Origin of the sequence: Streptomyces sp. NPDC014861 (genome assembly GCF_043081625.1) — a bacterium.
Lineage (GTDB): Bacteria > Actinomycetota > Actinomycetes > Streptomycetales > Streptomycetaceae > Streptomyces.
In genome coordinates, this window is sequence record NZ_JBIBWV010000003.1 from 341,882 (window position 1) to 399,552 (window position 57,671).

Below are 57,671 nucleotides of genomic sequence, written 5' to 3' on the forward strand. Positions count from 1 at the left end.
GGGTGGGGCGGGGGGGGGGGGGGGGGGGGGGGGGGGGGGGGGGGGGGGGGGGGGGCGCGCCCCCGCCCCGGGGGCCCGCCCCCCCCCCCCCCCGCGGCTCCGTCAGGTCACTCCGCCGGCAGGCGCGGGGTGCGCGGCGGCACCGTGCGCCGGCTGCCGGTCCGCTCGAAGGCCGCCGCGAGGGACAGCAGGGCGTTGTCGTCGTAGGCGCGGCCCGCGAAGGTCAGTCCGACGGGCATGCCGATGTCCGCCATGGTGCCCATGGGCACCGTCACGGTCGGGATGCCGAGGTGGCGGGGGACGAGGTTGCCGTTGGCGACCCAGACGCCGTTGCGCCAGCCGAGGTCCGCGGAGGCCTCGTCGACGTCCATGTCCGCGGGGCCCACGTCGGCGACCGCGGGGAAGACGACGGCGTCCAGGCCGAGTCCGTCCATCCACACCTCCAGGTCGACGCGGCGCGTCTCCTCCAGTCCGCGCAGGCCCTCCTCCAGGAGCGGCATGTCGGCGAGGGACGCGTAGGGGCGCTCGCGCACGAAGCGGGGGTACGCGCCGATCGTGTCGTCGAAGCCCTCGTAGCGGTCGGGCAGCTCCCCCTCACGCTTGGGCCAGATGCGGTCGCCGTCCACGTCGGCGAGGGTGTCGAGCGCCGGGTCGCCGTTGGCGCGCAGGAAGTCGTCCCAGGCCCAGGCGGACAGGTCCTCGATCTCGAAGGTGAGGTACGCGCGGCTCACCAGACCGCGGGTGAGCAGCGAGGGTGCTCCGGGGCGGTCGGACTCGTAGTTCGACACCACGGGGAACTCGACCTCGACGACCTCGGCGCCGGCGGCCTCCAGGTCGCGGCGGGCGGCCTCCCACAGGGCGATGACCGAGGGGCGGGTGTCGACGCGCTGTCCGGTCTGGCCGCCGATGCCCCCGTCGGGGTTCGTGCCGGCGTCGGGGTCGGCGTTGACGTACATGCGGGGTACGCCGACGCGCTTTCCGGCCAGCGCGGCGGCGGCGCTCTCGGCGCCGGCGGGGGCCAGGGCCGGGTAGGAGGCGGGGCGGACCCGCGAGGCGGGGGGCAGCGTCAGCCAGGGCTGGGCGCGCCACAGGTCGCCGCGCGCGTCCGGGTCGTCGGCGACGATGACGTCGAGCAGTTCGAGCAGGTCGGCCATGGTGCGGGTGTGGGGCACCACGACGTCCATCGTCGGGACGAGCGGCCAGTTGCCGCGGACCGAGATGACGCCGCGGCTGGGGGTGTAGGCGCACAGCGCGTTGTTCGAGGCGGGGGCGCGGCCCGAGGACCAGGTCTCCTCGCCGAGGCCGAACGCGCCGAAGGAGGCGGCCGTCGCCGTGCCGGAGCCGTTGGAGGAGCCGGAGCCGTAGGCGCTGGTGAGCCAGTCGGCGTTGTACGGGCTCTCCGCGCGGCCGTACAGGCCGCGCTGCATGCCGCCGTTGGCCATCGGAGGCATGTTGGTGAGGCCGATGAGGATCGCGCCGCCCGCGCGCAGCCGCTCGATGGCGAAGGCGTCGCGCTGGGCGACGAGGTGCTCGAAGGCGGGGGAGCCGGACGCGGCCGTGAGCCCCTCGGCGAGGTAGCTGTCCTTGGCGGTGTACGGGATGCCGTCCAGCGGTCCCAGCGTCTCGCCGCGGGCGCGGCGGGCGTCCGAGGCCTCCGCCTCCGCGCGGGCGCGCGGGTTCATCACGACCATCGCGTTCAGGGCGGTGGCGGTACCGGGCCGGTCGTACGCGTCGATCCGCGCGAGATAGGCGTCGAGCAGCTCGACGGCGGTCGTCTCGCCCTTCTCCAGCGCTGCGCGCAGGTCGGCGATACAGGTCTCCACGACATCGAATCCGCGCGTCACGGGGGTGCTCCTGGGGGGTGAGTGGGGCAGGCGGGCCGAGGGCCGTCACCCGCCCCAGCGCTCTGACTTGATTTTCAGTCTAGACTAGGAGTCTAGAAATGCGGAACCTAGACTGGGGACCTGGATCTCCGTCACCGAAAGTGAATGCTCATGCCGACGTCAGAGACCGGGCCCGTCGAGCCGGGCACCGCCTCACGACCCGCGTCCCGGGTCCCGACCGACAGGAAGCGGCAGCCCAGCGGGGACGAGGCGCGGGCGCGGGCCATGCGGGCGGCCATCAGCGTCATCGCCGAGAAGGGGACGGCGGCCCTGCGCATGTCGGACATCGCGGAGCGGGCCGGCATGAGCACCGGACACATCCTCTACCACTTCGGCAAGAAGGACCGGCTCCTGCTCGAGGTCCTCGCCTGGAGCCAGGCGGACCTGTGGGACCGCTTCCGGCAGGCCGCCGACCGGGCCGCGACCCCCGCCGAGAAGCTGGACCTCTTCGTCCGCTTCTACCTCCCCCGCGACCAGGGCGACGAGCGCTACGCGCTGTGGACGCAGGTGCTCGCCCAGGGCCACGACGAAGCGGGCCGGCGGATCCTCACCGAGCTGCTGGACGGCTGGGACGAACGCCTGGAAGCCATCGTCCGGGAGGGGCAGGAGCTCGGGCACTTCGCCGACGTGGACCTGCCCGAGTTCACCGTCCGGGCCGTGGCCATGCTGAGCGGGCTCTCCGAGGACGTCATGTTCGGACGCTCCCGCTGGCACCACGCCTCCCCGCACGCGTTCGCCCTGTCCGCCCTCGCACGCGAACTGCGCCCCGAGGGCCAGGACTGACGGCGGAGGGCGCCGCCCGGTCCGACCGGGCGGCGCCCTCCCCGCGCGAGGAGCGTCACTCCGCGCGTCCCCCGAAGGCGCCGAGGATGCGCTCCGCCGCGAGCGTCGCCGTGAGCTCCCCGTCGCGCACCCGCCGCTCGACGTCCGGGGTCAGGGCGCGGACGGCCGGATCCGCGTGGAGCCGGGCGAGCAGCTCGTCGCGGACCATCGTCCAGGCCCAGTCGACCTGCTGGTCCCGGCGCCTGGCGTCGAGGCGACCCGCGGCGTCGAGGACCGCGCGGTGGTTCTCCAGGCGCTCCCACACCTCGTCGAGGCCGGAGGACTCCCGGGCGCTGCACGTCAGCACCGGGGGCGTCCACACCGCCTCGCGGCCGTGCATCAGCCGCAGCGCGCCCGCGAGCTCGCGGGCGGCGGCGCGGGCGTCGGTCGCGTGCGGACCGTCCGCCTTGTTCACCGCCACGACGTCCGCCAACTCCAGGACGCCCTTCTTGATGCCCTGGAGCTGGTCGCCCGTGCGGGCCAGGGTGAGCAGCAGGAAGGTGTCGACCATGTTCGCCACGGCCGTCTCGGACTGCCCGACGCCGACCGTCTCCACCAGGACGACGTCGTGGCCGGCGGCCTCCATCACCACCATCGACTCACGGGTCGCCTTGGCGACCCCGCCGAGGGTGCCCGCGCTGGGAGACGGCCGCACGAACGCCGCCGGATCCACGGCGAGCCGCTCCATCCGCGTCTTGTCGCCGAGGATCGAGCCCCCGGTACGGGTGGACGAGGGGTCGACGGCGAGGACCGCCACCCGGTGCCCGAGGCCGGTCAGCATGGTGCCGAAGGCGTCGATGAAGGTCGACTTCCCGACGCCGGGCACACCGCTGATGCCGATCCGCCGGGCCCGGCCGCTGTGCGGCAGCAGTCGGGTCAGCAACTCCTGCGCGAGCGCCCGGTGATCGGGACGGGTGGACTCCACGAGGGTGATGGCGCGGGCCACGAGGGCCCGCTTCCCCTCCCGTACACCCTTCTCGTACGTGTCGAGGTCGATGGCCATGGGCTAGAGGTCGTGTCCCAGGTCGGCCGCGAGCCTCCGCACCAGATCGGCGGCCGCGTCCGGGATCACCGTGCCGGGCGGGAAGACCGCGGCGGCGCCCATCTCCAGGAGCGTCGGCACGTCCTGGGGCGGGATGACCCCGCCGACCACGATCATGATGTCCTCCCGGCCCTCGGCGGCCAGCTCGTCCCGCAGCGCCGGGACGAGCGTGAGGTGACCGGCCGCCAGGGACGAGACGCCCACGATGTGGACGTCCGCCTCGACGGCCTGCCGGGCCACCTCGCCCGGGGTCTGGAACAGCGGGCCGACATCGACGTCGAAGCCCAGGTCGGCGAAGGCGGTCGCGATCACCTTCTGGCCGCGGTCGTGCCCGTCCTGGCCCATCTTGGCGACCAGGATCCGGGGACGGCGGCCCTCGGCCTCCTCGAACGAGCCGACGAGGGCTCGGGTCGACTCCACGTTCGGGGACTCACCTGCTTCGTTGCGGTACACGCCGGAGATCGTACGGATCTGGCCGGAGTGCCGGCCGTACACCTTCTCCAGCGCGTCCGAGATCTCGCCGACGGTGGCCTTCGCGCGGGCGGCCCGCACGGCCAGCTCCAGGAGGTTGCCCTCGCCGCCCGCCGCGCGGGTGAGGTCGTCCAGCGCGTCCTGGCAGGCCCGCTCGTCGCGCTCCGCGCGCAGCCGCCGCAGCTTCTCGATCTGCTGGGCCCGCACGGACGAGTTGTCGACCTTCAGGACCTCGATCTGCTCGTCGCCGTCGACGCGGTACTTGTTCACACCGATGACCGGCTGGCGGCCGGAGTCGATCCGCGCCTGGGTGCGGGCCGCCGCCTCCTCCACACGGAGCTTCGGGATGCCCGCGTCGATCGCCTGCGCCATGCCGCCGGCCGCCTCGACCTCCTGGATGTGCTGCCAGGCCCGGCGCGCCAGGTCGTACGTCAGCCGCTCCACGTAGGCGCTGCCGCCCCACGGGTCGATGGTCCGGGTGGTGCCCGACTCCTGCTGGATGAGCAACTGGGTGTTGCGCGCGATACGGGCCGAGAAGTCGGTCGGCAGCGCGAGCGCCTCGTCGAGCGCGTTGGTGTGCAGCGACTGGGTGTGGCCCTGTGTCGCCGCCATCGCCTCCACGCACGTGCGCGTCACGTTGTTGAAGACGTCCTGCGCGGTCAGCGACCAGCCGGAGGTCTGCGAATGGGTGCGCAGCGACAGCGACTTGGCGTTCTGGGGGTCGAACTCCTTGACCAGCTTCGCCCACAGCAGACGGGCCGCGCGCAGCTTGGCGATCTCCATGAAGAAGTTCATGCCGATCGCCCAGAAGAAGGAGAGCCGCGGCGCGAACGCGTCCACGTCCAGGCCCGCCTCCCGGCCCGCGCGGATGTACTCGACGCCGTCCGCGAGGGTGTAGGCCAGCTCCAGGTCGGCGGTCGCCCCCGCCTCCTGGATGTGGTAGCCGGAGATGGAGATCGAGTTGTAGCGGGGCATGCTCCGCGAGGTGAAGGCGAAGATGTCGGAGATGATCCGCATCGACGGCTTCGGCGGGTAGATGTAGGTGTTGCGGACCATGAACTCCTTGAGGATGTCGTTCTGGATGGTCCCGGCGAGCTTGTCGGCGGAGACGCCCTGCTCCTCCGCCGCCACGATGTAGAGGGCGAGGACGGGCAGCACCGCGCCGTTCATCGTCATCGACACCGACATCCGGTCCAGCGGGATCCCGTCGAACAGCTGCCGCATGTCGTAGATCGAGTCGATCGCCACGCCCGCCATGCCGACGTCACCGGTCACCCGCGGGTGGTCGCTGTCGTACCCGCGGTGGGTCGGCAGGTCGAAGGCGACCGACAGGCCCTTCTGGCCGGCCGCGAGGTTCCGCCGGTAGAAGGCGTTGGACTCCTCGGCCGTCGAGAACCCCGCGTACTGGCGGATGGTCCAGGGCTGGTTGACGTACATCGTCGGATAGGGGCCGCGCAGGAAGGGCGCCACGCCCGGATACGTCCCCAGGAAGTCGACGTCCTCCAGGTCGCTCCCGGTGTACAGGGGCTTGACCGTGATGCCCTCGGGCGTCTCCCACAGCAGTTCGTCCCCGCCGGCGGCCCGCTTGACCGCGGCGCGCCACTCCTCGGGGCTGCCGGCCGTGGACGGGGATCCGAGGTCGATCCCGGTGAAGTCGGGGATTCCCATCAGGACACTCCCATGCGGTCGAGGGTGGCGGAGAGGACGGCGACCGCGTCGCACCCCGCGAAGACGTACGAGTCGACACCCGGGTACCCGGCGGGACGGCCGGCGAGCACCACGTGCCCGGCCCCGGCGGCGCGGAACGCGGCCGCCTCCTCGGCGGCGCGCTCCTCGTACACGGCGTCGCTGGAGCACAGGCAGACCTCGGCGGCCCCGCTGTCCTCGAAGGAGCCTTCGGTGACGGGCTCGATGCCGCCGGCCTGGAGGAGGTTCGCGGCGAAGGTCAGCCGGGCGGTGTGCGCCGCGGCCGGCCCGAGCGCGGCCAGGAAGACCCGCGGACGGGCCCCGGTCGCGGCCAGATGGGCGTCGGACCGGGCGCGCAGCGCCTCGAAGGCCTCGTCGCGGCGGACCCGCGGCAGCCCGCCCGAGGGCCGGGCCGGCGCGGGTTCGCGCACCACTGGCTTCTCCGCGAGGTGCGGGAACTCGCTGACACCGGTGACCGGTTCGCGGCGCTTGGCCAGCGCCTTGGAGCGCTCGGCCCAGGTCGCGGCGAGCCGCTGCTCGATCCAGCCCGAGCGCAGCCCGGCCGCCGGTCCACCGGACCGCTCGATGTCCTGGAAGAACTCCCAGGCGGCACCGGCGAGTTCGTCGGTCAGCGACTCCACGTACCAGGAGCCGCCGGCCGGGTCGATCACCCGCGCCAGGTGCGACTCCTCGATGAGGACGGTGGAGGTGTTCCGGGCGATCCGGCGCGCGAACGCGTCCGGCAGACCGAGCGCGTGGTCGAAGGAGTGGACGGTCACCGCGTCGGCGCCGCCGACACCCGCCGCGAGTGTGGCGATCGTCGCCCGCAGCATGTTCACCCACGGGTCCCGCGCCGTCGTCATCACCGAGGACGTGACCGCGTGCTGGACCTGGGCCCCCGCCGCGGGGGCGCCGCACGCCTCCGCGACCCGCGCCCACAGACGGCGCGCCGCGCGCAGCTTGGCGATGGTGAGGAACTGGTCGGCGGTCGCCGCGTACCGGAACTCCAGCTGTCCCAGAGCCTGTTCGACGCTCAGGCCACCGCCGGTGAGCGCCCTCAGATAGGCGACACCGGTGGCGAGGGAAGCGCCCAGTTCCTGCGCGGCCGAGCCACCGGCGTCGTGGTACGGCAGGGCGTCCACGGTCAGCGCCCGCAGTCCCGGGTACGCCTCGGCGCACAGCCGCGCGAGGGCGACCGTGGCGGCGAAACCGTCACCGTCGTAGGCGGAACCGGTGCGCGCCTCGGTGCCGAGCGGGTCGGCGCCGAGGTTGCCGAGCGCCCCCTCGGGGGCCACTCCGCGCCGGGCGTAGAGGGCGAGCAGCTCCTGGGCCGCGTCCGCCGTCTCGGCCCCGGCGTCCAGGACGACCGGAGCCAGGTCGAGGTACACGCCCCGCAGCACCCGGTCCAGATCGTCCACCGGGATCCCGCCCGGCCCCACGGTCAGCCACAGCGAGGCGACGCCGTTCTCCAGGTCCGTCAGCACGGCCTCGGGATCGGCGGCGGCGTGGTGCTGGCGCACGTCCCAGCCACCCACGGCGTTGCCGGTGGCGCGCCCGGACCGGACGAAGGGAGGGAAGCCGGGTAGGCCGGGGTCGGGCGCGGCGTCGGCGGCCGTGTACAGCGGGCGGGTCCGCAGGCCGTCCTCGAGCGCGACGGACAGCGCGTCCTCGGCCTCGGTGGCGGGAACGTCCTTGCCCGACCGGCTCAGCACGCCGGTCACGAGACGCTGCCACTGCGCACGGGTCGCTGCGGGGAACTCGGCGGCCAGGGAAAGGCCGTCGTCAGGCAGCACAGTCATGAGCGGAGCTTAGGTCAGGTGAACAAAGGAGCAGCAGGGTGATCACCTGTGACCTTGACCTCTCCGGACCGCCCTTGATCGCGCCGACCGACCGTGCATGAGGACGTCACCGCCGCGCCGGAACGGTGCACCTCAGCACCCCGCCACCGCCCTGCCCGCCGGCGAGGGGTGCCGGGGCCCGAGGAACACCACACGATCGGGTCCCGCCCCGAAGCGGGGGAAGACGGTCTGCCGCCACCCCAGGTACCGGAAGAAGCCCAGCGCCATGGCGTCCGTATGCCGGGGAGCCGCCCAGACGCGGTCGTCCAGCGCGGGCACCGTCAGCGTCTCCAGGAGCCGGGTCGCCACACCCCGCCCCCGCGCCACCGGCGCGACGACGAGGTCCGTGACGTGGACGGCTCCGGCCAGCCACTCCTGGGCGCGCCGGGCGTCGCCCTCCCACTCGTCCCCCGTGTACGGGTCCGGGGTCCGCGCCGCGACGCCGAAACCGCACAGGAGGCTGTCGGCCCGCGCCGTCACCGCGAGGAAGCCCGGCGTCCGGGCCTGCTCGGCCATCCGGTCGCGCAGCGCCGAGGCGGCCGCGTGCCGGTCGCCCTGCGCGGGCAGGCACCCCCTGGCGGCGAGCCGCCGCAGATGCAGGAACTCGTCGGCGAGCGGGAGCGCGGCCTCTCCGGGGTAGACCACCGTGGTGATGTTCACGATCTGCTTCCTCTCGCCAGGGGGTTGCCGCGGTCGGGGCCGTCCGTCGGAAGGCGGGTTCCTCGGGCGGCGGGGCCCTCAGGTCAGAAGGACGTCCAGGTGAAGGACACCTCGTCGCCGTGCTCTATCTCGAACTGGCAGCCGCCGACCGGGGTCGGGACGCCGTTGACCGCGATGTTCCAGTAGGCGGAGCCGCCGCCGCTGACGCCCTTCACCGTGTCGACGGAGTAGTCGTCGAATGAGGCGTACCAGGTGCCGTCCCAGGTGAAGCCGTTGCGCTTCGCCGCGTGGTCCAGGGCGGCCGTGGGGGTCGGCACCTTGGTCGCGTGCGCGGAGCCGTTGGTGCCGTCGCACTTGTGGGTGCCGCCGGTGGCGGTCGTGACGTCGTGGCCCCAGGTGAAGATCTTCTTCTGGAAGAGCAGGCCGTCGGGGCCCTGGACCTTGACGGTGACTCTCACCGGCGTGTTGGTGAACGCCGCCGTGGTCTCCGGCTGCGCGACCGCGGGAGAGGCGGTCAGGGCGAGGCCGAGGGCCGCTGTGGCGACGGCGGTGCGGCGGAGCAGGGAGGTGCGCATGAGGTTCCTCTCGACAGGGGGTGCGGTGGGTGGTGCGTGGTGCGACCGGGCGTGCCGTCCGGGCCCGCACCCCGGCCGGAGAACCGGACCGGGGCCTGGAAGCGGGCCTTGCGGGCGGCGCGGCGGAAGACGGTGAGGACGGCGGGGCCGGCCAGGGTGATGGCGACGAGGTTGGTGACGGCGCGGCCGGTGTCCCAGCCGAGCGAGGTCGCCAGATCGAAGGCGAGGTACCGCTGGAACTGCTCGGTGAACGGCAGGCCCGGCAGATACGCGATGGAGCTGTTCGGGTCGAGCGAGAACGGCCAGAACGACAGGTTGAGCAGGAAGCCGAACAGATAGCCGGAGAGCGATCCGTACACCGCGAGCAGGGCGACCTCCCGCCGTCCCGTGGCCTTCGGGAGGAAGCCCGCGAGCATGCCGACGAAGGCGCAGCCGAACATCTGGTACGGCATCCAGGGGCCGACGCCGCCGGTGATGAGGGCGGAGGCGAACAGGGAGGTGCAGCCCAGCGTGAACCCGAAGCCCGGACCGAACACCCGCCCCGCGAGCACGAGGAGGAAGAACACGGTCTCGATGCCGGCGGTGCCCGCCCCCAGCGGGCGGAGCGCGGCGTTGACCGCGGACAGCACGCCCAGCATCGCCAGGGCCTTCGAGTCGATCCCGCCCTCCGCGATCTCCGAGATCACCACGCAGAGCACCACGACGAGCAGGACGCCGAAGATCAGTGGCGGTGCGTAGTTCGAGCCGAACTTCCCCGGCGCGACCAGGAACGGCCAGAAGAACGCGACGACGCCGAGGAAGGCGGCCATGGCGATGACGATCCCGGCCCGGGCCCGGATGCGGATGGCGGCGGGGGAGGCGCTCATGACTCCGGGTCCGTCCCGTCGGCGGCGAGCACCGCCGCCACCTGGTCCACCGTGAGGAAGGGCAGGGGGGCGAGGACCTTCGCCGTCTGCGGGGCGAAGACGGGGGAGGCGACGATGACCTCGGTGGTCGGCCCGTCCGCGACGACGTCCCCCTCGGCCATGACGACCACCCGGTCCGCGGCGCGGGCGACGAACTCCACGTCGTGGGTGGAGATCACGACCGTGCGTCCCTCGGCCGCCAGGCCGTCCACGATGTCGATCAGGGCGCCCTTGGCCCGGTAGTCGAGCCCGCGCGTGGGCTCGTCGAGGAGCACCACCCGAGGGGCGGCGGACAGCTGGATCGCCAGCACCAGGGCCAGCTTCTGGCCCTCGGACAGATCGCGCGGATGCGTGGTGTCGGGGATGCCGGGGGCGAGCCGGTCCAGCAGGGAGCGCGCCGGAACCGCCTCGTCCCCGGCCCCGGACTCGGCGTCCGCCTGGTCCAGTTCCTGCTTGACGCTCTCCAGGTACAGCAGGTCGGTGGGCGTCTGCGGCACCAGGCCGACGAGCCGCCGGGCCTCCGCCGCCGAGACCTTCCGGGGATCGCGCGAGCCCGGCTCGCCGGCCTCCCCGACGGCCACCGCACCCGCCTTGCGGGGACCGGAGCCCTGGAGCGCCCACAGCAGGGAGGACTTGCCGGAGCCGTTGCGGCCCATCAGCGCGGTGACCTCCCCGCCCCGCAGGTCGAGATCGACCTCGCGGACGGCGGGCACGCCCTGGTACGTCACGGTGATGCCGCGCGCGGTCAGCAGACCCGGCCGGTCCGCGCCGGGCGCCGGCCGGACCGGGGGCGGTACGACCCGCTCCAGCCGGGTCCGCAGCGGCGCCGCCGCCCGCCGGGCGTCGCGGATGGAGAGGGGCAGCGGGGACCAGCCGGCGGCCCGGCCCAGCTCCACGACGGGCGGGGCGATCGACGCCGTACGGAAGATCTCCGCGGGCGGCCCGGAGACCACCCGCCCGTCCCCCGGCAGGTGCAGGACGCGGTCCGCGTACTGGACGACCCGCTCCAGGCGGTGCTCGGCGAGCAGGACGGTGACGCCGAGGTCGTGGACGAGCCGGGTGACGGCGGCCAGGACCTCCTCGGCGGCCGTCGGGTCCAGCGCCGAGGTCGGCTCGTCCAGGACGAGCACCCGGGGGTGCGCGGTCAGGACGGAGCCGATGGCGACGCGCTGCTGCTGACCGCCGGAGAGTTCGTGGAGCGCCCGGTGCCGCAGGTCGGCGAGTCCCAGCAGGTCCAGGGTCTCCTCCACCCGCTTGCGCATGGTCGCCGGAGGCACCGCCAACTGCTCCATGGCATAGGCGAGTTCCTCCTCGACGGTGTCGGTGACGAAACCGTCCAGGGGGTCCTGGCCGACGACTCCCACGACATCGGCGAGCTCACGCGGAGGATGGTCGGCGGTGTCCCGGCCGTCGACGGTGACCCGGCCGTGGAGGGTGCCCCCGGTGAAGTGCGGCACGAGTCCGTTGACGGTGCCGAGCAGGCTCGACTTGCCGGTGCCGGTGTGACCGACGACCAGGCAGAGCTCGCCCTCCTCCACCGTCAGGTCCACGTCCCGCAGGACGGGCTCGGCCATGTCGTCGTACACGACGGTGACCTGCTCGAAGGTGATCACGTGGGTTCCTCGGTGCGCTGTGCGGGAAGGACCGGCCGGACCGGCGGACCGGGCGGAGGGGCCACGAACCCGGCGGTCCCGGCCAGCAGGATCGCCGCGGCCGGGACCAGCGGAAGGGTGGGCCAACTCAGCGGATAGATCGACGGGTTGAGTTCGGCCGCGTCGAAGCCCGCGTTGCTGAAGAGGAGCACAGCGGACAGCACGCCGCAGCCGGCCACGGCCCACTCGGCGGCCCGCCACGGATCCGGGCGGTAGGTCGTACGGGTCACCCTGCGCCCGCCGAGACGGAGCCCCGCCACGCACAGCAGCCCGCCGACGACCAGCGCCGGGAAGCCGAGCACGGCCGGAGCGGTGGCGTCGAGGAGCCCGTACGCGCCGGCGCAGAGGCCGCACATGCCGAGCAGCATCAGCGCGCCGGTGGCCCGGCGCGACCCGCGGGTCGCCGTCCCCGCCCGCCCGTAGCCCCGGGAGTCCATCGCCGCCGCCAGCCGCAGGGAGCGTTCCAGCGCGTCCTCCAGCACCGGGACGATGATCCCGCGCAGGGCCCGCAGCCCCTTGGAGCGCCCGGCACGGAGCCGCCGCGCCCGGTGCACGCGCTGGACGCTCTGGACCAGTTGGGGCGCCACGCTCAGGGAGACGGTGACGGCCACGCCGAGCTCGTACAGCGCGCCGGGCAGCACGCGCAGCGCACGCTTGGGGTTGGCGAGGGTGTTGGCGGCGCCGATGCAGCAGAGCATGCACGCCAGCCGCAGCCCGTCGGTGGCGGCGGAGAGCAGCGCCTCCAGGGAGACCGGGCCGCCGATCTGGATCCCGGCGTACCAGTCCGGGGTGGGCAGGTGCGGGAGCGCGAAGAGGAAGTGGTCGCGGGGGGTGATCCCGGTCGCGAAGACCGCGCGGAACACCACCCGGATCGCGACGACGGTGAGGGCCAGATACAGGTAGTACTTGAAGCCGCGCGCCCAGGGCGCCTCGGTGCGGCGCATCGTGATGACGTATCCGAGGACCGCGAGGACCAGGAAGAGCAGCAGCGGGTTGTTGGTGCGGCTCACCGCCGTCGCGAGCGCCAGGGCCCAGACCCACCAGGCGACGGGGTGGAGGGTGCGGGGCAGGCGGCGGCCGCCCGCGTCCGGCGCGGGGCCGGACGCGGACGGTGCGACGGCCGCCGTGGAGGCACGGGGCACGCGGCTACTCCGCACGACGACGGCGCTTGGCGGCGAACACGGCCGCCGCGCCGATCAGCAGGCCCAGGAGACCGGTCACGGCGGCGGGCACCCAGGACCCCGTGTCGACGGCGGCGTCCGCGGCGGGCGCCGCGTCGACCACCGCGGGGCCCGGGGCGGCGACGGCCGGCGAGCCGGTCGTCGCGGTCGGGCTCGGCGGAGTCGTCGGCGGGGTCGTGGCGGGCGTCGGGGACGCGGTCCTCGACGGGGTCGGCGAAGGGCTCCGCGAGGGGGTCGGGGTGCGTGTCGGCGCGGGCGGTCGCGTCGCGGGAGCGGTCGTCGCCGGAGCCGGCGGTTCCGTCGGGGGCGGGTTCTCCGGAGCGGGGCCGGTGTCGACGTCCGGCGGCAGCGACGCCGCTGTCCGGGTGTCGTGGGGCACCGGCTGACCGCCCCCGGTGGGCCGGGTGTTCTTGGCGCGCAGCTGGTCGGGGGTGACGGTGGGGCGCCCCTCGGTCCCCTCGATGTTCGTGCCGCCGAAGATCCACAGGTCGACGCTGCCGGGCGCGGGCTTGTAGAGCATCGCGCCGAGCTGGCTGTACTCCCAGGTGTTCTCGCCCGGATCGGCGTGCCAGTACGACCAGTACGCGGAGGCGGGCGGGGTGAGGACGCAGTCGTCCTGCTGGGGCGTCGGGTACTGCTTCCCTCCCTGGTGACCGCTGTAGCCGATGCGGCAGATGAAGGCCGGGCCGTCGTGGCCCGTGCCGGCGGTCCGCCAGCCGCCCTGGTTCAGGAGCTCGTACCCGGTCGTGGGGGTCGTCCCGCACGAGCGGTAGATCGGCCCTCCCCAGTGGCTGAAGTCGACGGCGAGGACGGCGCCGGAGGACGTGGTGCACTGCCCCATCGGCTGGGGGGCGGCCCCCGCCGGGGCCGTCCCGGCGGCGACGGCCGCCACCGTCAGCGCCAGCGCGGTCCCCGCACGCGTGAGGGAACGGGCGAAGTGGCCCTTGAGGGGCTTGTTCGCCTGCGCGGTCCCCGTACGCGTGAGGGAACGCGGGACGCGGTGAGCGGTCATGCCGGGCCGCCGTCGGTCTCGCGCCGCCTGCGGGCGAGGCGGGTCGCGCCCCAGCCGGCGGCGACCAGGAGGACGGCCGTGACGGCGAGGGCGGTGGCCTGGGACCCGGTGGCGGCGAGGCTGCCGCCCTTCGCGCCGCCGGTCGCCTGGGTTCCGCCGGTTCCCGTGCCGGACGTCCCGGAGCCGCTCGCGGTGCCTCCGTCCTCGCCCGGAGTGATGATCACGGGCGTCGACGAGGGGGAGGCGGGCGGCCCGGACGGGCTCGGGACCGGTTCGGCGGTGGTGCCGCTCAGGTCGCGCGTCAGCGTGCCGAAGGAGATGCCGGTGGCCCCGCCGACCGCCTGCGCGGAGGCCCGGACGTCGGATCCCGCCTGACCGCCCTTGCTGACGTTGAAGCCGCCGTCCTTGTTCTGCTGCGAGGCCAGGAACTTCCGGGCCTTCGCGATCTCGGCCGCGTACTTCCCGGTGTCCAGCGACAACCCCTGCACGGCGAGCGCCGCCGAGTTGACGGAGTTCCCGGAGGCGCCGGTGAAGCCGCCGTCGGGGAGCTGCTGCCCGGCCAGCCACACCAGGGCCCGGTCCACGGCCGCCTGCGTCTCGGCGTCGGGCAGCAGGTCGAGGGCCATCGCGGCCATCGCCGTCGAGTCGACCTCGATGTCGCTCGGCTCGCCGATGAGGCTGGGCCAGGCGCCGGTCGCCGGGTCGCGGAGGCTCTTGAGGTACGCCACCGGCGAGGCCGCGGCGGCCGTCTCACCCGCCCGGACCTGGGCGATGACGCCCAGGGACTGGGAGAAGACCGAGGTGGCGTAGGTGTAGTTGCCCTCACCGGCGCACTTGCGGGGCTCCGCCGGGGTCGCGGCCGGGCAGACGCCCCGGGCGAGCGCGGCGATCAGGTCCTTCCCGCCGAAGGCGCGGGGGTCGCGGCCCACGGACTGGGCGAGGACCGCCGCCTTGCCTATGAAGCCGCCGCCGGCGTACTTGGTGCCGACCTTCGTCCAGTCGTGGACACCGCGACCCGACGCGTCCTCGCCGCCCTTGTCGAGGAAGTCGACGATGTTGCGCAGGGTGGCGTTGTCGTGACCGGTGGCGGCGAGCGCGTACGCGCCGTCGATGGTCAGGCCGTAGTCGGCGAAGCGGGGGCTGCCCTCGTAGTACCGGCCCTGGATCAGCCGCCGGTGGTCGGCGAGGTAGGCCGAGCCCTTCTTGAGGTCCGGTCCCTCACCGGCCGGGGGAGTGGTGGGCCCGGTCGTGGGAGGGGTCGTGGTCGGGGGTGTGGTGGGCGGAGTGGTCGGAGGGGTGGTCGGCGGCGCGGGCTCCTTCGTGGTCAGCGTCACCAGATCGCTCTTCGCGCCCGCGATGAGGGCCGCGGTGGTGGCGTAGAGCAGCGGGTCCGGGGTGCCCTCCTCGAAGGCGAAGCCGCCGCCGGGGAGCTGCTGGCGGGAGAGCCAGGAGACCGCCGCGTCCGCGTGCGCCCGGTCGCCCAGGGCCCGCAGGGCCTGGGCCGCCCAGCCCGTGGCGTAGGCGCTGCCCGGGACGCTGTACGAGACGGCGGGCCAGGCGCCCGTCTTGGACTGGGCCTTCTTGAGCGAGGAGCGGGCCTTGGTGACGACCGCCTTGTGGCCGCCCGCCCGCTGGAGGGCGAGCGCCACCAGCGCGGTGCTCCCGGCCTCGCTCTCGCAGACCTGTCCGTCCAGGATCAGGAAGCTCGGGAATCCGCCGTCGTCGCACTGGAGTTGAGCCAGCCGCGTCACCGCCTCGGCCGGCGGGGTCACCTCACCGTTCAACAGGGCGATGACGGCGAGGGCCTGCCCCTCGGTCTGCCCCGTCGTACGGAAATCGCCCGTGGTGGCGCAGCCGGGGACGGGCTGCGGCGCGTCCGAGCCGCTGAGGCAGACGTTCGCCAGGAGGTCGCCGAGGAGATCGTGGCCGCCGAAGTCGCGCGGGTCCCTGCCGGTGGCCTCGGCGACGAGCGCGAGGCGGGCGGCGGCGGTGGCGTCGGGCGCCTCGTCCTTCCCGGCGGGGTAGGCGTAGGCGTCGGTGTGCTCGGGCCTGGCCAGGAAGGCGGCGACCCTGCGGGCCGCGGGGCTCTCGCCGTCGGCGGCGGCCAGGGCCCAGGCCGCTTCGGTGGTGGCGAGGTAGTTCGGCACCGTGTCGCCCTCGTTGACCACCCGCTGACCGTTCGTCAGCCGGTCGGTGAGCCAGCGGGCCGCGCCCGGCAGATCGACCGAGCCCGGCGGCACGTTCGGGGCGGGCGGGTCGCTCGGGTCCGGCGGGTCGCCGCCCTCCGCGCGGACGTCGTCGGGGGTGAAGGTGGGCCGGCCCTTGGTGCCGCCGATGTCGGTGCCGCCGAAGACCCAGGCGTCCACGTCGCCCGGCTTGAGCGTGCGGGACATGGCCCCCAGCGGGCTGTACGTCCACTTCCGCTGCCCGGGTGAGGCGATCCAGTACGACCAGTAGGCGGTGGCCTGCGGGGTGAGGACGCAGTCCTCCTGGGCCGGAGTGGGGTACTGCTTGCCCCGGTCGAACGAGCCGTTGCCGATGCGGCAGATGAACGCGGGACCGTCGTGCTCCGTACCCGTGGTGCTGAACCCGCCGGACCGCAGCAGCTCGTAGCCGGTCGTGGGGGTGGCGTCGCAGCCGCGCACCACGGGGCCGCCCCAGTGGCCGAAGTCGACGGCGACGATCGCGCCGGAGGTGCGGGTGCACTTCTTGATCGGGTCGGCGCTCGCCGGCGCGGCGGCCGTGAAGTGGGCCAGGCCCGCGCCGAGCGTCAGAAAGGAGACGGTCAGGACGGACACCAGGCGTCGTCCCGCCCCCGACCACCGTCTCGCCTGCTGTTCGGTCCCCACCGCGGCCCCTCGTCTCTGCCGGGCGGGTGCGTACGTGGCGATGGCCTCGCGACGGCGACGCCGTGGCGGGGCGGTGACGACCACGCCGTAGTCCGCGACGGCGTTCTTCGTGCTCTGTTCCAGCCCAGGCATTCCGACTCACCCGGGACGAGCCGGGTCTACGGTTGCGGGTCAGCGCCGGAATTCGACCGGCTTCCCCTGGTGCTGATTGCTTATCAGCCGGAGTGCAACACGGATCGGTCGGCACCGTCAAGGTGGTCCGCGTCTCACCGGCGAGGCCCGACCGCTCGTCGTGCACGCCCCTCCGGACGACGCTGGCGGTACCTCCACCGTTCGGGTAGCGTCCTGGGCTGCCACATGGGGGAATCCGGTGCGAAGCCGGAGCTGACGCGCAGCGGTGTGGGACGGCGGGGGCCGTTTCCCGAGCCCGAATGCCCATTCGGCGACGCACGACTCGAAGCCGTACCACGCGTTCCGGACGGCGGTCCCCGGCCATGCCATGCCCTGGCCGTGCTCCGGCACGGCGACGCGCGCGTGCGACCGGAGCGGCCGGCGTCCGCCGACTTCAGGAGCACGCCTTGTCCCTTCCCCGCACCTCACGCCGTCTCGCGCTCGCGGTGCCGGCGATGCTCGGCGCCTTCGCGCTCAGCACGCTCCCCGCCTTCGCGACCTCCACCCCCGCGCAGATCGCGACGTCCAAGACCAACGGCGTCGCCTACCTCAAGTCCCTCCAGGCAGCGGATGGTTCGTACGCCGGCTCGGGTCTCTCCAACGAGTGGGCGTTCAGCGCCTTCGCCGCCGCGGGCACCGCCGTCGTCGACGTGGCACCCGGCGGCGACACCACCAAGAACGCCAGAACCGTCTACCGCAACCTGCTGTCCACGGCGGGCTGGCCGTCCGCCACCCCGGTGGTCACCGACTACGAGCGCGGCGCGCTGAACGCCTACGCCGCCGGCATCGACCCGGCCCGCGTCTCGGCCTCGCGCAACCTCATCGCGCACATCTACGCGTACTGGCAGACCGCCGAGCCGGGCTACTTCGGCCCCTCCGCCAACTTCAACGGCACCGTCTTCGCGGCTCTCGCCCTCGGCGGCGCGAAGACCCAGGCCGGCTCCGCCCGCGTCCCGCAGGCCCTGACCGCCGCGATGGTCGCCCGTCTCCGCGCCAACCAGCACAACGACGGCGGCTGGACCTACCAGAAGGTGGAGGGCAACCCCACCGCCATCAACACCGCGAGCGACATCGACATGACCGGCGCCGCGATGGCCGCCCTGTGCGTCTCCGGCGTCCCGAACACCGACGCGGACGTCGTTCAGGCCAAGAACTTCCTCAAGGGCAAGCTCGTCAGCTCCTCGGGCGCGTTCAACTCCCTCTACGGCGTCAACACCAGCTCCAACGGCTGGGGCGTCTCCGGCCTGAACGCCTGCGGATTCAACCCGCAGTCGGCGGAGTTCACCACCCTCGCCACCAAGACCCCGATCGACTTCCTCCTCGCCAACCAGTACAACCCGGCGGGCGGCTTCAAGTACAAGCCCGCCGACACCACTCCCTCCGCGTACTCCTCGATCGACGCGCTGCGCGCGGTCGCCGGAGGCGGCTTCACCGCTGCCCCGCCGGTGCCGGTCACCCCGGGCGCCCCCCAGTGGGTCGCCCAGTCGGCGTTCACCCCGGGGACCGCCACCAAGCTCGCGCTCACCGTCGACGACGGCGCCGGCAACCTCAAGGTGTGCGCGGTCTCCTTCACGCCCACGGCCGCGACCACGACCCTCGGGGACGTCCTCGCCGCCGCGACGGGCGCGGCCACCCCGTCCGGCTGCGTCACCGGCGTCACCCCCGCGTCGGGCACCGGTGCGATCACCGCGCTCAACGGCAAGGCCAACAGCGGATCGAACACCTGGAAGGTCAGCACCGACGGCTCCGCCTTCACCGGAGCCCTCCGCGAGACGACCGTCAACCTCGGCGACACCCTCGCGCTGCGCTGGGGCGCCTGACAGCGGCCGGGGCACGACGGGCGGACGCCGTCCCCCGTCGCTGCCCGCCCGCCCGGCCCATGTCGCCACGCGTGACGGCTCCTCGTCCGTGAGTGACCGCCCCGCTGTGGCGACGCCCGAGGGCTGGACCGATCACGGGGACCCCCTGAAGCCGGGCCCCGGGGGTCGACGGCACGTCCCGCCGGCCCCCGGGGCGCGAGGCGTGGAATGCGCGGGGCCCACCGGCGTAGGAGCCTGGTGGTGTGGTGAAGCCGGGGAAGGCGGTGAACGGCGCGTACCGGCGGAGCTGGCTGCGCGGGGCGCCGCCGCCCCGCTGGGTCCGGGTCCTGCCCGTGCTCCTGCTCGTCGGGGTGGGGATCGCGTCCCTCACCGACTCCGTCCCGGTGGACATCGGCTTCCTGCTCGGCGCCGTCTCCCCGCTGGCCGTCCTGGCGTACGGACCGCTGGCCACGGCCCTCCTCGGCGCGGCGACGATCGCGTTGCTGACCCTGCCCGCCTTCCACCTCGACCGGCCGGGGAACACCGACCTCGTCACCCTCGGCTTCGTCGCCACCCTGAGCGTCTTCGTCTCCTTCGTCCGCGGGCGCAGGGACGAGCAGCTCGACCTGGAACGGGCCGTCGCCGAGACGGCCCAGCGGGCCATCGTCCCCGAGGTGCGGCGGCGGGTGGGTCCCGTGCGCTGCGCGAGCCTCTACCGGGCCGCCGAGGCGGGCACGCTGGTGGGCGGCGACTTCTTCGACGTCAGGGCCGGCCCCTACGGGGTGCGGGCGGTCCTCGGCGACGTACAGGGCCACGGCCTGTCGGCCGTCGCCACGGTCGCGTCCGTCCTCGGGGCGTTCCGCGAGGCCGTCCTGGACGACGCGGACGCCGAGGCGGTCGCGGCACGGCTGGACCGCAGGCTGGTGGTCGACTCGGCGCGCACGGAGCACGCGGAACTCTTCGCCACGGCCGTCCTCCTGGACTTCGCCCCGCACGGCCGGGAGGTCCGCGTCCTGGCCTGCGGCCACCCACCGCCGGTCCTGCTGCGCGGCGGCGCCGTGCGCACCCTCGACCTCGACCCGGGACCGCCCCTGGGGCTGGGCCTCGCCGACATCGCGCCCGGAACCGCGGCGACCATGTCGCTCCTTCCCGGTGACCGGCTCCTCCTCGCGTCGGACGGCGTCTTGGAGGCGCGGGACACGACCGGCGCCTTCTACCCCTTCGCCGCGCGCCTGGCCCGGATGACCGGCCTCGGGCCGGACGAGCTGCCCGACGCGATCTGGGCGGACCTGAGCCGCTTCGCCCCCGCGATCCAGGACGACGTCTCCCTCCTGATCCTCACCCTGGACGCGCCCGGGCCGGGCTGACGCCGTGGATCGGGACGATCGCGCGGCCGTCCCGTACGGCCGCTGCGACGCGTGTCCTGCCGGTCCGGCCGTGTGACCACGATCACTCTGATCGTGGGGTTCCCGTGTCAACCGGGGACCCGGCGGCAGGCGTATGCGGGGTGTAGTCGGAGATGCGGGAGTCGTTCGTTGACGGTCGAGGAGTTCGAAGAGTTCTACGCCCATGCGGTGGCGCGGCTCACGGGGCAGTTGTACGTGATGCTGGGCGATCTGCACGAGGCGCAGGACGTCGTGCAGGAGGCCTTCGTCAAGGGCTGGAACCGCCGGCGGCAGTTGGACCGGGACGGTCAGCCGGAGGCATGGATCCGTACGGTCGCCTGGCGGCTCGCGGTCAGCCGCTGGCGCTTCCGCAGGCGTACCGCCGAGGCGTGGCGGCGTGACGCCGCGGCGCCCGCGGCGGTGGAGGGCCCCGAGCCCGACCACCTCGTCCTCGTCGAGGCCATGCGGGGACTGCCGCAGCAGCAACGCCGCACCCTCGCCCTCCACTACCTGTGCGACCTGAGCGTCGACCAGGTCGCCGCCGAGACGGGCCTGTCGACCGGCACCGTCAAGACCCACCTCTCCCGCGGACGGGCCGCGCTCGCCCACCGCATCGAGGACCCGCGCAGCCCCCGCACCGCCCACCCGTCCAGCGAGGAGGCACCCGATGCATGACTCCCACGGTCCGTCGCAGGACCCCGCCCGCGAGCCGTCCGGCGCCTCCTCCGCCGACCCGCTGAAGGCGCTCTTCGAGCAGGCCGCCGCGGCGGGCCGGGCCCGTGCCGCGTACGCCCCGGCCGGTGAGATCAGTGCCCGGGGCCGTCGCGTCCACCGGCGCCGCCTCGCGGTGCTCGCCGCGGGAGCCTGCCTGGTCGTGGGCGGGGGAGGGGCCGCGCTGGGCGCCCTGCTCGCGGGCCCGCCCCAGCCCGTGGTCCCGGCGACGAGCCCGTCCGTGATCGGACCGGCCCCCGCCGACACGACCACCGCGCCGCCCCCGACCCCCCCGTCCACGACCCAGGCCCCGTCGGTCGGCACCACCACCACCCCGCCCGCCGGCATCCCCACGTCCACGGGCACCACCCGGCCCGGCGCCACCACGACCACCACTCCACCGGGAGGCGCCGGGTAGCACCCGGCCCTCCCGCCGGCCCCCACCGATCGGGGCCGGGCAGCCCCTTACCCTTCGCCGCCGCACAGCGGGCGGGTCCGGGCAGCGCCCCAGGACCCTGCGCCGACGCCCAACAGGCGGGGCCGGGCAGCGCCCCGGACACCCCGCCGGCGCATGACCGGCCGGGCCGGGCAGCGCCCTCCCCCTGGCCGCCGCACACCGAGCAGACCCCACGCGGGACCGGTCACCTCATCGACACCGGGTCCCCCGCCCCGCCATGCCCCCGAACGATTGCAGCCCCCCATGACCGTGACAGAGGACGCCCCGCGAGCACCGAGGGCCCAGGACATACCCGACACACCCCCGACCCCGACCCCTCCCCCTCCCCTGCGGACGCGACTCCGCGTCCCCCGAGCGCTCCGTCTCGACGCCGCCGACCGCGACGTCCTCGCCCTCTACCTGCTCACCCGCGTCACCCTCCTCCTGATCGCCTACTGCACCGCCTGGCTCTTCCCCCGCGATCCCGAGGCCCACCGGCCCGACTCCTTCGCGGAGGTCGTCGGGCGGTGGGACTGGGACCACTACCTGCACATCGCCCGCGACGGCTACTTCCCCGACGACCCCGCCGCCCGTCCCGAGCCGTGGGACAACAGGGAGGCGTTCTTCCCGGGCTTCCCCTTCGCCCTGCGGGCGGCGCACCTCGTCGTGGGGGACTGGACCGCGGCGGGACTCCTCGTCTCCCTGCTCGCGGGCGCCGTCGCCGTCCTCGCCCTCGGTCGCGTCGCACGGCAGCACCTGCCCGAGACGTCCGACTCCCGCCGGGCCGTCCTGCTGCTGCTCGTCTCGCCGTGCGCGGTGTTCCTCGCCGTCGGCTACACCGAGTCGCTGTTCCTCGCCTTCGCCCTCCCCGCCTGGCTCGCCGCCCGCCGCGACGCCTGGCGGCTCGCCGCGCTGCTCACCGCCGGGGCCACCACCGTGCGCGTGACCGGCCTCTTCCTGCTCGCCGCGCTCGTCGTCCACTTCGCCCTCACGGCCCGCCGCCGTGGCGTGGTCCGCCGGCTTCCCTGGCTGGCGGTGCCCGCGCTCCCGCCGCTGCTGTACGTCTGGTACCTGCACGGCCGCACCGGGGACTGGATGGCGTGGAAGCACGCCCAGGAGCGCGGCTGGTACCGGCAGTTCCACGCCCCGTGGGAGTCCTGGAGCACCACCTGGGACGCCGCCTTCGGCCACGGCCACTCAAGCGCGTACGCGCTCCTGTGGCAGGCCGAACTCGTCGCCATGGTGGTCGGGATCGCCGCCGTCGCCCTGCTCGCCCGCGCCCGCCGCTGGCCCGAGGCGGTCTACATCGCGCTCAGCCTCTGGGCGCTCGGCACCTCGTACTGGTACATGTCCGTCCCCCGCGCGACGCTGCTGTGGTGGCCGCTCTGGGTCGGCCTCGCCGCCTGGACGCTGCGTGCGCCCTGGAGGACGGCGGTGTGGCTGTTCCTGTCCGCCCCGCTCGCCGTCGTCCTCGCCGTCACCTACTTCTCGGGACGCTGGGCGGGCTGAACGACCGCGCGGCCCACGCCCCTCGCCCCTCGTCCCTCGTCCCTCAGCCCTCAGCCCCCGTCCGAGGTGATCATCTTGAGATGATCACCTCATGAATCTCACCAGCCGACGCACCCTCCTCAGCTCCGTCGCCGCCGCTGCCGCCACCCTGCCCCTCCTCAACGACCTCGCGGGGAACGGCGGCACGGCCGCCGCGGCCGGGCCCGCCGAGTTCGCGTCGAACGCGGCGCTCTACAGCAGCGGCGACTACGTGGAGGGCGTCCACTGGATGCGCCGCTTCCGCTGCGGCGTCCCGGGCACCCTGAACGACTACGCGAAGGACCCGTCGGCGACCGCCCCGCTCTCCCTCCTCACGAGCGCCCCCGTGCGCAGCACGGCGATCATCGCCCCGCACGGCGGCGGCCTGGAGGCGGGCACCACCGAACTCTGCCTCACCCTCGCCGGCTACGACCGCGCCGAGCCCGGGACCGAACCGAAGCCGGACACGGTCACCCCGGGTGCGGTGCAGCGCGACTACTGGATGTTCGAGACGCTGACGGCCTCCCTCCCCGCCCCCGTCAAGCCCCTCCACGTCACCTCGACGAACTGCGACGACCCCGCCGCGCTGGCCGTCTGCGGCAACAACCTGTACGCGGTGTCCCTCCACGGCTTCAAGCCCGACGACGCCCCCCTGGCCAAGCGGATCCTCATCGGCGGCCGGGACCAGCGGCTGATCCGCAATCTGGCGAAGGCCTTCGACGAGCACGGGCTGAACGCCTCGCTCGGGGTCGAGGTGGTCGTCGCGGGGGCCGCCGCCGAGCTGAACGGCGACGACCCGGACAACATCGTCAACCGCACGCGGACCGGGGCCGGCGCGCAGCTGGAGACCTCCACCGAGCTGCGCAGAGCCATGTTCGGCAGGTTCGGCAGCGGCTCCGACCGCCGCAAGACCGCCGGCGTGGCCTCCGAGACCGCGCCGGACGCCCCCGCCCACTGGAACGGCTTCGTCGACGCCGTGCGCGAGGCCGTCGACCGCCATGAACGCGGTCTCGCCGCCTGAGGGAGTGTCCTGCCGGTCAGGCCGGGCTCGCTGCGCGGCGCCCCCTAGGGATGCGCGACCTCGGTCGTGGGCCTCAGCAGATACGTGTCCATGATCCAGCCGTGCGTGGCACGGGCCTCGGCCCGTACCCGCCGGATCTCGTCGGCGACCTCTCCCAGCGGACCGGAGACGAGGATCTCGTCCGGGGTGCCGAGGTAGGCACCCCAATAGATCCACGTGCCGTCACCGGAGAGGTGCCCGAAGGACTCGTGGGCGTCGAGCATCACGACGACGTCGCCGTCGTCGTTGCCGAGGGCGCCCAGCGTCTCGGAGAGCTGCCGGCCAGGGGTGATGTGGAGCGGGCGGCCCACCCGGTTGAGCCCGATGCGGTGGCGCGCCGCGAGCGTGGAGACGCTGCTGACGCCCGGGATCACCTCGTAGGTGAACGTCACGTTCCCCCGGGCCGCGATGGTCTCCAGGACGGCCAGGGTGCTGTCGTACAGCGAGGGGTCGCCCCACACGAGGAACGCTCCGCGCTCCCCGGGCGCCAACTCGTCCCGGATCAGCCCCTCGCAGACGTCGGCGCGCCGGCGGCGCCAGTCGTGGACGGCCTCCCGGTATCCGGAGGTCCCCTCCTGCGCGCGGTCGCGCCACGGGTCGGCCGCCTCGACGATGCGGTGGGACCCGGTGGCGTGCTCGTCGAGCATGGCGCGGCGGAGCCGGACCAGAGAGGCCTTCTCCCGGCCCTTGTCGAGGAGAAAGAACACATCCGTCCCGCGCATGGCCCTCACGGCCCCGAGGGTCAACTGGTCGGGGTCACCGGAGCCGATGCCGATGACCGCGAGGTGTCTGGTCCTGTCGTTCAACGCCCGGGTGCTCCTTGATCGTGTGTGCGCGGGGGGAGGTGTCCCGCGAGCCTGCTCAGCTCATTCCGGTGAGCTTCCGCGCGCGGTGCAGGCGCCTGCGGAGCTCGGCGGCCAGATCCGCCCGGTCCGGTACCGGCTCGGCGGATCCCAGCCGCTGCTCCAGGGCCTGTACGCACTCGATGAGCTCGGTCAGTCCCTCACGCAGGGACCGTACGCGGGCCGCCTGGCCGCCCAGCTGCCGACGGCTCGCCAGCAGGTTGTCGAAGTCGTGCACGGGCAGGACGACGAGTTCCTCCCCGTCGACGACGATGTGTCGGGCTCGCGGCTTCATCCCATCCCCCTGAGGTCGCCGGTCGGTCGATCCGCGCCATACCGGCATACGGACGAATGGAGCCGAGAGTTCCCGGGGAAGGCGGGTGCGGCGGCTCGCCCCGCGGGGAACCGCCGCACCCGTGCGACCACGGACGGACCTGGGCGACCCGCGGCGGCGGGTCGGTGTTCGCGGTCCTGCTCGGCGAGAACCTCGGTCATGAGAGGGAGGTGCGGCGCGTCCAGGGCCTCGGGCCGGGCCGAGGCTCCCGGTGAGGACGAACGCCTGGCTGACGCCGGTCGTCGAGACCGCGAGGATCAGGTTGTCGCGGAGCTCAGGGCCGTCACCCGCGCGCCTACAGTCGGCGTATGCGCATCGTCTCCCTGCTGCCGGCGGCCACGGACATCGTGGCCGACCTCGGACTCGCCGCCCACCTGGTCGGACGCACCCACGAATGCGACTGGCCGCCCGCCGAGGTCGCCTCCGTACCCGTCGTCACACGGGCCGAGTTCGACGCGAACTCGCTCAGCAGCCGGGAGATCTCCACCGCGGTGGGCGGCGCGGAGCACCGCGGGTCCTCGCTCTACACCCTGGACACGGAAGCCCTCGCCGCGCTCGCTCCGGACGTCCTGCTCACCCAGGACCTCTGCCGGGTCTGCGCCGTGTCCTACGAGCCGGTGTCCCGCGCGGCGCGTCTCCTGGACGCCGGACCCCGGGTCCTGAGCCTGGAGCCCCGCACCCTGGACGACGTCCTCGACTGCCTCGTCACGGTGGGCGAGCTCCTGGGAGTCCGCGACACGGCCGAGCGCCGGCGGGCGGAGTGGCGCGGCCGGCTCGACGCGGTCCGGCGGGCCACGGCGGGAGGCCCGCGCCCGCGGGTCGTGGCCGTCGAGTGGCTCGACCCGCTCTGGCCCGCCGGGCACTGGGTACCGGAGCAGATCTTCGGCGCGGGCGGCGAGGCACTGCTCGCCACGCCGGGGGAGCACACCGCGCCCATGACGTGGGACGCGGTGCGGGCGGCCCGCCCGGACGTCCTCCTGGTGCTGCCGTGCGGGTTCCCTCCCGAGCGGACTCTGTCCGAGATCGACCTGCTCACGGGGCTGCCCGGCTGGGCGGACCTTCCCGCCGTCCGTTCCGGCGAGGTGTGGGTCCTGGACGGACCCGCCTACTTCAACCGGCCGGGCCCTCGCGTGGTCCGGGGCACGGAGGTCCTGGCCCACGTGCTGCACGGCGTACGCGTGGGGGAACCCGTCACCGGGGCGGAGGCGCGGCGGCTGCCCCGGACCTGATGCCTACGTCCGGTCGCGCGCCACCGGGTACGGGACGAAGGTGCTGCTGCTCTCGTCGACGGCCAGCGCGCGGCCGAGGGGCGGGACGGCGCGCTGGGGACAGTCGAGGCGTTCGCACAGCCGGCAGCCCATGCCGATCGGGGTGGCGGCGGAGGTGTTGTCGAGGTCCAGGCCGTCGGAGTACACGAGACGGTGGGCGTGGCGGAGTTCGCAGCCCAGGCCGATGGCGAAGGTCTTGCCCGGCTCGCCCCAGCCGCCGAGGTGCCGGGTGACGGCCCGGGCGGTCCACAGGTACCGCTGCCCGTCGGGCATCGCCGCGACCTGGACGTGGATGCGGCCGGGCGAGGCGAACGCCTCGTACACGTTCCACAGCGGGCAGGTGCCGCCGGCGCGGGAGAAGTGGAAGCCGGTGGCGGACTGGCGCTTCGACATGTTGCCGGCCCGGTCGACGCGGACGAAGGAGAAGGGCACTCCGCGCAGTCGCGGGCGCTGAAGGGTGCTCAGACGGTGGCAGACCGTCTCGTAGCCGAGCCCGAACCGGTCGGTGAGCCGCTCGATGTCGTAGCGGACCTCCTCGGCGGCCGTGTGGAAGGCGCCGTAGGGGAGGATCAGCGCGGCGGCGAAGTAGTTCGCGATGCCGATGCGGGCGAGGCGGTGGGCGGGGGAGCCGGGCTCGAAGTCCTCGGTGGCGAGCCGGTCCAGCTCGTCGTCGTACTCCAGAAGGGCGAGCTGGGTGGCCATCCGGAAGGCCTGCTGGCCCGGCCGCAGCCGCCCGGAGAGGTGCAGCACCCGGCTCGCGGGGTCGTAGTGGTGGAGGCGGTCGGAGTCGGCGGCGAGCCGGATCCGGTGGCGCTCGTCGAGCCGCCGGGCGAGGTTCTGGAGGACGTCCCCGGGGCGGATGCCGATCTCGCGGGCCAGCCTCTCGGCGGCGAGGTCGCTGTCGTGGAGGTAGTTCTGCCGCCGGTAGAAGAACTCCCGGATCTCCTCGTGCGGGGAGCGCGGGGCGGCTGCGCCGGAGTCGTCCCGGCCGTCGGCCGCGTCGGCGAGCCGCTCGGCGAGCTGCTGGCTCCGACGGCCGAGGTCGACCAGGACGGAGGCGACGGCCGGCATCCGCTGCGCCAGCTCGGCCAGGTCCGAGGCGGACACCCGGGCGGCGGCGACCTCACCGGCGAGGGCCTCGCGCAGGTCGGCAACGAGCCGGCTGGTGTCACGCTCGGAGAAGAAGCCGGGGTCGACGCCGAACGCCTCGGTCAGGCGCAGCAGCACCGGAACGGTCAGAGGACGGGAGTCGTGCTCCATCTGGTTCAGGTAGCTCGGCGAGATCCCGAGGACCCGGGCCAGTTCGGCCTGGCTCATCCGCCGTTCCTCGCGCAGCCGGCGCAGTCGCGCCCCCGCGTACGTCTTGGCCACCCGTACTCCTCCGCCGTTCGCTCGACCGGCCCTCAGCGTACGCGCGAATCCGCCGCTGCCAAGCTTCGCAATCTTCGCAGATCGAGATCGGAAGATTCGCAGAACTTGGCGGGCCTCGCTTCTTGATGGCACTGGGTGCCAGTGCCAGAGTGGAGCCGTGGCCGCCGGACCTCGGCGACCGAGGAGAACGATCAGGGCTCTTTGAGCGTCCTGACGTCGGAGATCCCGGCAGTTCGACTGGGTCGACCGCGTGATTGCTCCGATCCCATTCCGTGGGTCCGGCGGCTGCGATCCCTCGACCGAGGCACATGGTGCCATCGGCTCCCTCTGTTCTGCAGGAGTGTTGGCAAGTCACACGATCCACGGGGGGACCGCCACGGCCGCGGAGAGGCGGCCGGGGCGGCGCGGGAGCCGGAGCGGCGTCGGGCGACGGACGCGCGCGGAGGGTGGCTCCCCATCGACGACCGGGGCTGAGGGCCCGGTTCCGCCGTCGGGCTGAGGGGCCCGGCGGCACGTGGAGGAAGGGGTGCGGCGGAGTGGTGTCCACCGCACCCCGCTCCGCCTTCCCGCCTTGGCACCGCGTCCTTCGCGGCGCGACGTCCTTCGCGGGTGCGACGTCCCTCGCGGGGAAGCCGGAACCGGCCCGGTGTCTCGTCAGCCGGCCGACGAGACCGCCCCGGCGACCCGGACGGCGTCCGCCGTCGCGCCGACGTCGTGGACCCGCACCGCCCACGCCCCCTCGTAGGCCGCGATCGCCGACACGGCGGCGGTCGCGGCGTCCCTCGCGTGAGCGGGAGGCGGTGTGCCGTCCGCGTCCGCGAGGACGTGCCCCAGGAACCTCTTCCGGGAGCCCGCCACCAGGACGGGGAGACCCAGCGCGCGCAGCTCGGCCAGGCCGCCGAGCAGAGCGAGATCGTGCTCCGGCCGCTTCGCGAAGCCGAGCCCCGGATCGACCACGAGCCGCTCCGGACCGATCCCCGCGGCGACGACCGCCTCGACGCGCGCCGCGAGCTCGTCGACGACCTCCCGCACCACGTTCCCGTACACGGCCCTGCTCGCCATGTCGTGGCTGAAACCGCGCCAGTGCATCACGACGAACGGCACGCCGCAGGCCGCCACGGCGGGGAGCATGGCGGGGTCGGCAAGACCGCCGCTGACGTCGTTGACGAGGGCGGCACCCGCCTCCACCGCGCGCGCCGCGACGGAGGCGCGCATCGTGTCGACCGAGACCAGGATGCCTTCGGCGGCCAGTTCCCGTACGACGGGGACGACGCGGCGCAGTTCCTCCTCCTCGTCGACGCGGGTCGCGCCGGGACGGGTCGACTCGCCTCCCACGTCGACGAGGTCGGCGCCCTCGGCCACGAGGTCCAGACCGTGCTTGACCGCCGTGGCCGGATCGAACCACCGGCCGCCGTCGGAGAAGGAGTCGGGCGTCACGTTCACCACGCCCATGACCGCGCACCGGTCCCAGCCGGGCAGACCCGCCACCGAGGCGCGCGCGGGACGGCCCGGGGCGGTCACGAGGGGACCCCGGTCCGCAGGGCGAACCGGTGCCCGGGGGCCTCGCCGGTGAAGAGGGCCGGCAGCTCGCGGGCGACCAGGGACCGTTCGAGGAGTTCGCGGGCCTCCGCGGCGAGGGCGTCCGGCCGCTCTGCGGCGAGGGCGGCGGCCTCGGTGGCGATCAGACCGAACAACCGCTCCTGCGGGACGAGCCGTTGCCGGAGCCACTGCCAGAGCCGGGCACGCGCGAGCTCCGCTCCGGCGGCGTCGACCAGGAGCGCGTCGGGCGCGACCGTACCGGTGCCACCCAGCCACGCATCGGGCGCGACCGTATCGATGCCCCTCGGCCGTGCGTCGGGCGCGACCGTACCGGTGCCCCTCAGCCAGGCGTCGAAGTACCTCAGCGCGAGGGCCACGTCCGCGCGGACCCGCTCGGTCTCCGGCGCCGGCGCGGTGCGGTGCAGGGTGAGCAGGTCCTCGGCGCGCACCCGTACGGAGTCGAGGGTGCGGTGGATCTGGTGGGGGCGGCCGGAGAGGTGGCGGTCGAACACCTTCGCGCAGAGCGGCACCAGGCCGGGGTCCGTCACCGAGGAACCGTCGAAGCCGATCCGGGCCTCGTGCTCCCTCTCGGCCCGTGCGCGGGAACGGTCGGCGGTGCCGGGGGCGGCTCCTCCGGGTGGGGGAGGCGTGGTGGGCCCGCCGATCGCGTGCGCCCCGCGCCGGTGGCAGGTGCGGACGAGGAGCTCGTCGTAGGCGCGCAGGAAGGGCGCGGTCGGGGTGAGGTCCGTGCGGTCGGGCAGCAGGAACCTGGCCCGGTGCCCGAAGGTCCTGACCAGACTGAACAGGTAGCCCCAGCGGTCGGCGCCGAGCCCCGCGCTGTGTTCGCGGAGTTCGTAGAGGATCTCCTCCATCTCGAACGCGGCCGTGACCGTCTCGATGACGGCGGTGGCCCTCACGCTGCCGTGCGGGACGCCCAGCAGGTCCTGGGCGAGGAGGAACACGTCGTTCCACAGCCGGGCCTCGTACCGGCTCTCCAGCTCGGGGAGGGAGAAGCGGGGGCCGGCGCCGGTGGGGACGAGCCGCTCGGCGCAGTGGAAGAAGTACAGGCCGAAGTCGACCAGGGAGGCCGACAGGGGGCGCCCGTCGATCGTGAGGTGTTCCTCTTCGAGGTGCCACCCCCGGGGGCGGACCATGACGGACGGGAGACCGCGACCGGGCACGTGCCGTTCGCCCGCCAGGGCGCTGATGTCGAGCAGGACCAGCTGGCCGCCCACGACATCGGCCCAGGGCGCGCCGGTGGTCTCCCCGAAGTCCGCCGTCCAGACCGGGGCGCCGGACGTGAGGGCTTCCGCCGCCGCGCGGGCTGTGGGCGCCGTGACGAGCTCGACCCGCCGGTCGGCCGGTCCCGGTGCGGGCGGGGCGACGCGCCAGTGGGGGTCGTCCCGGACCGCGGAGGTGGCGCGGGGGAAGTCCAGCGGCGATCCCGAGGCCAGGCGGTCCGCGCGGTCGCGGCGCGCGGTGAGGAGCTCCCGGCGGCGGCGCGAGAACGCCCGGTCGAGCCGGGCGAGGAACTCCAGAGCCTCGGGTGTGAGGATCTCGTCGTGGCGGTCGCCCGGAGGACCGGTGACCGTGACGCGGGGCGTCGGTGTGTGGGTGGGCATGCTGTGTGTCTCCGAGAAGGGCTGCGTGCACGGGTCCCGGGCCGCCGGTCCCGTCGTCGTTCCGGACGTGCGCGCCGCTCAGCCCCTGGGCTGCCGGGACGGGGTCCGCCTGTCGCTCCGGGGGTCGTCGGCTCCTCGGCCCGGGGCCGGACAGCGTGCTGTCCGGCCCCGGGCCAGGGGCGTCAGCCGTTGTCGGCCGTCAGTTCCGCGCGGACCGTGCGGGCCGCGGCGACCAGGTTCTCCAGGGAGGCCCGGGTCTCGGTCCAGCCGCGGGTCTTCAGGCCGCAGTCGGGGTTGACCCACAGCCGCTCGGCGGGGATGGCCTCCAGGCCGGTACGGAGCAGCTCGGCCGCCTCCTCCGTGCCGGGGACGCGGGGCGAGTGGATGTCCCAGACGCCCGGGCCGGCCTCGCGCGGGTAGCCGTGCTCCGCCAGCTCTCCGGCGACCTGCATGTGCGAACGGGTGGCCTCCAGGCTGATGACGTCGGCGTCGAGGTCGTCGATGGCCTGGACGATGTCGCCGAACTCGGCGTAGCACATGTGGGTGTGGATCTGGGTGTCGGGCCGGACTCCGCTGGTCGTGAGGCGGAACGACTCGGTGGCCCAGTCGAGGTAGGCGGCGTGGTCCTCGGCCCGCAGGGGCAGGGTCTCGCGCAGCGCGGGCTCGTCGACCTGGATGACCGAAGTGCCCGCGGTCTCCAGGTCGTTCACCTCGTCGCGCAGGGCGAGGGCGACCTGGCGGGCGGTGTCGCCGAGCGGCTGGTCGTCGCGGACGAAGGACCAGGCGAGCATGGTGACCGGGCCGGTCAGCATGCCCTTGACCGGCTTCGCGGTCTGCGCCTGGGCGTAGGTCGTCCAGCGCACCGTCATCGGGGCGGGGCGGGAGATGTCGCCGGCGAGGACCGGCGGGCGGACGTAGCGGGTGCCGTACGACTGGACCCAGCCGTGCTGGGTGGCGAGGTAGCCGTCCAGCTGCTCGGCGAAGTACTGCACCATGTCGTTGCGCTCGGGCTCGCCGTGCACGAGGACGTCGATGCCGGTCTTCTCCTGGAAGGCGATGACCTCGCGGATCTCGTTCTCGATCCGCTCGTCGTAGCCGGCCGCGTCGATCCGGCCGGCGCGCAGGTCGGCGCGGGCGACGCGCAGCTCGTCGGTCTGCGGGAAGGAACCGATCGTGGTGGTCGGGAGCACCGGCAGGCCCAGGTGGGCGCGCTGGGCCACCGTGCGCCGGGCGTACGGCTGCGAGCGGCGGCCGTCGGCCTCGGTGACGGCCGCGGTGCGGGCGCGGACGGCCGGGTCGTGGGTGAGGGCGGAGCCGGCGCGGGAGGCGAGGTCGGCCCGGTTGGCGGCCAGTTCGTCGGCGATGGCCTCGGTGCCCTCGGAGAGACCGCGGGCGAGGGTGGCGATCTCGGCGGCCTTCTGGCGGGCGAAGGCCAGCCAGCGCCGGACCTCGGGGTCGATGTCGGTCTCGACGGAGGCGTCGATCGGGACGTGGAGCAGGGAGCAGGACGCCGCCACGTCGACCCGGTCGGCGAGGCCGAGCAGGGTACCGAGGGTGGCCAGGGACTTCTGGTGGTCGTTGATCCAGATGTTGCGGCCGTTGACGACACCGGCGACGAGACGCTTGCCGGGCAGGCCGCCCACGGCGGCGAGGGCGTCGAGGTTGGCGGCGGCGGAGTCGGTGAAGTCGAGCGCGAGGCCGTCGACCGGGGCGGCGGCGAGGACCGGGAGCGCGTCGCCGAGGCGGTCGAAGTAGGAGGCGACCAGGAGCTTGGGCCGGTCGGTGGCGCCGCCGAGTTCGCGGTAGGCGCGGGCGGCCGCGTTCAGTTCGGCCGGGGTGCGGTCCTGGACGAGGGCGGGCTCGTCGACCTGGACCCACTCGGCGCCGGCGGCACGCAGGTCGGCGAGGACCTCGGCGTACACGGGGAGCAGCCGGTCGAGCAGGGTGATCGGCTCGAAGTCGGCGTCGACGCCGGGGGCGGGCTTGGCGAGCAGCAGGTAGGTGACCGGGCCGACGAGGACCGGGCGGGCCGTCCGGCCCTCGGCGAGGGCCTCCTTCAGCTCGGCGACCTGCTTGGCGGAGTCGGCGGTGAAGACCGTGTCGGGGCCCAACTCGGGGACGAGGTAGTGGTAGTTGGTGTCGAACCACTTGGTCATCTCCAGCGGCGCCACGTCCTGGGTGCCGCGCGCCATGGCGAAGTAGCCGTCCAGGGCGTCGGCTGCGACCGCCTCGCGGTGGCGCTCGGGGACGGCGCCGACCATCACGGAGGTGTCGAGGACGTGGTCGTAGTACGAGAAGTCGCCGGTGGGCACTTCGGTGATGCCGGCGTCGGCCAGCTGCTGCCGGCTCGAACGGCGCAGGTCGGCAGCGGTGGCGCGGAGGGCGTCGGCGGAGACGCGGCCCTTCCAGTAGCCCTCGATCGCCTTCTTCAGTTCACGGTTCCGACCCTGGCGGGGGTAGCCGTGGACGGTGGCCTGTGCTGCCGCGGCTGCGGACTTCGTGGTCACGGAGACTCTCCTTCGCGAGTTGTGCCCAGATCGACGTCCCGGTGAGGGGACGCGGACGCGAAGGTGACGAGGGAGCGCACGGACCTCGCCGTGAGGAAACATCACGACGGCCGTTCGCTGTCTACGCCGACCCGCCCACGAGGTCACCGGAACTTCCGTACGCGGAACGGTCCGCGTACGGGCAACGGGCAGGTCTTCGGACTCGCGGGCAAGCCGGCCTCGTCCGAGGCAGGCACCTAGTGGCCGTCGCTTCCCAGGACCTCACGGTCCCAGTGCTGATGACGGCGGTCGTTCCCGCTCACCGCTGCGGGGCAGTCCCGGATTCCCACCGGGTTCCCTCTTACGACGCATCCCGCCTGGCGGACGGGGCGAACCAGCTGCCCGGTCAGAGTAGAGGCCGGAATCGTCGAGCGGCGAGGGTTATCCGCCATTCGGACGGTGGAATGAGACATTCCCCCTCCGGGGGGCTGTCCCACTCCCCGGCGGTCACCGGATACGGCACGTGGGTGGGCGGGCGGATGGGGACGGGGGCGAGTGCGGGCCGAGCGCCCGCGCGGGCGGGACCGCTCGGAAGGATGATGGGACCATGGAAGGGCTACCTTTCACCCCTCCCGCGGGGGCGGACGACGGTGGGCGGCTCGGTCCGCCCCCGGCCGCGTTCGCCCTGCTCGCCGCGGACGGGGTGCTCGTGGGGTGGAGCCGTGAGGCCGAGGCCCTCCTGGGGTATCCCGCCGCGCGGGTGGTGGGGCGCCGGGCGGCCGATCTGCTCGTCGCCCCGCCCTCCGACCGCGCCGGGGTCGAAGAGCGGCGGCCGGACCGATGGCCGCGGTTCGACGGGACCCGCAGCGCCGTCGTGGACGTGCGCCACCGCGCCGGACACACCGTGCGACTGGCGGTGACCCTGCGTCCGCTGATCCCCGGCGCCCACGGGGACACCGGCGGCCGTGCTCCCTCCGCGGTCCTCATGGCGGCCGAGCTGGAGGAACTGCGCTGGTGGGAGACCCGGCAGGCGATGCTCCAGGGGCTCGTGACCCAGTCACCGGTGACCCTGACCATCTACGGCCCCGGCGCGCGCCTCCTGTGGGCCAACGCGTCCAGTGTCCGGGAGCTCGGCGGCGACCTCACCGCGTCACTGGGCCGCTCCATGACCGAACTCTTTCCCGGCGACGTCCTCACCGCCCAGCATCCGGTGGATCCCGAGGAGTTCGTCCAGCAGATCCTCGAGACCGGTGAGCCGGTCATCGACGTGCGCTTCCGCGGCCGCGCCCCGGCCGACCCGCGCCGCGAGCGCGTCTGGTCCTCCTCCTACTTCCGGCTCGTCGACGGCCGGGGAGAACCGGTGGGGGTGTGCGAGCAGTCCATCGACGTCACCGACCACCACCGTGCGCAGCAGCGCCTCGCCCTCCTCGCGGAGGCCGGTGCGCGGATCGGTGCCTCGCTCGACCCGTCCGGAACGGCGGCGGAGCTCGCGAGGACCACCGTGCCGCGCTACGCCGACGCCGTGCTGGTCGACGTGGCGGCGGAGGTGCTCGCGGGGGAGGAACCCGGAGCCGCTGCGGCAGGGGACCTCGTCCGCGTGGCCGCGTCCGGCGAGGAGGCGTCGAGGGTGGGCGAGCGGGTCTCGTACGGTCCCGGATCGTCGCAGGCCGAGAGCCTGGCCGAGGGCCGGGCGACCGTGGACGACCGGGTCGCGCCGACCCGGCTGTACGTCCCGCTGATCATGAGGGGGCGGCCCCTGGGCCTCGTCACCTTCGCGCGGGGCGACGACTCGGAACCCTTCGACGACGGCGACCGGGCGGTGGCCGAGGAGCTGGCGTCCCGGACCGCCGTGTGCATCGACAACGCCCGGCGCTACCGCCGGGAACGCACCGCCGCCTTCATGCTCCAGCGCAGTCTGCTGCCACGGTCGCTGCCCGAGCTGAGCGCGGTCGAGACGGCCAGCCGCTACCTGCCCGCCGACAGCCACCTCGGCTCCGGCGGCGACTGGTTCGACGTCATCCCGCTCTCCGGCGCGCGGGTCGGCCTCGTCGTGGGGGACGTCGTCGGCCACGGCCTCGGCGCCGCCGCCACCATGGGGCGACTGCGCGCGATGGTGCGCACCCTGGCGGAGCTGGACCTCACGCCCGACGAACTCCTGGCCCGGCTGAACGACCAGGTCGGACGGGAAAGGTCCGACCAGAACGTGAAGGGCCCGGACGGCGGCGGCGCCGTCGGGGCGACGTGCGTCTACGGGATCTACGACCCGGCGTCCCGGACGAGCACCTGGGCGGCGGCGGGGCACCTGACCCCGGCGGTCGTGCGGCCGCACGCCGCCGCCGGCTTCCTCGCCCTGCCGCCGGGGCTGCCGCTGGGCGTGGGGCGGCTCCCGTACGAGAGCGCGGAGGTGGAACTCCCCGCCGGAAGCCTGGTCGTGCTGTTCACCGACGGCCTGGTGGAGGCCCGGGGACAGGGCGTCGACGCGGGCCTGGGCCGCCTGGCGGCCGTCCTCGGGGAGCGGCGGGGATCGTCGGCGGACCTGCTGTGCGCCGAGGTCGTCGCGGAGCTGGTGCGGGACCGGGTGCGGGACGACGCCACGCTGCTCGTCGTGCGCACCCGTGCGCTGGACGCACGCCAGGTCGCGCACTGGGAGCTGCCCTCGGACCCCGCGCTCGTCGCCCGCGCGCGTGCGATGGCCGCGGAGCAGCTGGAGCGGTGGGGTCTGGACGACCTGGCCTTCACCACGGAGCTGGTGGTCAGCGAACTGGTCACCAACGCGATCCGGCACTCCTCCGGCCCGATCGGTCTGCGTCTGATCCGGGACCGTTCCCTCATCTGCGAGGTCTCCGACTCCCAGCACACCTCCCCGCACGCCCGTCACGCCGGCAACGACGAGGAGGGCGGACGCGGCCTGTTCATGGTCGCCCAGCTCACCGACCACTGGGGCACGCGGTACATGCCGACGGGCAAGACGATCTGGGCGGAACAGGCCCTGCCCGTGCCGTGACGCCCGCCCACGGCCCCGCCCACCGCCCGTCCTTTCCCCGTCGCCCACCGTCAGCCGGCCGGGCGCCGGCTCACGGCGCGCGCAGCCGTACGGCCAGCGCGGCGATGTCGTCGTCGAGGCTGCCCTTGCTGTGGCGGAGCAGATCGTGGTGCAGGGCCGTGAGCAGATCACGGGGAGGCGTCCGGGGCTGCCGGCGCATCCACGCCGTCAAGGGGAAGAACTCGCCGTCCCGGGCACGGGTCTCGGCGATCCCGTCCGTGTACAGCAGGAGGAGCTCTCCGGGGGCGAACTCGAAGGTGTCCGCGCGGTACTCCCCGCCGATCAGCTCCGCGAGGCTGAGCAGCGGCGACGGAACGGACGGTTCGAGGATCCGTACGCTCCGCGAGGCGTGGACCAGGGGCGGGGGGTGTCCGCAGTTGACGATGGTGATGCGGCCTGCCCGCCTCGGGACCTCGACGAGCAGCGCGGTGGCGAAGCGCTCCATCGGGGCCTCGGGCGGATGGTCGGCGTTGTGCCGGGCGCAGCTGGCGTCGAGTCTGCGGGCGACGTCGGCCAGGGACGGTTCGCCGTGCGCCGACTCCCGGAAGGCGTTGACGATCGCCGCGGCGGCCCCCACGGCCGGCAGGCCCTTGCCGCGTACGTCGCCGATGAGCATCCGTACCCCGTAGGGGGTGTCCACCACCTCGTAGAAGTCCCCGCCGATTCGGGCTTCCGCCGCGGCCGCGAGGTACAGCGACTCGATCTCGACGTTCCGGAAGCGGTGCGGCAGGGGCCGCAGCACCACCTGCTGGGCCGCGTCGGCGACGAGCCGGACCTGGAAGAGGGTGCGCTCCCGTTTGAGCCGGACATGGCTTCCGTAGGCGGCGGCCACGGTGACCGCGACGATCCCGCCGCACGTCCACCACGTCCCCAGGTCGGGGAAGACGAAGCTGAGGCCGATCATCAGGAGGAGGCAGACGGTTCCGAGCAGGACCGTCGGGAGGACCGGCCACATGGCGGCGGCCAGTGCCGGCGCCGCGGGCAGGAGGCGGCTGAACGCCATTTCCGGCGGAGTGGCGTAGGCCAGGCCGGCGATCACGACGGTCAGAATCACCGGCGACAGCCGCACGAGCCTGCCGTAGCCGTAGCTTCGACGGAGCCGCGGCTGTCCGGACTCGATCATGAATCCCAGCGTATCCGCGAGCAGCCCGCTCAGCGACGTGACGGCGCTGCCCCGCGCGCGACGGACCACCTGGATCCGTCACCCGTGGCAGGAGGCAGGTCACGGAGGGCGTCCTGACCGGGCGGTCCGCGCACCGCCGGCAGGGGGGCAGGTGAAGGGCTGGGGGCCGCGGAGACGGGGAAGGGACGGTACGACCGCGGTCCGAGGGCCCGCGCGACGACGAGGGAGGACACAGCCATGGCGGAGGCCGACCGGCGGAGCGGCGCGGAACCGGGCGCCCGCGCATCGGGAACGGGTGCGGCGACCCGGCGTGACCGGCTGCTCCGCCTGGGCGCGCCGCAGGTCGCGGCGACCGCGCTGACGGCGACCGTCGCGCTGTACATGACGCTGGTGGCCTTCGGGAACATCACGGACTTCGGGACGAATCAGCAGTTCGTCCAGCACGTCCTGAGCATGGACACCACGTTCGAGGACCCTGACCTGATGTGGCGCGCGGTCGAGTCGCCCGCCCTCCAGAACGCCGCGTACGTGGCCGTGATCGTCTGGGAGACGCTGGCCGCGCTGGTGCTCCTCGCCGCGACCTGGTTCTGGCTCTCGGGGCTGCGTCGCCAGGCGTACGAACGCGCCCGCGCCGCGAGCACGGTGGGTCTGGTGATGGTGCTGCTGCTCTTCGGGGCGGGATTCCTCGCGATCGGGGGCGAGTGGTTCGCCATGTGGCAGTCGTCCGACTGGAACGGTCTGGACGCCGCGTTCCGCAATGTCGCGCTGGCCGCCCTCACCCTCCTCGTCGTGCATCTGCCCGGGGTCCGGCGGTCCGGTACGGAAGAGACCTGACGCGCGCCGCGTCGCCCCCGCCGTCACCCGTGGCCGGGTCACCGCCCGGCCCGATCGCCGACTGCTCCGGTGCGGTGACGGACCCGTGGGCCTTGGGCGTGTCGGTCGGGCCGTGGCCCCGCGGCCCGAAGGATGGTGGCGGCCGCGGGATCGGCCTCGAAGACGAATTCCGAACGCCAGAGCGAAACGGGACGTGGTGTGGCCAGAAGACGTGGTACGCGGCGGGGCCTCGGTGCGGCAGGGATGGCGGCGGCCCTGATCTGGGGCTGCGCCACCGCGGGGAACGCCCGGCCGGCCGACGGGACACCGGGTGACTTCGAGCGGGCGGCCGCGAAGGCGGCGGCGGAGTTCGGTGTACCGAAGGAGGTGCTCCTGGGCGTCAGCCACGAGTCCTCGTGGTGGGAGGGCAATGACGGCCGCCCGAGCACCAAGGGCGGCTACGGCCCGATGCACCTGACGGACACCACGTCCGGGACCACGTACGCCCACCGCCCGGGCGAGGGGCCGGTGGACGGCACGGGCACCGACGACCCCTCCGAGCACACCTTGGAAACGGCCGCCGCCCTGATCGGCGCGGCACCCCGGACCCTGAGGACCGACGAACTGCAGAACCTCCGAGGGGGCGCCGCGCTCCTCGCCGCGTACCAGCGGCAGCTCACCCGTGAGGTCTCGTCGGACCCGGGCAGCTGGTACGGAGCCGTGGCACGGTACAGCCAGGCCGCCGACACCGCGACGGCCGGGCGGTTCGCCGACGGCGTGTTCACGGTGATCCGCACCGGCCGACAGCGGGTGCTCCGGGACGGCCGGACGGTGACGCTGGGGAAGAGGCCGGACGTCCGTCCGTCGACCTCGCAACTCGCCGCGCTGAGACTGCGGACCCTGCCCGCCGCGGAGCTGCCGGAGTGCCCCGCCGAACTCAACTGCCGCTTCGTGCCGGCAGCGACCTCCAACTACCAGGTGGCCTCGCGGAACTCGCGGGGGATCGACGTCGACTTCATCGCCATCCACGACCTCGAAGGGTCCTACGACGGGGGAGTCAGCTGGTTCCGGAACCCGTCGAGCGGGGTCTCCGCGCACTACGTGCTGAAGGCCGACGGCAGCGAGGCGACCCAGATGGTCGCCACCAAGGACATCGCCTTCCACGCCGGGAACTACTGGTTCAACCTGCACGGCGTCGGCATCGAACTGGAGGGGTACGCCGCCCAGGGCTCCACCTGGTTCACCCCGGCCCAGTACAAGGCGACCGCCGCCCTGGTGAACCACCTCGCGGAGCGCTTCGACGTCCCACTGGACCGCAAGCACATCATCGGCCACGACAACGTCCTCCCCCCGAGGCCGGCCCGCGCGCCGGACGCGCACTGGGACCCCGGGCCCTACTGGGACTGGGAGAAGTTCATGGCCCTCCTCGACGCCGGTGCCGACGCCCGTACTCCACAGGGGCTCGCGGCGAGGGCCGGACGAGGAGCGGGGACCACCGGGATCGGAGCCGGGATCGGCGAGGCGGTCATGATCGCGCCGGACTTCGACGCCAACCCGCAGACGGTCTCGGTCTGCGATCCGCAGTGCCGGACCCAGACCCGGCCCTCGAACTTCCTCCACGTCCGCACCGCACCCCGCGCCGACGCCCCGCTCGTCGCAGACCGCGCCCTCCACCCGGGTGAGGAGGCGGGCACCGACCGCATCGACGACTGGGGAGCCACCGCCGTGTGGGGGCAGGAGTTCGTCGTCGCCGACGTGAGCGGGGACTGGACGGCCCTCTGGTTCGGCGGGCAGAAGGGCTGGATCCACAACCCGGCGGGCATCCACACCCGCCCCGCCCCGGACGCGCGGATCGTCCGTCCCGCGAGCGGGGCCGCGTCCGTCTCCGTCTACACGACGGCCTACCCGCGCGCCGCCGAGTACCCCGGGGGACTGACCGCCTCGGCCCAGACACGGTTCGAGATGTACGCGTTCCCCCAGGGCCAGGCGTACGTGGCCGCCCGCACGCCGGTCGGCGCCGACGACTTCTTCCCCGCCACGCCCTCGCGCCCGGAGACGGTGGTCACCGGTGACCAGACCTACGACGTGATCCAGTACAGCCGTCGCCTGGCCACCGTGAACCACGCGGAGACGCGGAGCTGACCCCGGCGCCCGGCGTGACGCGCTCCCGGGTCTCCGCGTGGCCGCGTCTCACCGGGAGTGCGGAGCCTGCCCGCCCTCCGGGTCCTCCGCCGGAGGGTTCGGACCCCGGAAGCGGGAGAGAGAGCTCGTGAGGGCCTTCCACGGCGAGAGATCGCCCTTGCCGGCCGCCGGCGCCCCCGGCCTGGGCACGCCGTCGCCGCCGGTCGCCGCGGCGAGGGCTTCGAGCGCCGATTCCGCGGCCTCCTTGTAGAGGTCGCAGGAAGCCGTCATCGCCTCCAGGGCGTTGGCGTACCGGGTGACCATGGCCCGCGCGTGGGCCAGTTCCTCGTCGGGGGTGAGCAGGTGCCAGCCCTGGCGCAGCCGCGTCAGGACCTGCTCCGCGTCGGCCGGCAGCGGCTGGGGCAGCGAGGCGAACTCCGTGATCCTGTCGAGCAGTTTGGTGGGCTCCCTGCCGTCCAGGAAGACATCGCTGACCGTGAAGCGCTCCGCGTCGTGGTCGACCACCCGCGCCTTCGGGGGCAGGATGACGGCGCCGCCGCGCGGTATCCCCACCCCCAGCTCGCGCTTCATCACGAAGTCGGCGATCAGCGCCTGGTCCGGTGTGGCCCGGTGCTCGACCACGCGGTGCCGCAGACTCGGCGGCAGGAACGCCGTGATCGGCCGGCGCCCCAGGGCGTCGGGCGTCATCGCCTCGTGCACCACGACATGCACGGACCAGCTCTGCCGGGTGCAGGCCCGCAGCAGGCGGCGCAACTCGTCGTCCTCCTTCGGCAGGTGGTTCGTCGCCCGCAGGCGCACGCCCGGCACCACGTGGTGGTCCCAGGCGACCTGGTCGCTGTCGGGCCAGAAGACGGTGGCGGGTGAGGGCCAGCTCGCCTCCCACGCCCGCTCGGCCTCCGCGGCGAGGACCCAGGGGACGCCCTCGCTCTTCGCGCGGCGCGACTCGGGCTCGTAGGTGGTCAGCTGCGCGCGCACCGTGACCCCGTCGGCCACGCGCCAGCGGGCCTCGAAGAGACGGCGGGCGGACGGGCCGGGGTCGGCGGACTCGTCCCGGGGGTACAGGTCGCTGGAGCGCGCCGCCTCGACGGGGTCGAGGTCCAGGAAGTCGTCGATCACCCCGGCCGCCTTGAGGGCGAGCAGATTGCGCCGGACGTCCCGCTCAGGCTCGGGCCCGAGGTGACGCCCCCGCCCGAGCCAGGCGGTGTCGGGGACGGTGGTCGAGGAAGAGCTGTTCTTGTCCATGGAACCGTTCGGTGGGCGATCAGGGCCCGACCAGTATGGTCCGCGAAGCGGGAGAAGGAAGCGGTACCCCGTCCGAGCCGCCCCGGACCGTACGCCGGACACCCCGTGATGAGCCGATCCATCGCCACCCGGCACGGGAGCGGCCGAGCGCCGGTAGGATGCCGCGCCCCGCCTGTCGGAGCCGGCTGGCACCAGCCGCGCCTCGCCATGTCGGAGCCGGACAGGACCCGTCGCGTCACGCCATGTCCGAGCCGGACAGGACCAGCCGCGCCACGGCGATCCCCGCCACCGCGATCGCCGCCCGGAACGGCCATCGGCCCGCGGTCGCCGAAGGCAGCGCCGTCCCGAGGACCGCGATCGCCCCGGCAACCGCGGCCAGGACCCGGCCGGAGGCGCCGACGGGTCCGGGAGGTCCCCCGACGACCACCGCCACAGCCGCCAGCATCACCGACGGCGCCGTCCACCGGCAGGCCGTGCGGCCGAGCCGCTGCGGCAGCCCGCGCACCCCGGTCGCCAGATCGTCCTCGATGTCCGGAAGCACGTTCACCACGTGCGCCCCCACACCCAGCAGCGCCCCCGCCGTCACGGCCCACCAGGCAGGCCACGGATGGGAGGGAAGACCGAGGGTGACGAAGGCGGGGAGCGAGCCGAAACCCACGGCGTAGGGCAGCGGCGAGAGCACCGTCCGCTTCAGCCCCAGGTTGTACGCCCAGGCCGCCAGGACGCCCGCCAGATGCACCCCTCCGGCGGCGGCCCCGCTCAGAAGGGACAGCGGTACGCACAGCCCCAGGGCGGCCCCGGCGGCGACGGCCACCGTCCTGGCCGGGAGCTCTCCGGCGGCCACCGGCTTGTCGCGGCGCCCCGAGACCGTGTCGCGCCGCCCGTCGACCGCGTCGTTGCACCAGCCCACTGAGAGCTGACCGGCCAGGACCGCCGCGGCCACCGCCGCCGCCCCCGCCGCACCCCGACCCCCCGCCACGGCCAGCACGGTCGCGAACAGCGACACGGCGAGCGCCGGCTCCGCGTGGCAGGAACGCAGCAGGGGCGAGACACGGAGTGGCGTCCGCGGAGAGACCTCGGACGGGTGCAGAGTCACCTGTGCAAGCTACTGAGGCATCCGGAACGAGGAAGGCATTCCGCCATGCGTGTCCCTGTGATCACCCCCGATGCCGCAGCCCCCGCTCCCTCGCCGCGCCTGCCGACCGCACCGGTCACGACGACCACGATCGCCGCCGTCCACACCGCTGTGCCGCCGCACCGCTACGCCCAGGACGACCTGACCGAGCCGATCGGCGACCTGTGCCTCGCTCCCGGAGCCGACCGCGTCCTGCTGCGCCGCCTGCACGCCGCGACGGGCGTACGGACGCGGCATCTCGCCCTGCCGATCGAGCGGTACGCCGGGCTCGGAGACTTCGGGCGGTCCAACGACGCCTGGATCGCGGCCGGGACGGACCTGGGCGCGGAGGCCGTCGCCGGTGCGCTGCGGGAGGCGGGGCTCGAACCCGCCGACGTCGACCTCCTGGTGTGCAACTCCGTCACGGGCGTCGCCACCCCTTCGCTCGACGCCCGGCTGGCCGGCCGCCTGGGGCTGCGGCCCGACGTCAAGCGGATCCCGGTCTTCGGCCTCGGATGCGTGGCGGGCGCCGCCGGGCTCGCCCGGGTGCACGACTACCTGCGCGGGCACCCCGACGACACCGCCGTGCTGCTGACCGTGGAACTGTGCTCGCTGACGCTCCAGCGGCGCGACGACTCCCGCGCCAACCTGGTGGCGGGCGCCCTGTTCGGCGACGGTGCCGCGGCCCTCGTCGCGCGCGGCAGCGCCGCCCCGGGAGGGGACGTCCACGGCCCGGCCGTGGTCGCCACGCGCAGCCACCTCTACCCCGGGACCGGGCACCTCATGGGGTGGGAGATCGGAGCGGCCGGGTTCCGCGTCGTGATCGACGCCGGTCTCCCCGCCCTCGTGCGCGACCACCTCGGAACACCTCTGCGGGCCTTCCTCGCCGAACACGGACTGACCACCGACGACATCGGGGCCTGGGTGTGCCATCCGGGCGGCCCCAAGGTGATGGCCGCCGTGACCGACGTCCTCGGCCTTCCCGACGACGTCCTGGACAGCGCGCGGCGCTCGCTCGCCACCATGGGCAACATGTCCTCGGTCTCCGTCCTCCACGTCCTCCAGAGCCACCTCGGACCCCGTCGGCCCGAGCCCGGCACCTGGGGCCTGCTGATGGCGATGGGCCCCGGCTTCTGCTCCGAATTCGTCCTGCTGCGCTGGTGAGAGGCCCGCATGTCCTGGTACGCGCTCCTCGTCCTGGCCGTCGCCGCCGAGCGGGTCGTCGAACTCGTCGTCGCCCGGCGCAACGCCGCCTGGACCCTCGCCCGCGCGGGCGTCGAACACGGCCGAGGCCACTACCCGGTCATGGTCGTCCTGCACACCGCCCTGCTGGTCTGCTGTCTCCTCGAACCGGTGCTGGCCGGACGGCCGTTCCTGCCCGCCCTGGGCTGGTCGATGGCGGCGCTGGTCCTGCTGGCCCAGGCCCTGCGCTGGTGGTGCATCACCACACTCGGCCCGTACTGGAACACGCGCGTGATCGTCGTCCCCGGCACCACCCCGATCACCGGCGGCCCCTATCGCCTCCTGCGGCATCCCAACTACATCGCCGTCGTGGTCGAGGTCGCCGCCCTGCCCCTGACGCACTCCGCGTGGCTGACCGCGACCGTGTTCAGCGCGGCCAACGCGGCGCTGCTCACCGTCCGCCTCCGCTCCGAGAACGCGGCCCTCGGCCGGGCGGTGCCCGCGTGAGCCGGGTCCACGACCTGATCGTCGTGGGAGGGGGGCCCGCCGGTCTGGCGACCGCTCTGTACGCGGCGCGGGCCGGCCTCGACACCGTCGTGGCCGAGCGGCGCCGCGCACCCGTCGACAAGGCGTGCGGCGAAGGCCTGATGCCGGGGGCGGTCAGGGCCCTCACCGCGCTCGGTCTCGACGTCCCCGGCCACCCGATCACGGGGATCTGCTACGCGCAGGGACCCCGCCAGGTCCACGCGGCGTTCCGGCACGGCCCCGGCCTCGGCGTACGGCGCACCGACCTGCACGGCCTCCTGCACCGGGCGGTCCTCGCCGCGGGCGTACCCGTGCTCCCCCTGCGGGTCGGGGAAGTGCGGCAGGACGCCGTCGGCGTGTCCCTGCCCGACGCCGGACTGCGGGGGAGGTGGCTGGTCGCCGCGGACGGCCTGCACTCACCGATCCGTCGCTCCCTCGGCCTCGGTCTCGCGTCCCGGGGGAGGCCCAGGTTCGGGCTGCGCCGCCACTACGCCGTGGCCCCCTGGTCCTCGTGCGTCGAGGTGCACTGCGGAGCGTGGGGCGAGGCCTATGTCACCCCTCTCGGCCACCGGCTCGTGGGCGTCGCCCTGCTGACGGACCGGCGCGCTTCCTTCGACGACCAGCTGGAACGGTTCCCCACCCTGGCGGCCCGCCTGCCGGCGGAGCGGTCCGCCGGCGCGGTACGGGGCGCGGGGCCGCTCCGGCAGAAGGTCCGCACCCGGCTCCACGGGCGGGTCCTGCTCGTGGGGGACGCCGCCGGTTACGTCGACGCGCTGACGGGCGAGGGCATCTCCCTGGCCCTCACCGGTGCCGAAGTGCTGGTCCACAACGTGCTGCGCGGCACGCCGGACCGTTACGACGGCGACTGGAGGCGCGCGACCCGCCGTCACCGGCTCCTGACGGACGTCCTGGTCCAGGTCAGGCAGCAGCGGGCGCTCGCCCCGCTCGTCGTCCCCGCGGCCGAGCGCCTGCCGCGCGTCTTCACCGCCGTGGTGAACGCTCTGGCTTGAGTCATGGGACGGGACGGAGCGGGCAGGCGGGTGCCGAGGGGAAGAGCTCCCCGGCTCCCGGCGACGGCCCGTCCGGCCGGTGAAGAGGAAGGAGACTTTCGTGTCGAAGGTCGAAGAGTCCATCGAGGTCGAGGTCCCCGTGCGCACCGCCTACAACCAGTGGACGCAGTTCGCCTCGTTCCCGAACTTCATGGAAGGGGTGGAGCGGATCGAACAGCGTACGGACACCCTCACGCGCTGGGTGACGAACGTGGAGGGCGTGGAGCGTGAGTTCGACGCGGCGATCACCGAGCAGATCCCCGACGAGCGCGTCGCGTGGACCACGGTCGGCGGCGAGGTGAAGCAGGCCGGGGTGGTCACCTTCCACCGTCTCGCCGACAACAGGTCGAAGGTGATGCTCCAGATGGACTACGACCCGGAGGGGTTCGCGGAGAACGTCGGCGACAAGCTCGGTTTCGTCAGGCGCCAGGTCGCCGGCGACCTCAAGCGTTTCAAGCTGTACATCGAGGGTCGCGGCAGCGAGACGGGCGCCTGGCGCGGCGAGGTCTGACCCGCGAATCGTCTGGCTCCCCTCGTCGTCGCGAGGGTGCCCCGGCGGTCGTCGCGGACCGCCGGGGCACGTGTCAGCCGCTTCTCGCGGGCTCGGTCACGGAAGGGTCCACTTCTGGTTGGGGCCGGTGTGGCAGGTCCAGAGGTGGACGGGGGTGCCGTCGTTCCAGGTGCCGCCGGAGGCGTCGAGGCACTTGCCGGACTGGGGGTTGCGGACCGTGCCGTCGGTCTGCGGCGCCCACTTCTGGGCGCCGGTGCCGTTGCACGTCCACAGCTGGATCCTCGTGCCGTCGGCGCTGCCGCCCCCGGAGACGTCGAGGCACTTGCCCAGCGCCTTGACCGTGCCGTCGGCCGCGGCGGTCCACCGCTGGGCGCCGGTGCCGTTGCAGGTCCACAACTGGATCCTCGTACCGTCCGCGGTCTGGGAGTTGTCGACGTCGAGGCACTTGCCGCCGACGCCCTTCACCTCACCGGTGCGCGGGCCGGGTTGCTGTCCTCCGTCGTGCTTGACCCGGATGTCGCGGAGGGACACCTCGTCGCCGTCGCCGTGGTTCTGGATGCCGATGTGTCCCTGGCGCAGGCTGCGGGAGGGGTCGGTGTTGGTGAAGTCGTTGATCTTCCGGCCGTTCAGGAAGATCTCCAGCCGCTCCCCGGTGACGCGCAGTTCGTAGGTGTTCCACTCGCCCGGCGGGTTCAGCGCGGCGTCCCGGGCGGCGATGTCGGCGGACTTGAAGCCGTAGACGGCGCCGGTGGTGCGGTCGGGGCTGTCCGTGGCGTCGATCTGGATCTCGTAGCCGTTGTTCACCGCGGACCAGGGGTCGTCGGAGGCCGGGAAGCCCAGGAAGACACCGGAGTTGTCGTCCCCCGCGGCCTTCCAGTCGAGCTTGACGGAGTAGTCGCCGGTGAACTCCCGGGCCGCGTACCAGAGCATGCCGAGCCCGCCCCGGGAGGTGAGCGTGCCGTCCGCGAGGTCGAAGCCGCCGGGTCCGGCCTGTCGCCAGCCGGTCGTGGACGAGCCGTCGAACAGGGGGGTGTAGCCGGTCTCGGGCCGGCAGTCGGCCTCGGTCATGCCCGCGGCCCACCGGATGCCGCCGAGGAGGTGGCGGCGGAAGGCGGGTTCGGCGTAGGACTCGTCGGTGTGGCCGCCGCCCGTGTAGAAGGCGCGGCCGCCCCGGTAGTCCTTGCACCAGGCGATCGGGTGGTCGCCCGCCATGTTCCCGCCGGAGTAGCTGGACTCGTCGAGGGAGGCGAGGACCCGGGCGGTGGTGCGCGGGTTGGTGCGGTAGTTGTACCACTCGTCGGTGCGCTGCCACGTGTCGCCGAGGTGGGCCGTGGCGTCGTGGGCGCGGTCCTCCACGTCGACGGTGGCGGACTGGATCGCCGGGTGCGAGTGGAAGAGGGCGCCGGCGAGGCCTTCGTAGAAGGGCCAGTCGTACTCGGTGTCGGCGGCGGCGTGGATGCCGACGTATCCGCCGCCGCCCTGGATGTACTGCTCGAAGGCGGTCTGCTGCGGGCCGTCCAGGACGTCGCCGGTCGTGGAGAGGAACACGACGGCCTTGTACTGGGCGAGGTTGCCGCCGGTGAACGCCTGGGCGTCCTCGGTGGCGTCGACGGTGAAGTTGCCGCTCGTGCCGAGGGCGCGCAGGGCCGCGACGCCGTCGTCGATCGAGGAGTGGCGGAAGCCGGCGGTCCTGGAGAAGACGAGGACCTTGTACGCGGGGTCGGCCGCCGCGCGCGCCTCGGGGGCGGCGACGGGAGCGGGCGCCGCGGCGGGCAGGGCCGAGGCCTGCGGGGCCAGTGCGAGCGTGGCTCCGGCGAACAGACCGAGGAGCGCTTTCAGAGAGGTTCGCATGAGGTCGTCCTCCTTTCTGGGCTACGGAAGGGTCCACTTCTGGTTGGGTCCGGTGTGGCAGGTCCAGAGGTGGACTGGGGTGCCGTCGTTCCAGGTGCCGCCGGACGCGTCGAGGCACTTGCCGGACTTCGGGTTGCGGACGGTGCCGTCGGGCTGTGGCGCCCACTTCTGGGCGTCGGTGCCGTTGCACGTCCACAGCTGGATCCTCGTCCCGTCGGCGGTCGCGCCGCCGGAGACGTCCAGGCACTTGCCCAGCGCCTTCACCGTGCCGTCGGAGGCGGGCGTCCAACGTTGGGCGGAGGAGGAATTGCAGGTCCAGAGCTGGATCTTCGTCCCGTCGGCGGTGAGCGCGTTGTCCACGTCGAGGCACTTGCCGTTCACGCCCTTCACCGCCCCCGTCGTCGAGCCGCCGGCGGTCGAGGTGGTGAAGGAGAACTCGTCGACGTCGAAGAGGGAGCCGCTGCCGCCCTTGAAGACGAGGTACAGCGTGGTCGATCCGGCCGGGCCGCCGGCCAGCGGGGCGGTCACGTCCTGGAAGGTCTCCCAGCCGCCGGTGACGGGGACGGTCGCGGTGCCGAGGAGCGTGCCGGTGGGGGAGCCCGCGCGCACCTCGATCGTGCCGCCCGCTCCGGCCGAGGAGACGCGTGCGGTGAGCCGGGTGACGTTGTCGAGGGCGTAGGGCGTGAAGGAGATCCAGTCGCCGTTGTCGATGTGGCCGACGGTCCTGCCGCCGTGGGCGGGGGTGTGGGTGACCACCTGTACGCCGGAGGAGGCGCCGTGGTGCTCGGCCTGCCGGTGGCTGGGCTGGGTGACGTGCTGGGCGTGGGTGGTCAGGGCGGGCTGGCCGTTCGCCCCCTTGTCGGTGTACTCGGCGTCGACCACGCCGAAGATGTTGGCGTTGGGGTCGTGCTCGCCGTCCGCGAGGGTCTGCAGGGTGCCCGAGCAGCCGGTGGTCGAGGTCTGGGGGTGGCCGTGACTGTCATGGCCGACGACGAAGGTGATCTTGACCTTGGAGCAGTCGACGGTGCCGTCCTCGGGGTCGGAGACCGTCACCCTGAAGGGGATCGCGGCGCCGAAGTCGTAGACGCGCCCGTTCACGGGGAGTTCCAGCCGTACGGTGGGGGCCGTGTTGCCGACCGTGATCCGGACCGAGGCCGTGGCGGTCTTGCCGGTGGCGTCCGTGACCTTGAGCGTGGCCGTGTACTGCCCGTCGCCGGTGTACGTGTGGGAGGGGTGGGCGGCGGTCGAGGTGGCGCCGTCGCCGAAGGTCCACGCGTAGGAGAGCGCGTCGCCGTCGGGGTCGGCGCTGCCGGCCGAGGAGAAGGCGACGGACAGCGGCGCCGCGCCGGAGGTGACGTCGGCCCCGGCCTGCGCGGTCGGTGCGAGGCCGCCCGTGACGTGTTCGATGCGGTACAGGGCGGAGTTCTGGTCCCCGCTGAAGTAGCCGGTGCCGTAGTCGAGGACGTACAGGGCGCCGTCCGGTCCGAAGGCCATGTCCATCACCTGGGTGCCGCTCCAGGGGAACGCGTGGATGGACTGCACCGTGCCCGCGGGGTCGGAGGCGACGCGTCGGATCCAGCGGCGGCCGAACTCCCCGGCGAAGTACTGGCCGTCGAATTCCTGCGGGAACTTCACGTCGGAGGTGGAAGCGGCGTCGTAGCGGTAGACCGGCCCGCCCATCGGGGATTCCGAGCCGCCGCCGAACTCCGGCACCGAGTCGCCGTCGTAGGGGATCCAGGCGGCCCGGGCGGGCGGCAGGTCGGTGAGGCCGGTGTTGTTCGGCGAGGTGTTCTTCGGCGCGGCGCAGCTGAAGGCCGAGCCGGTGGCGCCCGTGGCGAAGTCGTGGTCGACGTAGGCGTCGTTGGCGCCGGTGCAGTACGGCCAGCCGTAGTTGCCCGGGCCGGTGATCCGGTTGAACTCCACCTGGCCCGCGGGGCCGCGGGTGGGGCTGGCGCTGCCGGCGTCGGGGCCGTAGTCGCCGAGGTAGACGATTCCGGTGGCCTTGTCGACGCTCATGCGGAAGGGGTTGCGGAAGCCCATGGCGTAGATCTCGGGGCGGGTCCTCGCCGTACCGGGTGCGAAGAGGTTGCCGGACGGGATCGTGTACGAGCCGTCCGCGGCCACCTTGATCCGCAGGACCTTGCCGCGCAGGTCGTTCGTGTTGCCGGAGGAGCGCTGGGCGTCGTACGCGGGGTTGCGGGAGGGGCGTTCGTCGATGGGCGTGTAGCTGTCGGAGGCGAACGGGTTGGTGTCGTCACCGGTCGACAGGTACAGGTTCCCGGCGGCGTCGAAGTCGATGTCTCCGCCGACGTGGCAGCAGATGCCCCGTGAGGCGGGCACGTCGAGGATCCGCCTCTCGCTGCCCGGGTCCAGGGTGCCGTCCGTCCTGAGGACGAACCGCGACAGGCGGTTCACTCCGTCGAACGGGGCGAAGTCGGCGGCGGTGCCGCTGCCGGGGGCGTCTCCGGACGGGGTGGCGAGCTTGGGCGCGTAGTAGAGGAAGACGTGCCGGTTGGAGGAGAAGGCCGGGTCCACGGCGATGCCCTGGAGGCCCTCCTCGTCATGGCTGTACACGTCGACCTTCCCGGCCACGCTCGTCGTGCCCGCGGCGTCCGTCCGGCGCACGGTGCCGTCCCGGGAGGTGTGCAGCACCGAGCGGTCCGGCAGCACGGCCAGGGTCATGGGCTCGCCCATCTCCGCCACGCCCTTGGCGAGCGTGACCTGCTGGAACTCCGGTGCGGCCGCCGGCGCCGGGGCCGGGTCGTGGTGGGGCGGTGGCGAGGCGGCGGCCGGGGACACCGGGAGCAGGAGCCCGGCGGTGCAGGCCAGGCCGGTCAGGAGGTGAAGGCGCTTGCGTGCGGGCGTTCTCGTGCGCACAGAGGGTCTCCCGAAGAGAGAGGGGGGACGGCGGCCTCGCTGGGCCGCCGGGTGTGTCTACGGGCGCGCGCCGTCACGCCGTAGCGACCGGTCGCGATCACATGACCGGTACATTTCAAAGAAGTTAGCGTCCTTTGTCGGGCTCCGTAACCCGGCAGGCGCAAGTTCTCGCTACTTCTTCCCCGTACGGGACAAAGCATGGACGGGTCCGGAGGAAGTCCCTACTGTGTGCGGCGCGGCGGTGCGCCGGGTCCTCGACCCCCCGCCCGAACCTCCGTGACCGGGACGACGGCGCGCCCCGGCAGCGGTGGAACCCCCGATTGCCCGATCGAACCCCTCCTCACCGAGGGGTCGTCAGGAGGTCACGTGTATCCACGGCTGTACGCCCGCCGGACGGGCAGACGCCTCACCGGAACGCTCCTCGTCTCCCTGCTCGCCCTCGGCCTCGCGGCGGCGCCCGCCCCCGCGGACGACGTCGCCGCCCTCCCGCCGCAGGAACCGGGGGTCACCCTCCGGGTCTTCGACGTCCAGGTGCCGCTCAACGACTTATGCGACCTGAAGCCCGGTCAGACGCCCAACATCGACAAGCTGATGCCGCTGATCGACTGGAGCTCGCCGGCCGACTTCGGCCTGGACAGCAACTTCGTCACCCAGGTGATCGGCAACCTGAACGCCCCGGCGGCGGGCACCTACACCCTCCGCCTCACCAGCGATGACGGATCCCGCCTCTGGATCGACGACCAGCTGGTGATCGACCACGGCGGCCTGCACGGCCCGGAGCCCAAGGAAGCCGAGATCAGCTTGACGGCAGGGCCCCACGCCCTGCGCATCGAGCACTTCGAGCGAGGCGGCGGCGAGCGGTTGACGCTGGAATGGAAGCCGCCCGGCGCCCCCGGTCTCACCGTCGTCCCGAACACGGCCCTCAGCACGGACGCCGGCGTCGTCCGCGTGACGGCGCCGGGGCGCAAGGAGTGCGAGGCCGGCACGGACTCGCCCGGCGACGGCCTGCCGCTCGCCGGCGTCCACCCGAACTACACCCTCACCGACCTGCGGCCGCCCGGCTTCGAACCCCAGGTGTCCGCGATGGACTGGCTCCCCGACGGACGCCTGGCCGTGACGACCTGGGGCGGCAGCAACAACACCGCCGGCGAGGTCTACCTCCTGTCGAACGTGACCGGGGCCACCGGACCGGGCAAGGTGACGTACAAGAAGATCGCCTCGGGCCTCAAGGAGCCCATGGGGATCAAACACGTCGACGGCAAGCTGTACGTGTCGCAGAAGCACGAGCTGACCGAGCTGAACGACACCGACGGCGACGGGGTCACCGACCAGTACCGCAGGGTCGCCACCTGGCCCTTCGGCGGGAACTTCCACGAGTTCGGCTTCGGACTCCTCCACAAGGACGGGTTCTTCTACCTGAACCTGTCGGTCTCGATCAACTACGGCGGGGCGACCACCGATCCGCAGCCGGCCCCGAACCGCGGCACCACCATCAAGGTGAACAAGGCGACGGGCGCGGTCTCCTACGTCGCCGGAGGACTGCGCACGCCCAACGGCATCGGCTGGGGCCCCGACGGCGACATGTTCGTCACCGACAACCAGGGCGGCTGGCTCCCCTCGTCCAAGCTCGTGCACATCAAGCAAGGCCGCTTCTTCAACCACTACACCAACCCCTCCGGCCCCTTCGACAACCAGGCCGTCACCAAGCCGGTGCTCTGGCTGCCGCAGAACGAGATCGCCAACTCGCCCAGCACCCCGCTCCAGCTGACCGGGGGACCCTTCGCGGGCCAGATGCTGTTCGGCGACGTCACCTACGGCGGAATCCAGCGCGCCTACCTGGAGAAGATCGGAGGGGAGTACCAGGGCGCGGTCTTCCGGCTCACCCAGGGCCTGGAGGCCGGCGTCACCCGGATCAGCGTCGGCCCGGACGGCGCGCTGTACGCCGGCGGCCTCGGCGCCGGCGGGAACTGGGGCCAGGAGGGCAAGCTCGCCCACGGCCTTCAGAAGCTCACCCCCAACGGCACCGACGCCTTCGACATCCGCGCCATGCGGGCCGTGCCCGGCGGCTTCGCGCTCGAATACACCCAGCCGCTGTCGGCGGAGACCGCCGCCGACCTCGCCGCGCACTACAAGGCCAAGCAGTGGCGGTACGCGCCGACCGCCGACTACGGCGGGCCGAAGGTCGACGAGGAGACCCTCACCGTCCGGTCCGCGACCCTGTCCGGTGACGGGCGCACGGTCACCCTCGCGCTCCCGGGCCTGAAGGCCGACCGGGTCGTCCACGTCCGCTCGCCGCGTCCCTTCAGCTCCGCGAGCGGCGAGTCCCTGTGGAGCACCGAGGCCTGGTACACGCTGAACCGGCTCCCGGGAGCGGGCGCGGCCACGGGCGAGGTGAAGGGCGTCGGCGGCAAGTGCCTCGACGTCGACGACTCCCAGACCGCGGACGGCACGAAGATCCAGCTCTGGACCTGCAACGGCACGGCCGCCCAGCGGTGGACCGTCTCCGGCGACGGCACGGCGAAGGTGCTGGGCAAGTGCCTGGACGTGTCGAACGGCGGCAGCGCGGACGGCACCAAGGTCCAGCTGTGGACGTGCAACGGCACGGCCGCGCAGCAATGGGAGGCGCGGAGCGACGGAACCGTCCGCAACCCGCGGTCCGGCAAGTGCCTGGACGCCTCCGGAGGCGTCTGGAACGACGGCACCCCTGTCCACCTGTGGACCTGCCACACGGGAGCGAACCAGAGATGGACGCTCCCCTGACGTGAGGAGCCGCCCGGCCTCCCCGGCCGGGCGGCACCTCGTTCACGCGCCGCGCGCCTTCTTTGTCCTCAACCCGGAAAAAGTCGGACCGTACTTCTGCGCAAGTTCTTCCGTCCCGGAAAACCGACTGCTACGTTCCCCACGAAAGCAGCCGGACCCCACGGACGAATCCCCGCACCGGGACCGCCGCGGGACCGCCAGACAGCAGGGGAGGAGGCCACGTGCGACGCATGACGGCCAGGCCCGGCAACGCGCACCAGGCACGGCTGCTCCGGCTGCTGCGCGACGGCGGCCCCCACTCCCGGGCCCAGCTCGGCGATCTGGTCGACCTCTCCCGCTCCAAGCTCGCGGTCGAGGTGGATCGGCTCCTGGAGACGGGACTCGTCGTGGCGGACGGACTCGCCGCCTCGCGCGGCGGGCGCCGCTCGCACAACATCCGCCTCACCCCCGGCCTGCGCTTCCTCGGCGTCGACATCGGCGCGACCTCGATCGACGTCGCCGTCACCAACGCCGAACTGGAAGTGCTCGGCCACCTCAACCACTCGATGGACGTGCGCGAGGGCCCTGTCGCGGTCTTCGAACAGGTGCTGTCGATGGTCGCCAAGCTCAAGTCCCTCGGACTGGCCGACGGTCTGGACGGCGCCGGCATCGGGGTCCCCGGACCGGTCCGCTTCCCGGAGGGCGTCCCCGTGGCGCCCCCGATCATGCCCGGCTGGGACGGATTCCCCGTCCGTGAGGCCCTCAGCCAGGACCTCGGCTGCCCCGTCATGGTCGACAACGACGCCAACCTGATGGCCATGGGCGAGCAGCACGCCGGTGTCGCCCGGTCCGTCGCCGATTTCCTGTACGTCAAGATCGGTACGGGCATCGGCTGCGGCATCGTGCTCGGCGGCGAGGTCCACCGGGGCACCACCGGCAGCGCCGGCGACATCGGCCACATCCAGGTCGAGCCGGACGGCCGGGCCTGCGGCTGTGGCAACCAGGGTTGTCTCGAAGCCCACTTCAGCGGGTCCGCGCTCGCCCGGGACGCCGAGGACGCGGCGCGCGCGGGCGGTACGGCCGAGCTGTCCGCCCGGCTGGAGACGCACGGCAAGCTCACCTCCGCCGACGTGGCCGCGGCCGCCGCCGCGGGCGACCAGGTCGCCCTCGACCTCATCCGCGCGGGCGGTGGCCGGGTCGGCCAGGTGATCGCGGGACTCGTCAACTCCTTCAACCCCGGGATGGTCGTGATCGGCGGCGGCGTCACCGGCCTCGGCCACACGCTGCTGGCGAGCGTGCGCACCCAGGTCTACCGGCGCTCCCTGCCGCTGGCGACCAGGAACCTCCCGATCGTCCTCGGTGAGCTCGGTTCGACCGCCGGCGTGATCGGCGCGGCCCGCCTCATCAGCGACCACCTGTTCTCCCCGGCCTGAACCTCTGGTGCGGATCCCGCCGGACAACGGGATCCGCGCCGTGACCGCCCCCACCGAGCGCACCACCGCACCACGGTCCCGCACCATCCGCAGCAACGCACTTCCGTAGTCCCGCACGCCCGCACCACCGCAGCAACGCACCCCCGCAGTCCCCACACGCGGCACCGCCCCCGGGCGGCTCGTGTGATGCTCCGTCACATCCGTGGACGGGTCGACCGGATGCCCCTCCCCGTGTCCCGCTGCCCGCACCTCGCGTGACACGCCCCGCGCACCACGTACACCACCCCACGCCCAGCGCACCACGTACACGCCCCACCCGCGCACCACGTACACGCCCCGCCCCGCTCCCTCCGCCCCGCCCGCTCGCGGCCGTACTCGCCGAGGAATCGTCATGGCACCAGAAGCACCCCTGCTCAGCATGTCCGGCATCACCAAGTCGTTCCCCGGCGTCCGTGCCCTCGACGGCGTGGACCTGGAGGTCCGGTCCGGAGAGGTCCACTGCGTCCTCGGCCAGAACGGCGCCGGGAAGTCCACCCTGATCAAGGTCCTCGCCGGCGTCCACCAGCCCGACGGAGGGCGGATCACCTGGCGCGGAGAGCCGGTGGCCCCCGCCACCCCGATCGCCGCGATGCGCCTCGGGATCGCCACCATCTACCAGGAACTCGACCTGGTCGAGGGGCTGTCCGTGGCCGAGAACGTCTTCCTCGGCCACGAACCGACCTCCGCCGGCTTCGTCGTCCGGAGCGGGGTCGCCCGGGAGGCGACCGCCGGACTCCTCCGCCGGCTCGGCCACGCCGAGATCGACCCGGCCCGTGCCGTCGGCGAACTCTCCGCCGCCCAGCGGCAGATCGTCTCCATGGCCCGCGCGCTCTCCCACGAGGTCAGGCTCATCGTCATGGACGAGCCGTCCGCCGCCCTCGACCCGGAGGAGGTCGACAACCTCTTCCGCACGGTCGAGGACCTGACCGCCGACGGCGTCGCCGTCGTCTACATCTCGCACCGCCTGGAGGAGATCCGCCGCATCGGGGACCGCGTCACCGTCATCAAGGACGGCCGGACCGTCGCCGGCGGGCTCCCCGCCAAGTCCACCTCCACGGACGAGGTCGTCCGCCTGATGACCGGCCGCGCCGTCGAGTACGTCTTCCCCGAGCGCCCCGACCGGACGGCCCGGCCGCTCACCGCCGAACCCGTCCTGCGCGTCGAAGGGCTGGCGCGCGACGGGGAGTTCGCCGGTGTCGACCTGGAGCTGCGCCCGGGGGAGATCGTCGGCCTGGCCGGCCTGGTCGGCTCGGGCCGCAGCGAGATCCTGGAGACGGTCTACGGGGCACGGCGGCCGACCGCGGGACGGGTGCTGGTCGACGGGGTTCCCCTGCGGCCCGGCAGCGTGCCCGCCGCCGTCCGCGCCGGCATCGGCCTCGCCCCGGAGGAACGCAAGGCCCAGGCGCTGCTCCCGATGGAGTCCGTCACCCGCAACGTCACCCTCTCGACCCTCTCCCGCTTCGCGCGCGGCGGCCGGATCGACCGGGCGAAGGAACGGGCGGCCGCCCGGGACGCCACCCGCGCCCTCTCCCTGCGGCCCGACGACCCCGACGCCCCTGTCCGCACCCTCTCCGGCGGCAACCAGCAGAAGGCGGTCCTCGCCCGTTGGCTGCTGCGCGGCTGCAAGGTGCTGCTGCTCGACGAACCGACCCGGGGGGTCGACATCGGGGCCCGTGCCGAGCTGTACGCCGTCATCCGGAGACTCGCCGACGAGGGGCTCGCGGTGCTCCTCGTCTCCAGCGAGGTGCCCGAGGTCCTCGGCCTCGCCGACCGCGTCCTGGTGCTGCGCGAGGGCGGTGTCGTCCACACCGCCGACGCCCGGGAGCTGGACGAGCACCGCGTACTCGACCTCGTGATGGAAGGAAGCCCGACGGCATGACGCACTCAGCCACCCCGGCGGGACGGGAGGCGCCCCCCGCCCCCGCCGCGCCCGGCGGGAAGACCCCCGCGCTCCGGCCGCCGGTCCTCCGCCTCGACGTCCGCAGCCTCTCCCTCCTCGGCGTCCTCGCCGCGCTGGTGGCCGTCGGGGGCCTCACCAGGCCCGCCGAGTTCCTCGCCACCAGCAACCTCCAGCTCGTGCTCACCCAGGCGTCGGTCATCGGCGTCGTGACCGTCGGCATGACCTTCGTCATCACCAGCGGCGGCATCGACCTGTCGGTCGGCGCGATCGTCGCCCTCGCCTCGGTCTGGGCCACCACCGTCGCCACCCAGGAGTACGGTTTCGCCGGCATCCTCTTCACCGCGGTCGCGGTCGGCGTCGGCTGCGGACTCGTGAACGGCGTCCTCGTGGCGTACGGCGGCATGGTCCCCTTCATCGCCACCCTCGCCATGTTCGCCTCCGCCCGCGGCCTCGCCCTCCAGCTCACCGACGGCAAGACCCAGATCGTCACCGTCGACTCCGTCCTCGACCTCGGCGTCAAGGACGCCTACATCCTCGGCGTCCCGCCGCTCGTCCTCGTCTTCGCCGCCGTCACGGTCGCCGGCTGGTTCCTCTTCAACCGCACCACCTTCGGGCGGCGCACGGTCGCCGTGGGCGGCAACGCCGAGGCCGCCCGCCTGGCCGGCATCGACGTCCGCCGCCAGCGGCTCTCCCTCTACCTCCTGTCGGGCCTGTGCTGCGGCATCGCCGCCTTCATGCTGATCGTCCTCGCCGGCTCCGGGCAGAACACCAACGGCAACCTGTACGAGCTGGACGCCATCGCCGCCGCGATCATCGGCGGCACCCTCCTCAGCGGCGGCCGGGGCACCATCGTCGGCTCGGTCCTCGGGGTCCTCATCTTCACCACGATCACCAACATCTTCGCCCTGAACAACCTGGAGAGCGCCGTCCAGCAGATCGCCAAGGGCGCGATCATCGTCGC

General features: G+C 73.7%; 41 protein-coding genes and 3 riboswitches (1 of these 44 cut by a window edge). Of the genes, 19 read left to right on the plus strand and 22 right to left on the minus strand.

The genetic code is table 11. The features are described from left to right. Positions 1-107 precede the first annotated feature (107 nt). On the minus strand, positions 108-1,844 hold the full coding sequence (locus ACF1BN_RS08205) for an amidase (RefSeq protein WP_392330770.1): 1,737 nt from the start codon (positions 1,842-1,844) through the stop codon (positions 108-110). A gap of 150 nt (positions 1,845-1,994) precedes the next feature. On the opposite strand from ACF1BN_RS08205, the gene ACF1BN_RS08210 reads away from it, so the two are divergent. Then, positions 1,995-2,666: a TetR/AcrR family transcriptional regulator gene (locus ACF1BN_RS08210; RefSeq protein WP_392330771.1), complete on the plus strand. Its 672-nt coding sequence runs from the start codon at positions 1,995-1,997 to the stop codon at positions 2,664-2,666. 55 nt (positions 2,667-2,721) lie between these two features. Here the strand turns inward: ACF1BN_RS08210 and meaB are convergent, their stop codons facing one another. The 10 genes from meaB to ACF1BN_RS08260 all read right to left on the minus strand — a co-directional run bounded on the left by meaB (position 2,722) and on the right by ACF1BN_RS08260 (position 16,576). Next, complete coding sequence (gene meaB / locus ACF1BN_RS08215) at positions 2,722-3,708, minus strand: methylmalonyl Co-A mutase-associated GTPase MeaB (protein ID WP_392330772.1); 987 nt, start codon at positions 3,706-3,708, stop codon at positions 2,722-2,724. 3 nt (positions 3,709-3,711) lie between these two features. Then, positions 3,712-5,886 (minus strand): methylmalonyl-CoA mutase, encoded by a 2,175-nt coding sequence (gene scpA / locus ACF1BN_RS08220; RefSeq protein WP_392330773.1) that lies wholly within the window; start codon positions 5,884-5,886, stop codon positions 3,712-3,714. Further along, entirely contained in the window at positions 5,886-7,703 is a 1,818-nt protein-coding gene (locus tag ACF1BN_RS08225; protein ID WP_392330774.1) for a methylmalonyl-CoA mutase family protein, read from the minus strand. The genes scpA and ACF1BN_RS08225 overlap by 1 nt, the downstream gene beginning before the upstream one ends. Positions 7,704-7,835: 132 nt before the next feature. After that, entirely contained in the window at positions 7,836-8,402 is a 567-nt protein-coding gene (locus tag ACF1BN_RS08230; protein WP_392330775.1) for a GNAT family N-acetyltransferase, read from the minus strand. 83 nt (positions 8,403-8,485) lie between these two features. Then, the gene (locus ACF1BN_RS08235; RefSeq protein ID WP_392330776.1) at positions 8,486-8,977 is read right to left on the minus strand and encodes a DUF4430 domain-containing protein; all 492 of its coding nucleotides are present in this window, start codon (positions 8,975-8,977) and stop codon (positions 8,486-8,488) included. Next, positions 8,917-9,843 carry an ECF transporter S component gene (locus ACF1BN_RS08240; protein WP_392330777.1) on the minus strand — a complete coding sequence of 309 codons (927 nt, stop codon included), beginning with the start codon at positions 9,841-9,843 and terminating at the stop codon, positions 8,917-8,919. Before ACF1BN_RS08240 ends, ACF1BN_RS08235 begins: the two co-directional genes overlap by 61 nt. After that, the gene (locus tag ACF1BN_RS08245; protein ID WP_392330778.1) at positions 9,840-11,495 is read right to left on the minus strand and encodes an ABC transporter ATP-binding protein; all 1,656 of its coding nucleotides are present in this window, start codon (positions 11,493-11,495) and stop codon (positions 9,840-9,842) included. Before ACF1BN_RS08245 ends, ACF1BN_RS08240 begins: the two co-directional genes overlap by 4 nt. Then, on the minus strand, positions 11,492-12,676 hold the full coding sequence (locus ACF1BN_RS08250) for an energy-coupling factor transporter transmembrane component T (RefSeq protein WP_392330779.1): 1,185 nt from the start codon (positions 12,674-12,676) through the stop codon (positions 11,492-11,494). The genes ACF1BN_RS08245 and ACF1BN_RS08250 overlap by 4 nt, the downstream gene beginning before the upstream one ends. Before the next feature lie 4 nt (positions 12,677-12,680). After that, positions 12,681-13,727, minus strand: coding sequence for a hypothetical protein (locus ACF1BN_RS08255; protein WP_392330780.1), 1,047 nt, complete (start codon positions 13,725-13,727; stop codon positions 12,681-12,683). After that, the gene (locus ACF1BN_RS08260) at positions 13,724-16,576 is read right to left on the minus strand and encodes a prenyltransferase/squalene oxidase repeat-containing protein (RefSeq protein WP_392331010.1); all 2,853 of its coding nucleotides are present in this window, start codon (positions 16,574-16,576) and stop codon (positions 13,724-13,726) included. The genes ACF1BN_RS08255 and ACF1BN_RS08260 overlap by 4 nt, the downstream gene beginning before the upstream one ends. Before the next feature lie 104 nt (positions 16,577-16,680). Further along, positions 16,681-16,814: riboswitch (cobalamin riboswitch) on the minus strand. A gap of 80 nt (positions 16,815-16,894) precedes the next feature. Further along, positions 16,895-17,034, plus strand: a riboswitch (cobalamin riboswitch). Positions 17,035-17,202: 168 nt separating this feature from the next. On the opposite strand from ACF1BN_RS08260, the gene ACF1BN_RS08265 reads away from it, so the two are divergent. The 6 genes from ACF1BN_RS08265 to ACF1BN_RS08290 all read left to right on the plus strand — a co-directional run bounded on the left by ACF1BN_RS08265 (position 17,203) and on the right by ACF1BN_RS08290 (position 23,626). Beyond that, positions 17,203-18,567, plus strand: coding sequence for a hypothetical protein (locus ACF1BN_RS08265; RefSeq protein WP_392331011.1), 1,365 nt, complete (start codon positions 17,203-17,205; stop codon positions 18,565-18,567). A gap of 242 nt (positions 18,568-18,809) precedes the next feature. Continuing rightward, on the plus strand, positions 18,810-19,913 hold the full coding sequence (locus tag ACF1BN_RS08270; protein WP_392330781.1) for a PP2C family protein-serine/threonine phosphatase: 1,104 nt from the start codon (positions 18,810-18,812) through the stop codon (positions 19,911-19,913). A gap of 168 nt (positions 19,914-20,081) precedes the next feature. Next, positions 20,082-20,606 (plus strand): SigE family RNA polymerase sigma factor, encoded by a 525-nt coding sequence (locus ACF1BN_RS08275; RefSeq protein ID WP_392330782.1) that lies wholly within the window; start codon positions 20,082-20,084, stop codon positions 20,604-20,606. Next, positions 20,599-21,060, plus strand: a complete 462-nt coding sequence (locus ACF1BN_RS08280; RefSeq protein WP_392330783.1) for a hypothetical protein — start codon at positions 20,599-20,601, stop codon at positions 21,058-21,060. The genes ACF1BN_RS08275 and ACF1BN_RS08280 overlap by 8 nt, the downstream gene beginning before the upstream one ends. Positions 21,061-21,342: 282 nt before the next feature. Then, on the plus strand, positions 21,343-22,587 hold the full coding sequence (locus ACF1BN_RS08285) for a mannosyltransferase family protein (RefSeq protein ID WP_392330784.1): 1,245 nt from the start codon (positions 21,343-21,345) through the stop codon (positions 22,585-22,587). 91 nt (positions 22,588-22,678) lie between these two features. Next, positions 22,679-23,626 (plus strand): poly-gamma-glutamate hydrolase family protein, encoded by a 948-nt coding sequence (locus ACF1BN_RS08290; RefSeq protein ID WP_392330785.1) that lies wholly within the window; start codon positions 22,679-22,681, stop codon positions 23,624-23,626. Positions 23,627-23,670: 44 nt separating this feature from the next. Here the strand turns inward: ACF1BN_RS08290 and cobF are convergent, their stop codons facing one another. Together cobF and ACF1BN_RS08300 are read right to left on the minus strand one after the other, a co-directional pair. Beyond that, the gene (cobF, locus tag ACF1BN_RS08295; RefSeq protein WP_392330786.1) at positions 23,671-24,471 is read right to left on the minus strand and encodes a precorrin-6A synthase (deacetylating); all 801 of its coding nucleotides are present in this window, start codon (positions 24,469-24,471) and stop codon (positions 23,671-23,673) included. 55 nt (positions 24,472-24,526) lie between these two features. Beyond that, the gene (locus tag ACF1BN_RS08300) at positions 24,527-24,802 is read right to left on the minus strand and encodes a hypothetical protein (RefSeq protein ID WP_392330787.1); all 276 of its coding nucleotides are present in this window, start codon (positions 24,800-24,802) and stop codon (positions 24,527-24,529) included. A gap of 347 nt (positions 24,803-25,149) precedes the next feature. Between ACF1BN_RS08300 and ACF1BN_RS08305 the strand changes: the two genes are divergently transcribed. Further along, on the plus strand, positions 25,150-26,070 hold the full coding sequence (locus ACF1BN_RS08305) for a cobalamin-binding protein (protein WP_392330788.1): 921 nt from the start codon (positions 25,150-25,152) through the stop codon (positions 26,068-26,070). Between the two features lie 3 nt (positions 26,071-26,073). Here ACF1BN_RS08305 and ACF1BN_RS08310 read toward each other — a convergent pair whose 3' ends face one another. From ACF1BN_RS08310 to metE, 4 genes are all read right to left on the minus strand, one after another. Next, positions 26,074-27,480 carry a short-chain fatty acyl-CoA regulator family protein gene (locus ACF1BN_RS08310; protein WP_392330789.1) on the minus strand — a complete coding sequence of 469 codons (1,407 nt, stop codon included), beginning with the start codon at positions 27,478-27,480 and terminating at the stop codon, positions 26,074-26,076. Between the two features lie 654 nt (positions 27,481-28,134). Further along, entirely contained in the window at positions 28,135-28,932 is a 798-nt protein-coding gene (gene folP / locus ACF1BN_RS08315; protein WP_392331012.1) for a dihydropteroate synthase, read from the minus strand. Between the two features lie 65 nt (positions 28,933-28,997). Continuing rightward, a complete protein-coding gene (locus ACF1BN_RS08320; RefSeq protein ID WP_392330790.1) occupies positions 28,998-30,641 on the minus strand; it encodes a malate synthase A in 1,644 nt (547 codons plus the stop codon). 182 nt (positions 30,642-30,823) lie between these two features. Continuing rightward, on the minus strand, positions 30,824-33,148 hold the full coding sequence (gene metE / locus ACF1BN_RS08325) for a 5-methyltetrahydropteroyltriglutamate--homocysteine S-methyltransferase (RefSeq protein ID WP_392330791.1): 2,325 nt from the start codon (positions 33,146-33,148) through the stop codon (positions 30,824-30,826). 169 nt (positions 33,149-33,317) lie between these two features. Beyond that, positions 33,318-33,541: riboswitch (cobalamin riboswitch) on the minus strand. A 193-nt stretch (positions 33,542-33,734) separates the two neighbouring features. On the opposite strand from metE, the gene ACF1BN_RS08330 reads away from it, so the two are divergent. Continuing rightward, the gene (locus tag ACF1BN_RS08330; protein ID WP_392330792.1) at positions 33,735-36,131 is read left to right on the plus strand and encodes a SpoIIE family protein phosphatase; all 2,397 of its coding nucleotides are present in this window, start codon (positions 33,735-33,737) and stop codon (positions 36,129-36,131) included. A 70-nt stretch (positions 36,132-36,201) separates the two neighbouring features. Here the strand turns inward: ACF1BN_RS08330 and ACF1BN_RS08335 are convergent, their stop codons facing one another. Next, entirely contained in the window at positions 36,202-37,293 is a 1,092-nt protein-coding gene (locus ACF1BN_RS08335) for a PP2C family protein-serine/threonine phosphatase (protein ID WP_392330793.1), read from the minus strand. A gap of 237 nt (positions 37,294-37,530) precedes the next feature. Here ACF1BN_RS08335 and ACF1BN_RS08340 point away from each other — a divergent pair, with 237 nt between their 5' ends. Both ACF1BN_RS08340 and ACF1BN_RS08345 read left to right on the plus strand, forming a co-directional pair. Beyond that, positions 37,531-38,127, plus strand: coding sequence for a DUF2165 domain-containing protein (locus tag ACF1BN_RS08340; RefSeq protein WP_392330794.1), 597 nt, complete (start codon positions 37,531-37,533; stop codon positions 38,125-38,127). A 243-nt stretch (positions 38,128-38,370) separates the two neighbouring features. After that, positions 38,371-40,248 (plus strand): N-acetylmuramoyl-L-alanine amidase, encoded by a 1,878-nt coding sequence (locus ACF1BN_RS08345; protein ID WP_392330795.1) that lies wholly within the window; start codon positions 38,371-38,373, stop codon positions 40,246-40,248. Between the two features lie 48 nt (positions 40,249-40,296). Here the strand turns inward: ACF1BN_RS08345 and ACF1BN_RS08350 are convergent, their stop codons facing one another. Together ACF1BN_RS08350 and ACF1BN_RS08355 are read right to left on the minus strand one after the other, a co-directional pair. After that, positions 40,297-41,490, minus strand: coding sequence for a hypothetical protein (locus tag ACF1BN_RS08350; protein WP_392330796.1), 1,194 nt, complete (start codon positions 41,488-41,490; stop codon positions 40,297-40,299). Positions 41,491-41,725: 235 nt separating this feature from the next. Next, positions 41,726-42,586 (minus strand): UbiA family prenyltransferase, encoded by an 861-nt coding sequence (locus tag ACF1BN_RS08355; RefSeq protein WP_392330797.1) that lies wholly within the window; start codon positions 42,584-42,586, stop codon positions 41,726-41,728. 45 nt (positions 42,587-42,631) lie between these two features. Here ACF1BN_RS08355 and ACF1BN_RS08360 point away from each other — a divergent pair, with 45 nt between their 5' ends. From ACF1BN_RS08360 to ACF1BN_RS08375, 4 genes are all read left to right on the plus strand, one after another. Continuing rightward, on the plus strand, positions 42,632-43,768 hold the full coding sequence (locus tag ACF1BN_RS08360) for a type III polyketide synthase (protein WP_392330798.1): 1,137 nt from the start codon (positions 42,632-42,634) through the stop codon (positions 43,766-43,768). Between the two features lie 9 nt (positions 43,769-43,777). Beyond that, complete coding sequence (locus tag ACF1BN_RS08365) at positions 43,778-44,293, plus strand: isoprenylcysteine carboxyl methyltransferase family protein (protein ID WP_392330799.1); 516 nt, start codon at positions 43,778-43,780, stop codon at positions 44,291-44,293. Continuing rightward, the gene (locus tag ACF1BN_RS08370; protein ID WP_392330800.1) at positions 44,290-45,321 is read left to right on the plus strand and encodes an NAD(P)/FAD-dependent oxidoreductase; all 1,032 of its coding nucleotides are present in this window, start codon (positions 44,290-44,292) and stop codon (positions 45,319-45,321) included. The genes ACF1BN_RS08365 and ACF1BN_RS08370 overlap by 4 nt, the downstream gene beginning before the upstream one ends. 100 nt (positions 45,322-45,421) lie before the next feature. Then, a complete protein-coding gene (locus ACF1BN_RS08375) occupies positions 45,422-45,871 on the plus strand; it encodes an SRPBCC family protein (protein WP_392330801.1) in 450 nt (149 codons plus the stop codon). 96 nt (positions 45,872-45,967) lie between these two features. Here ACF1BN_RS08375 and ACF1BN_RS08380 read toward each other — a convergent pair whose 3' ends face one another. Both ACF1BN_RS08380 and ACF1BN_RS08385 read right to left on the minus strand, forming a co-directional pair. Beyond that, positions 45,968-47,722, minus strand: a complete 1,755-nt coding sequence (locus tag ACF1BN_RS08380; RefSeq protein WP_392330802.1) for a ThuA domain-containing protein — start codon at positions 47,720-47,722, stop codon at positions 45,968-45,970. Positions 47,723-47,743: 21 nt separating this feature from the next. Then, positions 47,744-50,599: a carbohydrate-binding protein gene (locus ACF1BN_RS08385; RefSeq protein ID WP_392330803.1), complete on the minus strand. Its 2,856-nt coding sequence runs from the start codon at positions 50,597-50,599 to the stop codon at positions 47,744-47,746. 366 nt (positions 50,600-50,965) lie between these two features. Between ACF1BN_RS08385 and ACF1BN_RS08390 the strand changes: the two genes are divergently transcribed. From ACF1BN_RS08390 to ACF1BN_RS08405, 4 genes are all read left to right on the plus strand, one after another. Next, the gene (locus ACF1BN_RS08390) at positions 50,966-53,359 is read left to right on the plus strand and encodes a lectin (protein ID WP_392330804.1); all 2,394 of its coding nucleotides are present in this window, start codon (positions 50,966-50,968) and stop codon (positions 53,357-53,359) included. 230 nt (positions 53,360-53,589) lie between these two features. After that, entirely contained in the window at positions 53,590-54,771 is a 1,182-nt protein-coding gene (locus tag ACF1BN_RS08395) for an ROK family protein (RefSeq protein ID WP_392331013.1), read from the plus strand. A 391-nt stretch (positions 54,772-55,162) separates the two neighbouring features. Then, positions 55,163-56,689: a sugar ABC transporter ATP-binding protein gene (locus ACF1BN_RS08400; protein WP_392330805.1), complete on the plus strand. Its 1,527-nt coding sequence runs from the start codon at positions 55,163-55,165 to the stop codon at positions 56,687-56,689. Further along, positions 56,686-57,671: the 5' portion of an ABC transporter permease gene (locus ACF1BN_RS08405; RefSeq protein ID WP_392330806.1), read on the plus strand. It continues 40 nt past the right edge of the window; the window shows 986 of its 1,026 coding nt (coding positions 1-986); the start codon lies at positions 56,686-56,688; the stop codon falls past the right edge of the window. The genes ACF1BN_RS08400 and ACF1BN_RS08405 overlap by 4 nt, the downstream gene beginning before the upstream one ends.

Excerpts from the sequence above, each read along its gene's own strand:
- ACF1BN_RS08210 (WP_392330771.1), top strand. The coding sequence starts at position 1,995 with ATGCCGACGTCAGAGACCGGGCCCGTCGAGCCGGGCACCGCCTCACGA.
- meaB (WP_392330772.1), bottom strand. The coding sequence starts at position 3,708 with ATGGCCATCGACCTCGACACGTACGAGAAGGGTGTACGGGAGGGGAAG.
- scpA (WP_392330773.1), bottom strand. The coding sequence starts at position 5,886 with ATGGGAATCCCCGACTTCACCGGGATCGACCTCGGATCCCCGTCCACG.
- ACF1BN_RS08225 (WP_392330774.1), bottom strand. The coding sequence starts at position 7,703 with ATGACTGTGCTGCCTGACGACGGCCTTTCCCTGGCCGCCGAGTTCCCC.
- ACF1BN_RS08235 (WP_392330776.1), bottom strand. The coding sequence starts at position 8,977 with ATGCGCACCTCCCTGCTCCGCCGCACCGCCGTCGCCACAGCGGCCCTC.
- ACF1BN_RS08240 (WP_392330777.1), bottom strand. The coding sequence starts at position 9,843 with ATGAGCGCCTCCCCCGCCGCCATCCGCATCCGGGCCCGGGCCGGGATC.
- ACF1BN_RS08255 (WP_392330780.1), bottom strand. The coding sequence starts at position 13,727 with ATGACCGCTCACCGCGTCCCGCGTTCCCTCACGCGTACGGGGACCGCG.
- ACF1BN_RS08265 (WP_392331011.1), top strand. The coding sequence starts at position 17,203 with ATGCTCGGCGCCTTCGCGCTCAGCACGCTCCCCGCCTTCGCGACCTCC.
- ACF1BN_RS08280 (WP_392330783.1), top strand. The coding sequence starts at position 20,599 with ATGCATGACTCCCACGGTCCGTCGCAGGACCCCGCCCGCGAGCCGTCC.
- ACF1BN_RS08285 (WP_392330784.1), top strand. The coding sequence starts at position 21,343 with ATGACCGTGACAGAGGACGCCCCGCGAGCACCGAGGGCCCAGGACATA.
- ACF1BN_RS08290 (WP_392330785.1), top strand. The coding sequence starts at position 22,679 with ATGAATCTCACCAGCCGACGCACCCTCCTCAGCTCCGTCGCCGCCGCT.
- ACF1BN_RS08300 (WP_392330787.1), bottom strand. The coding sequence starts at position 24,802 with ATGAAGCCGCGAGCCCGACACATCGTCGTCGACGGGGAGGAACTCGTC.
- ACF1BN_RS08305 (WP_392330788.1), top strand. The coding sequence starts at position 25,150 with ATGCGCATCGTCTCCCTGCTGCCGGCGGCCACGGACATCGTGGCCGAC.
- folP (WP_392331012.1), bottom strand. The coding sequence starts at position 28,932 with ATGGGCGTGGTGAACGTGACGCCCGACTCCTTCTCCGACGGCGGCCGG.
- ACF1BN_RS08320 (WP_392330790.1), bottom strand. The coding sequence starts at position 30,641 with ATGCCCACCCACACACCGACGCCCCGCGTCACGGTCACCGGTCCTCCG.
- ACF1BN_RS08330 (WP_392330792.1), top strand. The coding sequence starts at position 33,735 with ATGGAAGGGCTACCTTTCACCCCTCCCGCGGGGGCGGACGACGGTGGG.
- ACF1BN_RS08335 (WP_392330793.1), bottom strand. The coding sequence starts at position 37,293 with ATGATCGAGTCCGGACAGCCGCGGCTCCGTCGAAGCTACGGCTACGGC.
- ACF1BN_RS08340 (WP_392330794.1), top strand. The coding sequence starts at position 37,531 with ATGGCGGAGGCCGACCGGCGGAGCGGCGCGGAACCGGGCGCCCGCGCA.
- ACF1BN_RS08345 (WP_392330795.1), top strand. The coding sequence starts at position 38,371 with ATGGCGGCGGCCCTGATCTGGGGCTGCGCCACCGCGGGGAACGCCCGG.
- ACF1BN_RS08350 (WP_392330796.1), bottom strand. The coding sequence starts at position 41,490 with ATGGACAAGAACAGCTCTTCCTCGACCACCGTCCCCGACACCGCCTGG.
- ACF1BN_RS08360 (WP_392330798.1), top strand. The coding sequence starts at position 42,632 with ATGCGTGTCCCTGTGATCACCCCCGATGCCGCAGCCCCCGCTCCCTCG.
- ACF1BN_RS08365 (WP_392330799.1), top strand. The coding sequence starts at position 43,778 with ATGTCCTGGTACGCGCTCCTCGTCCTGGCCGTCGCCGCCGAGCGGGTC.
- ACF1BN_RS08380 (WP_392330802.1), bottom strand. The coding sequence starts at position 47,722 with ATGCGAACCTCTCTGAAAGCGCTCCTCGGTCTGTTCGCCGGAGCCACG.
- ACF1BN_RS08395 (WP_392331013.1), top strand. The coding sequence starts at position 53,590 with ATGACGGCCAGGCCCGGCAACGCGCACCAGGCACGGCTGCTCCGGCTG.
- ACF1BN_RS08400 (WP_392330805.1), top strand. The coding sequence starts at position 55,163 with ATGGCACCAGAAGCACCCCTGCTCAGCATGTCCGGCATCACCAAGTCG.